This window comes from Pseudomonas sp. 43A (assembly GCF_013363935.1).
GTDB lineage: Bacteria > Pseudomonadota > Gammaproteobacteria > Pseudomonadales > Pseudomonadaceae > Aquipseudomonas > Aquipseudomonas crudilactis.
Map to the genome: position 1 here is coordinate 1,767,399 of NZ_CP054880.1, position 57,671 is coordinate 1,825,069.

At 59.7% G+C, this 57,671-nt stretch carries 49 protein-coding genes (2 of these 49 cut by a window edge); 22 read left to right on the top strand and 27 right to left on the bottom strand.

From position 1 onward, the window contains the following. Window positions 1-23, bottom strand: partial view of a methionine--tRNA ligase gene (gene metG / locus HUW52_RS07820; protein WP_175553331.1) — the 5' end (the start) only. It extends 2,029 nt beyond the left edge of the window; only the first 23 of its 2,052 coding nucleotides appear in the window; it begins with the start codon at window positions 21-23; its stop codon lies off the left edge, out of view. 155 nt (window positions 24-178) lie between these two features. Between metG and apbC the strand changes: the two genes are divergently transcribed. Then, window positions 179-1,273, top strand: coding sequence for an iron-sulfur cluster carrier protein ApbC (apbC, locus tag HUW52_RS07825; protein ID WP_016986666.1), 1,095 nt, complete (start codon window positions 179-181; stop codon window positions 1,271-1,273). 131 nt (window positions 1,274-1,404) lie between these two features. Here apbC and HUW52_RS07830 read toward each other — a convergent pair whose 3' ends face one another. Continuing rightward, on the bottom strand, window positions 1,405-2,163 hold the full coding sequence (locus tag HUW52_RS07830) for an SDR family oxidoreductase (RefSeq protein WP_053123391.1): 759 nt from the start codon (window positions 2,161-2,163) through the stop codon (window positions 1,405-1,407). Window positions 2,164-2,326: 163 nt separating this feature from the next. On the opposite strand from HUW52_RS07830, the gene HUW52_RS07835 reads away from it, so the two are divergent. The 4 genes from HUW52_RS07835 (at window position 2,327) to groL (ending at window position 5,839) form a co-directional block, all read left to right on the top strand. Continuing rightward, complete coding sequence (locus HUW52_RS07835) at window positions 2,327-3,058, top strand: HugZ family protein (RefSeq protein WP_016986668.1); 732 nt, start codon at window positions 2,327-2,329, stop codon at window positions 3,056-3,058. A 65-nt stretch (window positions 3,059-3,123) separates the two neighbouring features. After that, window positions 3,124-3,600, top strand: coding sequence for an FxsA family protein (locus HUW52_RS07840; RefSeq protein WP_016986669.1), 477 nt, complete (start codon window positions 3,124-3,126; stop codon window positions 3,598-3,600). Window positions 3,601-3,848: 248 nt separating this feature from the next. Further along, window positions 3,849-4,142, top strand: coding sequence for a co-chaperone GroES (locus HUW52_RS07845; RefSeq protein ID WP_007916610.1), 294 nt, complete (start codon window positions 3,849-3,851; stop codon window positions 4,140-4,142). Window positions 4,143-4,192: 50 nt separating this feature from the next. Continuing rightward, window positions 4,193-5,839, top strand: a complete 1,647-nt coding sequence (gene groL, locus HUW52_RS07850) for a chaperonin GroEL (RefSeq protein ID WP_175553332.1) — start codon at window positions 4,193-4,195, stop codon at window positions 5,837-5,839. 192 nt (window positions 5,840-6,031) lie between these two features. On the opposite strand, the gene HUW52_RS07855 is transcribed toward groL, so the two are convergent. Next, a complete protein-coding gene (locus HUW52_RS07855) occupies window positions 6,032-6,775 on the bottom strand; it encodes a phosphatase PAP2 family protein (protein WP_016986671.1) in 744 nt (247 codons plus the stop codon). A gap of 54 nt (window positions 6,776-6,829) precedes the next feature. Continuing rightward, complete coding sequence (locus tag HUW52_RS07860; RefSeq protein ID WP_175553333.1) at window positions 6,830-8,779, bottom strand: LTA synthase family protein; 1,950 nt, start codon at window positions 8,777-8,779, stop codon at window positions 6,830-6,832. A gap of 202 nt (window positions 8,780-8,981) precedes the next feature. Between HUW52_RS07860 and colR the strand changes: the two genes are divergently transcribed. The 5 genes from colR (at window position 8,982) to HUW52_RS07885 (ending at window position 12,710) form a co-directional block, all read left to right on the top strand. Then, entirely contained in the window at window positions 8,982-9,665 is a 684-nt protein-coding gene (gene colR, locus HUW52_RS07865; protein WP_016986673.1) for a two-component system response regulator ColR, read from the top strand. Further along, entirely contained in the window at window positions 9,655-10,929 is a 1,275-nt protein-coding gene (locus tag HUW52_RS07870) for a HAMP domain-containing sensor histidine kinase (protein WP_016986674.1), read from the top strand. Before colR ends, HUW52_RS07870 begins: the two co-directional genes overlap by 11 nt. A 161-nt stretch (window positions 10,930-11,090) precedes the next feature. Next, complete coding sequence (locus tag HUW52_RS07875) at window positions 11,091-11,759, top strand: class I SAM-dependent methyltransferase (RefSeq protein WP_016986675.1); 669 nt, start codon at window positions 11,091-11,093, stop codon at window positions 11,757-11,759. A 4-nt stretch (window positions 11,760-11,763) separates the two neighbouring features. After that, complete coding sequence (locus HUW52_RS07880) at window positions 11,764-12,480, top strand: lipopolysaccharide kinase InaA family protein (RefSeq protein ID WP_175553334.1); 717 nt, start codon at window positions 11,764-11,766, stop codon at window positions 12,478-12,480. Window positions 12,481-12,482: 2 nt separating this feature from the next. After that, window positions 12,483-12,710 carry a hypothetical protein gene (locus HUW52_RS07885; RefSeq protein WP_016986677.1) on the top strand — a complete coding sequence of 76 codons (228 nt, stop codon included), beginning with the start codon at window positions 12,483-12,485 and terminating at the stop codon, window positions 12,708-12,710. A gap of 181 nt (window positions 12,711-12,891) precedes the next feature. Here HUW52_RS07885 and HUW52_RS07890 read toward each other — a convergent pair whose 3' ends face one another. From HUW52_RS07890 to HUW52_RS07935, 10 genes are all read right to left on the bottom strand, one after another. Beyond that, on the bottom strand, window positions 12,892-15,927 hold the full coding sequence (locus tag HUW52_RS07890; RefSeq protein ID WP_175553335.1) for a multidrug efflux RND transporter permease subunit: 3,036 nt from the start codon (window positions 15,925-15,927) through the stop codon (window positions 12,892-12,894). A 13-nt stretch (window positions 15,928-15,940) separates the two neighbouring features. After that, the gene (locus tag HUW52_RS07895; protein WP_175553336.1) at window positions 15,941-17,089 is read right to left on the bottom strand and encodes an efflux RND transporter periplasmic adaptor subunit; all 1,149 of its coding nucleotides are present in this window, start codon (window positions 17,087-17,089) and stop codon (window positions 15,941-15,943) included. Window positions 17,090-17,269: 180 nt separating this feature from the next. Further along, a complete protein-coding gene (locus HUW52_RS07900) occupies window positions 17,270-18,370 on the bottom strand; it encodes a DUF1513 domain-containing protein (protein ID WP_016986679.1) in 1,101 nt (366 codons plus the stop codon). A 14-nt stretch (window positions 18,371-18,384) separates the two neighbouring features. After that, window positions 18,385-19,449: an imelysin family protein gene (locus HUW52_RS07905; protein WP_175553337.1), complete on the bottom strand. Its 1,065-nt coding sequence runs from the start codon at window positions 19,447-19,449 to the stop codon at window positions 18,385-18,387. A gap of 28 nt (window positions 19,450-19,477) precedes the next feature. Beyond that, window positions 19,478-20,905 (bottom strand): di-heme oxidoredictase family protein, encoded by a 1,428-nt coding sequence (locus tag HUW52_RS07910; RefSeq protein WP_175553338.1) that lies wholly within the window; start codon window positions 20,903-20,905, stop codon window positions 19,478-19,480. 274 nt (window positions 20,906-21,179) lie between these two features. Further along, complete coding sequence (locus HUW52_RS07915; RefSeq protein WP_016986681.1) at window positions 21,180-22,526, bottom strand: imelysin family protein; 1,347 nt, start codon at window positions 22,524-22,526, stop codon at window positions 21,180-21,182. Window positions 22,527-22,756: 230 nt separating this feature from the next. After that, a complete protein-coding gene (locus tag HUW52_RS07920; protein WP_016986682.1) occupies window positions 22,757-24,808 on the bottom strand; it encodes a bifunctional diguanylate cyclase/phosphodiesterase in 2,052 nt (683 codons plus the stop codon). 335 nt (window positions 24,809-25,143) lie between these two features. Then, window positions 25,144-25,740: a superoxide dismutase gene (locus HUW52_RS07925; protein ID WP_007918933.1), complete on the bottom strand. Its 597-nt coding sequence runs from the start codon at window positions 25,738-25,740 to the stop codon at window positions 25,144-25,146. Window positions 25,741-25,916: 176 nt separating this feature from the next. Next, the gene (locus HUW52_RS07930) at window positions 25,917-26,519 is read right to left on the bottom strand and encodes a LysE/ArgO family amino acid transporter (RefSeq protein WP_175553339.1); all 603 of its coding nucleotides are present in this window, start codon (window positions 26,517-26,519) and stop codon (window positions 25,917-25,919) included. A gap of 5 nt (window positions 26,520-26,524) precedes the next feature. Further along, entirely contained in the window at window positions 26,525-26,926 is a 402-nt protein-coding gene (locus HUW52_RS07935) for an ACT domain-containing protein (protein ID WP_175553340.1), read from the bottom strand. 96 nt (window positions 26,927-27,022) lie between these two features. Here HUW52_RS07935 and HUW52_RS07940 point away from each other — a divergent pair, with 96 nt between their 5' ends. The 4 genes from HUW52_RS07940 to HUW52_RS07955 all read left to right on the top strand — a co-directional run bounded on the left by HUW52_RS07940 (window position 27,023) and on the right by HUW52_RS07955 (window position 30,945). Then, a complete protein-coding gene (locus tag HUW52_RS07940; RefSeq protein ID WP_141128474.1) occupies window positions 27,023-27,922 on the top strand; it encodes a LysR family transcriptional regulator ArgP in 900 nt (299 codons plus the stop codon). A 97-nt stretch (window positions 27,923-28,019) separates the two neighbouring features. After that, window positions 28,020-29,012 (top strand): NAD(P)-dependent oxidoreductase, encoded by a 993-nt coding sequence (locus HUW52_RS07945; protein ID WP_175553341.1) that lies wholly within the window; start codon window positions 28,020-28,022, stop codon window positions 29,010-29,012. A 116-nt stretch (window positions 29,013-29,128) separates the two neighbouring features. Continuing rightward, complete coding sequence (locus HUW52_RS07950) at window positions 29,129-29,983, top strand: ATPase (protein ID WP_016986688.1); 855 nt, start codon at window positions 29,129-29,131, stop codon at window positions 29,981-29,983. 113 nt (window positions 29,984-30,096) lie between these two features. Beyond that, window positions 30,097-30,945, top strand: a complete 849-nt coding sequence (locus HUW52_RS07955) for a cache domain-containing protein (protein ID WP_175553342.1) — start codon at window positions 30,097-30,099, stop codon at window positions 30,943-30,945. Between the two features lie 124 nt (window positions 30,946-31,069). Here the strand turns inward: HUW52_RS07955 and HUW52_RS07960 are convergent, their stop codons facing one another. Then, window positions 31,070-32,587, bottom strand: a complete 1,518-nt coding sequence (locus HUW52_RS07960; protein ID WP_175553343.1) for an MDR family MFS transporter — start codon at window positions 32,585-32,587, stop codon at window positions 31,070-31,072. Between the two features lie 79 nt (window positions 32,588-32,666). Beyond that, window positions 32,667-33,851, bottom strand: coding sequence for a 4-hydroxybenzoate 3-monooxygenase (gene pobA, locus HUW52_RS07965; RefSeq protein WP_175555651.1), 1,185 nt, complete (start codon window positions 33,849-33,851; stop codon window positions 32,667-32,669). A 186-nt stretch (window positions 33,852-34,037) separates the two neighbouring features. On the opposite strand from pobA, the gene HUW52_RS07970 reads away from it, so the two are divergent. Continuing rightward, entirely contained in the window at window positions 34,038-34,922 is an 885-nt protein-coding gene (locus HUW52_RS07970) for a helix-turn-helix domain-containing protein (protein ID WP_175553344.1), read from the top strand. Window positions 34,923-35,041: 119 nt separating this feature from the next. On the opposite strand, the gene HUW52_RS07975 is transcribed toward HUW52_RS07970, so the two are convergent. After that, complete coding sequence (locus HUW52_RS07975) at window positions 35,042-35,218, bottom strand: hypothetical protein (RefSeq protein ID WP_007912636.1); 177 nt, start codon at window positions 35,216-35,218, stop codon at window positions 35,042-35,044. Between the two features lie 159 nt (window positions 35,219-35,377). After that, a complete protein-coding gene (locus tag HUW52_RS07980; protein ID WP_218586341.1) occupies window positions 35,378-36,283 on the bottom strand; it encodes a LysR family transcriptional regulator in 906 nt (301 codons plus the stop codon). Window positions 36,284-36,397: 114 nt separating this feature from the next. On the opposite strand from HUW52_RS07980, the gene HUW52_RS07985 reads away from it, so the two are divergent. Together HUW52_RS07985 and HUW52_RS07990 are read left to right on the top strand one after the other, a co-directional pair. Beyond that, the gene (locus HUW52_RS07985) at window positions 36,398-37,276 is read left to right on the top strand and encodes an MBL fold metallo-hydrolase (protein WP_175553345.1); all 879 of its coding nucleotides are present in this window, start codon (window positions 36,398-36,400) and stop codon (window positions 37,274-37,276) included. A 45-nt stretch (window positions 37,277-37,321) separates the two neighbouring features. After that, entirely contained in the window at window positions 37,322-37,936 is a 615-nt protein-coding gene (locus HUW52_RS07990; protein WP_175553346.1) for an NAD(P)-dependent oxidoreductase, read from the top strand. A gap of 196 nt (window positions 37,937-38,132) precedes the next feature. On the opposite strand, the gene HUW52_RS07995 is transcribed toward HUW52_RS07990, so the two are convergent. After that, window positions 38,133-39,014, bottom strand: coding sequence for a LysR substrate-binding domain-containing protein (locus tag HUW52_RS07995; protein WP_175553347.1), 882 nt, complete (start codon window positions 39,012-39,014; stop codon window positions 38,133-38,135). Window positions 39,015-39,243: 229 nt separating this feature from the next. Here HUW52_RS07995 and HUW52_RS08000 point away from each other — a divergent pair, with 229 nt between their 5' ends. Together HUW52_RS08000 and HUW52_RS08005 are read left to right on the top strand one after the other, a co-directional pair. Next, window positions 39,244-40,881 (top strand): 5-guanidino-2-oxopentanoate decarboxylase, encoded by a 1,638-nt coding sequence (locus HUW52_RS08000; protein ID WP_016986697.1) that lies wholly within the window; start codon window positions 39,244-39,246, stop codon window positions 40,879-40,881. Next, window positions 40,878-42,329, top strand: a complete 1,452-nt coding sequence (locus HUW52_RS08005; protein WP_175553348.1) for an aldehyde dehydrogenase family protein — start codon at window positions 40,878-40,880, stop codon at window positions 42,327-42,329. The genes HUW52_RS08000 and HUW52_RS08005 overlap by 4 nt, the downstream gene beginning before the upstream one ends. 310 nt (window positions 42,330-42,639) lie before the next feature. Here the strand turns inward: HUW52_RS08005 and HUW52_RS08010 are convergent, their stop codons facing one another. After that, on the bottom strand, window positions 42,640-43,569 hold the full coding sequence (locus HUW52_RS08010) for an AraC family transcriptional regulator (RefSeq protein WP_077574324.1): 930 nt from the start codon (window positions 43,567-43,569) through the stop codon (window positions 42,640-42,642). A gap of 338 nt (window positions 43,570-43,907) precedes the next feature. On the opposite strand from HUW52_RS08010, the gene HUW52_RS08015 reads away from it, so the two are divergent. Both HUW52_RS08015 and HUW52_RS08020 read left to right on the top strand, forming a co-directional pair. Then, window positions 43,908-44,261: a putative quinol monooxygenase gene (locus tag HUW52_RS08015; RefSeq protein WP_016985291.1), complete on the top strand. Its 354-nt coding sequence runs from the start codon at window positions 43,908-43,910 to the stop codon at window positions 44,259-44,261. Between the two features lie 43 nt (window positions 44,262-44,304). Then, window positions 44,305-44,547 carry a hypothetical protein gene (locus HUW52_RS08020; protein WP_016985292.1) on the top strand — a complete coding sequence of 81 codons (243 nt, stop codon included), beginning with the start codon at window positions 44,305-44,307 and terminating at the stop codon, window positions 44,545-44,547. Window positions 44,548-44,551: 4 nt separating this feature from the next. On the opposite strand, the gene HUW52_RS08025 is transcribed toward HUW52_RS08020, so the two are convergent. Further along, window positions 44,552-45,181: a flavin reductase family protein gene (locus tag HUW52_RS08025; protein ID WP_016985293.1), complete on the bottom strand. Its 630-nt coding sequence runs from the start codon at window positions 45,179-45,181 to the stop codon at window positions 44,552-44,554. A 186-nt stretch (window positions 45,182-45,367) separates the two neighbouring features. Next, window positions 45,368-45,583, bottom strand: coding sequence for a hypothetical protein (locus HUW52_RS08030; RefSeq protein ID WP_175553349.1), 216 nt, complete (start codon window positions 45,581-45,583; stop codon window positions 45,368-45,370). Window positions 45,584-45,924: 341 nt separating this feature from the next. Between HUW52_RS08030 and HUW52_RS08035 the strand changes: the two genes are divergently transcribed. Beyond that, a complete protein-coding gene (locus tag HUW52_RS08035) occupies window positions 45,925-46,680 on the top strand; it encodes a hypothetical protein (protein WP_175553350.1) in 756 nt (251 codons plus the stop codon). A 133-nt stretch (window positions 46,681-46,813) separates the two neighbouring features. Here the strand turns inward: HUW52_RS08035 and HUW52_RS08040 are convergent, their stop codons facing one another. From HUW52_RS08040 to HUW52_RS08060, 5 genes are all read right to left on the bottom strand, one after another. Then, the gene (locus HUW52_RS08040; RefSeq protein ID WP_007912608.1) at window positions 46,814-48,133 is read right to left on the bottom strand and encodes an MFS transporter; all 1,320 of its coding nucleotides are present in this window, start codon (window positions 48,131-48,133) and stop codon (window positions 46,814-46,816) included. A 385-nt stretch (window positions 48,134-48,518) separates the two neighbouring features. Next, window positions 48,519-49,847 carry a sigma-54 dependent transcriptional regulator gene (locus tag HUW52_RS08045; protein WP_016987631.1) on the bottom strand — a complete coding sequence of 443 codons (1,329 nt, stop codon included), beginning with the start codon at window positions 49,845-49,847 and terminating at the stop codon, window positions 48,519-48,521. Beyond that, on the bottom strand, window positions 49,847-51,607 hold the full coding sequence (locus HUW52_RS08050) for an ATP-binding protein (RefSeq protein ID WP_175555653.1): 1,761 nt from the start codon (window positions 51,605-51,607) through the stop codon (window positions 49,847-49,849). The genes HUW52_RS08045 and HUW52_RS08050 overlap by 1 nt, the downstream gene beginning before the upstream one ends. An 84-nt stretch (window positions 51,608-51,691) precedes the next feature. Continuing rightward, a complete protein-coding gene (locus HUW52_RS08055) occupies window positions 51,692-54,340 on the bottom strand; it encodes an RHS repeat-associated core domain-containing protein (RefSeq protein WP_175553351.1) in 2,649 nt (882 codons plus the stop codon). Continuing rightward, a protein-coding gene (locus tag HUW52_RS08060) for a SpvB/TcaC N-terminal domain-containing protein (protein ID WP_175553352.1) crosses the window boundary here: on the bottom strand, window positions 54,337-57,671 show its 3' portion. The gene runs 1,168 nt beyond the window's last position; the window shows 3,335 of its 4,503 coding nt (coding positions 1,169-4,503); its start codon lies beyond the right edge, outside the window; it ends in the stop codon at window positions 54,337-54,339. Before HUW52_RS08060 ends, HUW52_RS08055 begins: the two co-directional genes overlap by 4 nt.

Here is a 57,671-nt window from a genome sequence, read left to right on the forward strand (position 1 = left end):
AGGATCTTGCGTGGTTCGGACATGTGGGGCTTCGCTACTTGATGAAACGGAGGTCGGCCACTATAAAGCGCCGGGCAAGATATTTCACCCCTGCAAATCGTTGCCGGGCATGCCGTCCGGAGGATAGAAGGGGTAGGATAGCCGCCATCTTTTCCCAGTCTTGTTATCGGAGTTGCCCATGAGTGCCGTCACTCGCGCAGCGGTGGAAGCCGTCCTCAGCCAATACACCGACCCTTACCTGAACCAGGATCCGGTCAGCGCCGGTTGCGTGAAGAACATCGAGATCGTCGGTGACCGCGTCAACGTGCAGTTGGAAATCGGATACGCCGCCGGTCTGTTCAAGAGCGGCTGGGCGCAAATGCTGCAGTTGGCCATCGAGAACCTCGACGGTGTCGCGGCCGCGAAAGTAGAGATCAATACAGTTATCGCCGCGCACAAAGCCCAGGCGCAGATTCCGGGGTTGGCCAACGTCAAGAACGTGGTCGCCGTGGCCTCGGGCAAGGGCGGTGTGGGCAAGTCGACCACCGCCGCCAACCTCGCGCTGGCCCTGGCCCGTGAAGGCGCCAAGGTCGGCATTCTCGACGCCGATATCTACGGCCCGAGCCAGGGCATCATGTTCGGCATCCCCGAGCGCACCCGCCCTGAGGTCAAGGACCAGAAGTGGTTCGTGCCGCTCAAGGCTCACGGCGTGGAGGTCATGTCGATGGCGTTCCTGACCGACGACAACACGCCGATGGTCTGGCGCGGGCCGATGGTCTCCGGCGCACTGCTGCAACTGGTCACGCAAACCGCATGGGGTGATCTGGATTATCTGGTGATCGACATGCCGCCAGGCACTGGCGATATCCAGCTGACCCTGGCGCAAAAAGTCCCGGTGGCCGGTGCGGTGATCGTCACCACGCCACAGGATCTGGCCTTGCTCGACGCACGCAAAGGCGTGGAAATGTTCCGCAAGGTCAACATTCCGGTGCTGGGCGTGGTGGAAAACATGGCCGTGCACATCTGCTCGAACTGCGGGCATGCCGAGCATCTGTTCGGTGAGGGCGGCGGTGAGAAACTGGCGACCCAGTACGGTGTGGAACTGCTGGCTTCGCTGCCGCTGTCGATGCTGATCCGCGAGCAGGCCGATGGCGGCAAACCGACCGTGATCGCCGAGCCGGACAGCCAGATTGCCATGGTCTATCAGGAACTGGCCCGTCACGTCGGCGCACGGATCGTGTTGCAGGAAGCCGCTACCCCGGCGATGCCTAACATCACCATCAGCGACGATTGATCAATCAGCAATACCGATAACCCTGTAGGAGTGAGCCTGCTCGCGATAACGGTCGATCATTCAACTCATTTGTTGAATGTTAATCCGCTATCGCGAGCAGGCTCACTCCTACAGTTGTTTTGCGGTGGCAGTTAGATACGCAACCCGCCATCCATCTCCAGAATCCGCCCGGTGTAATAGTCGTTTTCGAAAATATACGCCGCCGAATGGGCGATCTCTTCCGGCTTGCCCATGCGCTTGAGCGGAATTCCCGAGGTCATTTTCTCCAGCGCTTCGGGCTTCATGCCCAGGGTCATCTCGGTTTCGATGAAGCCCGGCGCAATCCCCGCCACACGAATGCCATAACGCGCCAGCTCTTTGGCCCAGGTCACCGTCGCTGCAGCAACACCGGCCTTGGCCGCCGAATAGTTGGTCTGGCCAACGTTGCCGGCCCGCGAGATCGACGAGATGTTGATGATCGCGCCGCTGTTCTTCAGCTCGACCATTTTCGCCGCCACTTCACGGGTGCAGAGGAACACGCCGGTCAGGTTGACGTCGATCACCGCCTGCCACTGTGCCAGGCTCATCTTGGTCATTTCGCCGTCCTTGACCTTGAGCAGCAGGCCATCGCGCAAGATCCCGGCGTTGTTGATCAGGCCGTGGATCGCGCCAAAGTCAGCGGCGACCTGAGCGACCATGTGCTCGACCTGCTCTTCATTGGCCACGTTGCACAGATAGCTGCGCGCCTCGACGCCTTTGGCCTTGCAAGCCGCGACCGCGTCGTCGAGTTTTTCCTGATTGAGGTCGACCAGCGCGAGCTTCGCGCCTTTGCCGGCGAAATACTCGGCCATCGAGCGGCCCAAACCCTGGCAACCGCCAGTGATAATGATTACTTTGTCGTTGAGTTGCATTCGCATGCCCCGATAGCAGGTCTGAGTAGTTTTTGTTTTCAGCGACTCCCGATCTGCACCGGCCGTGGCTGGTTTGCACATGAGAATTGCCCGCCGGCTGACCGGGACTTGATCCCCGGCGCCTGTCCGTTTTTTCGACGGATTCTATTTAAGGAGTCATAAATTGAGCGTTGAAGTGGCGAAGAATGCCCGAGAATTGCTTCTCAAGGAATACCGCGGAGTGCTGTCGACCCACTCCAAATCGATGCCCGGTTTTCCCTTTGGCTCCGTGGTGCCGTACTGCCTCGACGAGCAGGGCCGGCCGCTGATCCTGATCAGCCGCATCGCCCAGCATACCCACAACCTGCAAAAAGACCCGAAATGCTCGCTGCTCGTCGGTGAGCGCGAGGCCGATGATGTGCAAGCCGTTGGTCGCCTGACCTATCTGGCCGAAGCGCAAAAGCTTGAAGACGCCGCTGCGATCGAAGCTGCCGCCGAGCGCTACTACCGGTATTTCCCGGATTCGCAGAACTACCACAAGGCCCACGATTTCGATTTCTGGGTGCTGACCCCGGTGCGTCACCGCTACATCGGCGGTTTCGGCGCGATCCACTGGGTCGATCAACTGACCCTGGCCAACCCGTTCGCCGGCAAGGCTGAAATCAGCATGGTCGAGCACATGAACAGTGACCACGCCAAAGCCATCGCGCACTACGTCGACCTGGCCGGTCTGCCGAAAAACGTACCTGCGCAACTGGCCGGGATCGATACTGAGGGCATGCACCTGCGCATCGGTCAGGCGCTGTACTGGTTGCCGTTTCAAGCCCCTTGTCATACGCCGACACAAGTGCGCGAAGCCTTGGTTTCATTGGCTCACGCACAGGTCTGGCCAAAAAATGCAGTGGTCGACGCTTGAATTCACGAAAGGGCGACGTCATCTAAGGCTTACTGCAAGGCATTTCTTGCGTTGAGGAAACTTTGATGCGCCCTTTTCTGTTGCTCTTTCTGCTGTTTCCAGTGCTGGAGCTGTTCGTATTCGTCAAAGTGGCAGGTTCCATCGGGTTTTTCCCGGCCCTGCTGCTGATCATTCTCGGCTCGATGTTCGGCGTGTTCGTGCTGCGCGTCGCCGGTCTGGCCACGGCACTGCGTGCCCGTGAAAGCCTGAACCGCGGCGAATTGCCCGCGCAAACCATGCTCGAAGGGCTGATGCTGGCTCTGGCCGGTGGCCTGCTGATTCTGCCGGGCTTTATCAGCGACGTGGTCGGTCTGGTCATGCTGCTGCCGTTCAGTCGTCGACTGCTGGCGAACAAAATGCGCCAGCGCGCCGAAGAACAGGCCATGCGCCAGCGTGCGTTCGCCGATGACCTGCAACCCCGTGGCGGTCCTGCGCCGCGTCAGCCTCTGGGCCGCGAGGGTGATGTGATCGAAGGCGAGTTCGAACACCGCGACACCAAGTAACTGCACTGTCTGCACGGCACCTTCGGGTGCCGTGTTCATTTTCGGGGTGCTGAAGTGAAAAATTTTCTGCCCGCGCCCTTGTAATAAGCTTATGCGCCCTTATGTATCGGTCACCGAAAGGTTTCTGGCATTTGAGCCAGTCAGACTTCCGCGGCTCGCTTGACGATCCGCAACCGGCGCAGGCCGGATTTGTTAAACCCGCCGGGACTACACCGGCCGATGAAAACCACAATTAGGAGAGATCGACAATGAAGCTTCGTCCTCTGCATGACCGCGTCGTAATCCGTCGCAGCGAAGAAGAAAAGAAAACCGCTGGCGGTATCGTCCTGCCAGGTTCGGCTGCTGAAAAAGCCAACCACGGTGTGATTCTCGCTGTAGGCCCGGGCAAAGCTCTGGAAAACGGCGAAGTGCGCGCACTGTCCGTTAAAGAAGGCGACAAGGTTGTGTTCGGTCCTTACTCCGGCAGCAACACTGTGAAAGTCGACGGCGAAGACCTGCTGGTAATGAGCGAGAACGAAATCCTCGCTGTTATCGAAGGCTGATTCCCCCGTTCATTTTCCCGCTACTACAAAGTATTTAAGGAATATCGATCATGGCTGCTAAAGAAGTTCTGTTTGGCGATTCCGCCCGTAAAAAAATGCTCAAGGGCGTCAACGTCCTGGCTGACGCAGTAAAAGCGACCCTGGGCCCGAAAGGCCGTAACGTGATCATCGAGAAGAGCTTCGGCGCTCCGACCATCACCAAGGACGGCGTTTCCGTCGCCAAAGAAATCGAACTCGAAGACCGTTTCGAAAACATGGGCGCGCAGCTGGTCAAAGACGTTGCCTCCCGTGCCAACGATGACGCTGGTGACGGTACTACTACCGCTACCGTTCTGGCTCAGTCGATCGTCAACGAAGGCCTGAAAGCCGTCGCTGCCGGCATGAACCCGATGGACCTGAAGCGCGGTATCGACAAAGCGACCATCGCTATCGTCAAAGAGCTGAAGAACCTGTCCAAGCCATGCGCTGACACCAAGGCCATCGCTCAGGTCGGCACCATCTCGGCCAACTCCGACAACTCCATCGGCGACATCATTGCCGAAGCCATGGAAAAAGTCGGCAAAGAAGGCGTGATCACCGTTGAAGAAGGCACTGGCCTGGAAAACGAACTGTCGGTTGTTGAAGGCATGCAGTTCGACCGTGGCTACCTGTCTCCGTACTTCGTCAACAAGCCAGAGACCATGGTTGCCGAGCTGGACAGCCCGCTGATCCTGCTGGTCGACAAAAAGATCTCGAACATCCGCGAAATGCTGCCAGTGCTGGAAGCCGTTGCCAAAGCCGGCCGTCCACTGCTGATCGTTTCCGAAGACGTTGAAGGCGAAGCCCTGGCGACTCTGGTCGTGAACAACATGCGTGGCATCGTTAAAGTCGCAGCCGTCAAGGCACCAGGCTTCGGCGACCGTCGCAAGGCCATGCTGCAGGACATCGCTGTTCTGACCGGCGGTACCGTTATCTCCGAAGAGATCGGCCTGAGCCTGGAAGCCGCTACCCTGGAAAACCTGGGCAGCGCCAAGCGTGTGACCATCTCCAAGGAAAACACCATCATCGTTGACGGTGCCGGTGCAGAATCCGACATCCAGGCGCGCATCACTCAGATCCGTGCTCAGGTTGCCGAGACTTCGTCCGACTACGACCGTGAAAAACTGCAAGAGCGTCTGGCCAAGCTGTCCGGCGGCGTTGCAGTGATCAAGGTTGGCGCTGGTTCCGAAGTAGAAATGAAAGAGAAGAAAGCCCGCGTTGAAGACGCCCTGCACGCAACTCGCGCAGCCGTTGAAGAAGGCGTGGTACCTGGCGGTGGCGTTGCGCTGATTCGCGCTCTGCAAACCCTGGTTGACCTGAAAGGCGACAACGCTGATCAGGACGTCGGTATCGCAGTTCTGCGTCGCGCTGTTGAAGCGCCGCTGCGTCAGATCGCTGCCAACAGCGGCGACGAGCCAAGCGTTGTGGTCAACGAAGTCAAGAACGGCAAAGGTAACTTCGGTTACAACGCTGCGACTGGCGAATACGGCGACATGATCGAAATGGGCATCCTGGACCCAACCAAGGTGACTCGTTCCGCTCTGCAAGCGGCATCGTCGATCGGCGGTCTGATCCTGACCACCGAAGCAGCTGTAGCTGACGCGCCGAAGAAAGACGGCGGCGCTGGCGGCGGTATGCCAGACATGGGCGGCATGGGTGGCATGGGCGGCATGATGTAAGCCAGCCTTGTCCCTGTAACGCAAAACCCCGCTGGCGAAAGTCAGCGGGGTTTTTTATTGCCCAAATATCAGCGTCACCCCCAAACCCCTGTGGGAGCGAGCCTGCTCGCGAAGGGGACGGATCAGCCAGCATTAATGTTGAATGACACACCGCATTCGCGAGCAGGCTCGCTCCCACAATGGGATCTATATTCAGGCGCTGATGGGTTGTGCCTTGACCACGGCCTCGGTTTTCACCGCCGGGCGATACAGCACCCAGTAATACGAGCCCAGACAAATCAGCCAGCAGAAAATCGCCGTCCATACGTTGTGCGAGAAGAAGTGCGCGCCTTGCATCATCCGGCTGATCGAAAACACCGAACCCAATGCAAAGGCAAAGATAAACGCCTGACGAGCCAGACGCGGACGGCGATCACGCAGGACAAAGAACAACGCAAACAAGGTGAACCCCGTTGCCGCATGCCCCCCGGGCCAGCAGCGACCGGGCTTGTTGGTTTCTGGGCGATGTTCCATCAGTTTGCTGTAGGTTTCATGTCCACCGAATTGCTCCAGGCTCCAAGGGCACTGCACAGCCGTCACGGCTTTCATCGGGGTGACGAATGAGGTCGCCAGGCCCAGCGACAGCACCAGGCAGCCCAGTTCACGCTTGAATGGCTTCAGTCTTGCGATAAAAAATGAGCCGATAAAGCCCAGTACCGCAAACACCGAGAAGCCGATCACCACCTGTTTGGCGCGATCGTGCAGGATGTCTTCAAGGAAAAAACTGTGGCGGCCAATGAAGTCGCCGGCCACCGGGTCATAGAACAACCGCGCCAGCACCATGTCCAGATCAGTCATTTCCAGCAGGACCAGCGTGAGCGCTGCAACGACGGGAATGCCCAGATACAGCCATAGATTCATCGGGCGAGGAGTGGGGCGTACAACAGTTGATGACATGTTGGTTCCTGAATAAAAGAAAACGCCCCGGGGCATCAGCCCGGGGCGCTTCGATTAACGTTCGCTGACTTGTGGAGCACCCTCCTTGGGTGCTTTCCAGGCAAGCAGCTGTTGCTTGAAGCCATAACTGGCGGTTTGGTAATAAGTGATCGCGCGGGTGATCAGTGGATCATCACTGGTCGCTCGGGATTCGCGGCTCTCGGTCAGCGCATCGTCATGCCGACGCAAGCCCTGACGCGGGCTGAGGATCGCCAGATCCTTGCCGTCGAACAGGCCCAGATGCTGGTAGTTGCCGACCACCACACGTGGTGGCAGCGGGTTATCCTGCAACAGGTTGCGACCGAAGAACGTCGATTGGTAATCCATGTTCAACAGGCCCAGCAGCGTCGGCGCAAGATCGATCTGGCTGGCCAGTTGGCCACTTTCACGCGGCTCGACCAGTTTCGGCGCATAGATAAACAGTGGGATTTGATAGTTGGCGATCGGCAAGTCTTCTTTACCGGCGCTACCGGCTGTGTGGTCGGCGACGAAGATGAAGATCGTGTTGTCGAACCACGGTTTCTGCCGCGCCTGCTCAAGGAACTGGCCAATCGCGTAGTCGGTGTATTTCACCGCGCCATCACGACCGTTACCGGATTTGATGTCGATCCGGTCGTCCGGATAGGTGTAGGGGCGATGGTTGGAGGTGGTCATCAACTGCAACAGAAACGGTTGCTGCTTGGCATAGTCGGCATCGGCCAGTTTCAGGGTCTGTTTGTACAGGTCCTCGTCGGCCATGCCCCAAGCGTTCTTGAAATGAATCTCGGCTTCGTCAACGCTGCTCTGATCGACCACGCGGTAACCATTGCCACTGAAAAACGCGTTCATGTTGTCGAAGTAGCCGCGCCCGCCATAGACAAACACGCTGTCGTAGCCCACCGCGCTGAGTTGCTGACCGAGGCTGGCGAAACCGCTTTCACGACCGATGCGTTTGACGATCGAACGGCCCGGGGTCGGTGGAATGGCCAGGGTGATGGCTTCCAGGCCGCGGTCGGTACGGGTACCGGTGGCGTAGAAGTTGTTGAAGTACAGGCTCTGTTTGCGCAAGGCATCCAGATTCGGTGTCAGGTTACGCTCGTCGCCATTGCTGCCCAGGTACTTGGCGCTGAGGCTTTCGATGGTTACCAGCACGATGTTCGGTTTGCGTGGGGTGCCGGGGTTGTCGATCATCCGGCGGATGTCCTGCGGGTCCTTGCCGATGAACTGCGCGTTGGGTTCATTCAGTTCGGCACGAATCTGCTGGGCGACTTTTTCCGGCGCCAGGCTGCCGTAAAACTGCGTGTAGTCCAGTTCGTTGTTCCGGAACGCGGCGAAGAACTGATACGGGCCATTGCTCGCCAGTTCGTTCTGATAGGCGTTGCCGCCCTGCGCACGTGGCGCATCCTGACTGAGCAGTTGCAGGCTCAGGCCGGCGACCACCAGCAACGCCAATGCATTGAGCAGACGTCCACGTAACGGCGGCAGCGGAGCGTCCAGCGCAGAGTTGAATGGCTTGCGCAGGGCAAAACTGATAGCAATGGCCAGCAGCGCCAGAATGCTCAACAGCGTAGCGATCGGATACGACTCCAGCACGTTGTTCAGCACTTCGTCGGAATACACCAGATAGTCGACGGCGATGAAGTTGAAGCGCACACCGAACTCGTCCCAGAACAGCCACTCGGCCACCGAGACGAACAGCATGGCGAACAGGCTGACGGTCAGCAGCCCTTGCAGAAACCAGCGATGGCCACGGCGACGCCACAGCGCTGGCGGGCAGAGCAGCAGGTACAGGCCCATCGGCAGCGCGGCATAGGCGAGGAAACCCAGGTCATACAACAGACCGATGCCGAACACGGAAAGCGCAATGCCGCCGGCCTCATCAAGGTGAGTCAGCAGCAGGACGGTTCGGGTCAGGAAGAACAGCACCAGCCAGACGCCAGTGACCAACAGCAGAAGGCGCATGGGCGCCGTCTTGAAAAAGTCCATTGTCTACATTCCTTATATCTAATGGCGCGAGAGTCTCGCGTTGTCACTGTAGTCAGGTTGTGAACCAATAGTGAAAAACTCGTTAAGCTTTGAATTTGCCTGAGAGAGTTGATTTACGAGGCTTTCAGCCCTAGCCCTGAGCTGGCGATGGCCTTAAGCTGCGCGAGCCATGACGGCCGTTACTGTGTACGGAGGAGTGCCCATGCGAATTCTATTGGTTGAAGACAACCGCGATATCCTCGCCAATCTGGCCGATTACCTGGGGCTCAAAGGCTATACCGTCGATTGCGCCCAGGACGGTCTGTCAGGCCTGCATCTGGCCGCCACCGAGCATTACGACCTGATCGTGCTCGACATCATGCTGCCCGGCATCGATGGCTACACCCTGTGCAAACGCCTGCGTGAAGACGCCCGTCGTGACACGCCGGTGATCATGCTCACTGCCCGCGATCAACTCGACGACCGCTTGCAGGGCTTCAAGTCCGGGGCTGACGATTATCTGGTCAAACCGTTCGCCCTGTCGGAACTGGCCGCGCGCGTCGAAGCGGTGATGCGGCGTACCCAGGGTGGCGGACGCCGGGCGTTGCAGGTCGGAGATCTGAGCTATGACCTCGATACACTGGAAGTGACCCGTGAAGGCAAGTTTCTCAAGCTCAACCCGGTCGGCCTGAAGTTACTGGCGGTGTTGATGCAGAAGAGCCCGCATGTCTTGCGTCGGGAAATTCTTGAAGAGGCGCTGTGGGGTGATGATTGCCCGGACAGCGACAGCCTGCGCAGCCACGTGCACCAATTGCGTCAGGTGATTGACAAACCGTTCGCCAAACCACTGCTGCACACCGTGCATGGCGTCGGTTATCGCTTGGCCGAGGGCCGCGATGGAGTTTAAGCAAAGCCTTTCCCAGCGGATCATCATCGCTTTTGCGCTGATGAGCGCACTGGTGGCCGGCGCGTTTGCCATGGGCATTGTTGCGACCGTGCACCTTGTGGAAGAGAAGTTGATTTCGGCCGGGCTGGGCGGCGACCTGCAGCGCCTTTTGCTCATGGACAATGTTTCGGACTGGAGCCACCGCCCGGAACCGGACCAATTGTTCTATTTCAGCGGCGGGCCGGGTGATTTCGAGCTGCCCAAGGACTTGCGTCACCTCGATGCGGGTTTCCATGAAGTGTTCCGCGAGCAGCTTTCGTATCACGCGATGGTCGAGATCGTTGACGGTCGGCGTTATGTGCTGCTGCAGGATCAAAGCGATTTCGAAGAGCGCGAGCGGGTACTGTTTGCCGTGGTACTGGTGGGCTTTGTGCTCAGTCTGGCGCTGGCGGTGTTCCTCGGCTGGGTGCTGGCGCGCAAGGTGATGGCACCGGTGGTGCGGCTGGCCCGGCAAGTGCGCCATCGCGACCAGTTACTCGGACTGGCACCGCCGCTGGCGCCGGATTATGCGGCAGACGAAGTCGGCGAACTGGCGGTGGCGTTCGATGCCACGCTGGGACGTCTGCGTCAGGCGCTGACCCGTGAAAGATTGTTCACCAGCGACGTCAGTCACGAGTTGCGCACGCCATTGATGGTGCTGGCCAGCTCCTGCGAACTGCTGATGGAAAACCCGGCCATCGATCAGCGCGGGCGTAATCAGGTCGAGCGCATTGCCCGGGCCAGTGAGGAAATGCGCGAACTGGTGCAGACCTTCCTGATGCTCGCCCGCTCCCAGCGCGAAGATGCCGGCTCGGCGCCGCAACAGAATCTCGCTCAAGTTGCGGACAGCCTGTTGTGCGTGTGGCGTGAGCCGATCGAAAGCAAAGGGCTGACCTTGCAGTTCGAACCGGGGAGTCCGCCGCACACGTGCTACAACGCGACCTTGCTGACCGCGGTGATGGGCAATCTGTTGCGCAACGCTTGCCACTACACCGAGAAGGGCTTTATTCGCCTGACGCTCAACGGCAGCGGTTTCGTGGTGGAAGACTCCGGTGTCGGCATTCCGGAGGAAAAACGCGAAGCCATGTTCGAGCCTTTCGTGCGTGGCAGCGAAAAGCGCGGCGAAGGCCTGGGGTTGGGATTGTCGCTGGTTCAGCGGATCTGCGAGAACCAGGGCTGGACCGTCAGCTTGAGCACGATGGAGCCCAATGGCTGCCGCTTCGAGGTGGATCTGGGCAAAATCTGACGCCCGGAGTGGCTCGATGCTACTCCCTCCTTCCTGTCTAAATCCTGTATAACGCTGTAATAATTTGTCTGTTTACCGGACATTTTTTTCACAAATGGATGACCTGACGCTGACACGCCGCTCCTTAAGGTGGTGACATCAGCAATTTAGGAGTCCAGGTGATGGCCGGTCCGATCAAACTCGATTTTTCCGAGAAGTACGACGATCAACACGCGCAGAAATACCTGCGCAAGCACAAAGAAAGCCTTGGACGGCGTCTCTCCCATTGGCGTGACGAACAGATGGCCCGCAAGGCGCTGGCGTCGGTGGGTGAACCGGGACTGGTGCTGGATCTGCCTTGCGGTGCCGGGCGTTTCTGGCCCTTGTTGGGCGAAAAGGCCAACCGGGTGATTATCGGCGCGGACAATTCCGAGTCGATGATCAAGACGGCAATGCAGTCGCAACCGGCCGATGTGGTGAAACGGGTACAACCCTTGCACACATCTGCCTTCGACATTGCCTTGCCTGACAACGCCGTCGACAGCATTTTCTGCATGCGTCTGCTCCACCACATCGGTGAAGCCGAGCATCGCCGGGCGATTCTGCGCGAATTCGAGCGCGTCACCCGGGACAGTGTGATCGTTTCGCTGTGGGTTGATGGCAATTTCAAAGCCTGGAAACGCCAGCGAGCCGAGCGCAACCGTGACAAACGCGAGTATCAGAATCGCTTTGTGTTACCGGCCGCTACGGTGGAAAAGGAATTCGAGGAAGCAGGTTTTCGGATTCAGGAACAACTGGACTTTATTCCGCTCTACGCCATGTGGCGGGTTTACGTATTACGCAAGAGGTAACAGGATGGCAGTGCAATTGGCAGCAGAAACGGATGTCGCTCCGCAAGACCGCTTTGACTTTTACTGGAACCAGCGTGGCGAGTGGGTGGAAGAGCCCAACGTTCGACGCGGCGGCGAAAGTGGCGTGCAAAGGGTTGTGGGGCGCGATGGTCAACTGCTGTATGCCAAGCGCCAGACCGGTCATATCTATCGCAGTTGGTTGCACCCTTTTGGCCGTCCTACTGTTCTGCGTGAACTTGATGCGCTGACCGGCGTGAGCAAGCTCGGTGTACGCGTGCCCGAGATCGTTTTCTGCGGTGCCCAGCCAGACCCGCAACATAAGTGGCGTGCACTGCTGGTCACTAAATCCCTGGACGGTTTCCAGGAACTGGAACATTGGCTGGCGGCTGCCGGCGGTCGCGATCAGTGTGGCGATGTGGTGTATGAGCGCGTGCTCAAGGACCTCGCCGAGAATCTGGCGCGCATGCACAAGGGCCGTTGGCAGCACAGCTGCATCTACATCAAACACGTGTTTGTGCGCGTGACGGGCGAAGGCGAGTCGGCCAAGGTCGAGGTTGCCTTGATCGATCTGGAGAAATGCCGCCAGCGTCTGACCGCCTATCGCGCCGCCTCCCATGACATGAAGCAATTGCGCCGCCATTCGTCGTTCCGCGACGCGGACTGGAAAAAACTCGTCTACTTTTATGAGACGGCGTTTGGCAGCGCTATCAAAGGTTTATAGCGATGAAACTAGAAATTGCACGAGGTTTGTTTTTGGTTGGAGCCTTGGCAGTTGCGTCATTGGCGGTGGCTGCCTGGGAGCAGCCCCGCATGCAGGTGGTTGGCGCGTCCGTAGACGACGCCCACTGCGCAGTCCCACGGGTGGCGAAAGCCGCCGTGGCGACCAAACCCGATCATGATTTGTTGCTGTTCATGTTCGGACTTTCTCAAGGGATGAGGCCGCAAAGTTGAACCGATTGAAGCCCACATAAAAGGCCTCGCAGATGCGAGGCCTTTTTTTATGCCCGGAGCAACGCAGATCCCTTGTAGGAGTGAGCCTGCTCGCGATAGCGGTCTGTCAGTTAATAATGATTTGAATGGCACACCGCTATCGTCGGAACGCCGCCCGGAGCAGGCTCACTCCTACAGGGGGTTACGCGGTTGGTTTGAGGTCGGGTTTCGCCAGCAGGGTGTAAACACACGGCAGCACGAACAGCGTAAACAACGTGCCAATCGACATCCCTGTGGCAATCACCATGCCGATATCGAAACGACTGACCGCCCCCGCCCCCGTGGCGAGAATCAATGGCACCATGCCAAACACCATCGCCGCCGTGGTCATCAGTACAGGCCGCAAGCGAATCGCCGCCGCTTCCTCAACGGCTTCACGCGCCGTCAGGCCTTTGTCCTTGCGCAACTGGTTGGCGAACTCGACGATGAGGATGCCGTGTTTACTGATCAGACCGATCAGCGTCACCAGCCCGACCTGGGTGTAGATGTTCATGCTCGACCAGCCGAGGAACAGCGGAATCAGCGCCCCGCAGATCGACAACGGCACCGTCACCAGAATCACCAGCGGATCGCGGAAGCTCTCGAACTGCGCCGCCAGCACCAGAAAGATAATCGCCAGGGCCAGGGCAAACGTCACCCACAACGCGCTGCCTTCCTGGACGAACTGGCGTGAGGCGCCGCCATAGTCGAAGGCGAACCCGGCGGGCGCTTCTTCGCGGGCAATCTGCAACACGGTGTCGATGGCTTCGCCCATGCTCACCAGCGGGAACCCGGAAATCTTCGCCGCGTTGAGTTGCTGAAACTGATTGAGCTGGCGCGGTCGGGCGCGGTCGCTGACCTTGATCAGCGTCGACAGTGGCAGCAACTCACCCTGGGTGTTTTTCACGTAGTAATTGTTCAGCCAGTCCGGATTATCGCGATACGGCCGTTCAACCTGAGCGATCACCTTGTAGCTGCGGCCTTCGATGGTGAACCGGTTGATTTCCGCCTCGCCCAGCAGGGTGGCGAGAGTCCCGCCGAGGTCCTGCATCGACACGCCCATCTGCGCGGCTTTGGCGCGGTCGATATCGACCACCACTTCAGGTTTGTCGAACGCCAGATCGAGATCGACGAAAGCGAACTTGCCCGACTCCATGGCGCGCTTCTTGATCCGGTCAGCCACTTGCAGCAGCAATTCGTAGTCGTTGGCCGTGTTGACCACGAACTCGAACGGCAAGCCTTCACCGGTGCCGGGCAGGGAGGGCAGGTTGAAGCCGAAAATCTGCAGACCCGGTATGCCCTCCAGTTTGCCCTGCACCTCGGGGAGAATCTGCATCTGCGTGCGACTGCGCTCGTTCCACGGTTTCAGCAGGAAACCGCCGATACCGGCCTGCACACCGTTGTAGCCGTTGATCTGGAACGAGGAGTAGTACTCCGGGAATTCCTTGAAGATCTTGATGAACTCGTCGGTGTAGGTGCTCAGGTAATCGAGGTTGGTCGGCTGCGGCGCGTTGGCCATCATGAAAATGATGCCCTGATCTTCATCCGGCGCCAGTTCCGATTTGGTGAACTTGAGGAACACCGGGATCAGGCACAACACGATCACCGCGAACACCAGCACCACCGGCCGCGTGTTCAGCGTGCCATGCAGCATGCTTTGATAACGGCGCTTGAGGCCTTCGAAGATACGGTCGAGCCGATGTGCCAGGCCACTGGGGTTTTCCTCGTGACGCAGCAAAAACGCGCACATCATCGGCGACAGGGTCAGGGCGACGATCCCGGAAATCACCACCGCACCGGCAAGGGTCAGCGCAAACTCCTTGAACAGCGCCCCGGTCAGCCCGGTGAGAAAACCGATCGGTGCGTACACCGCCGCCAGGGTGATGGTCATCGACACCACCGGCATGGCGATTTCCCGCGCGCCTTCCAGCGCCGCATCAAACGGCGTCTTGCCTTCCTCGATGTGCCGATGGATGTTTTCCACCACGACAATCGCATCGTCGACCACCAGACCGATGGCCAGCACCATCGCCAGCAGCGTCAGCAGGTTCATCGAGTAGCCCATCATCTGCATGAAGAACATCACGCCGATCATCGACAGTGGAATGGTCACCACCGGGATCACCACCGAACGCAGCGCACCGAGGAACAGGAACACCACGACAATCACGATCAGCACCGCTTCGAACAGGGTTTTCACCACTTCGTCGATGGAGGCCTGAATAAACAGCGTGGCGTCGTAGGCGATCTCGCTTTTCAGGTTCGGCGGCAGTTGCGCTTCCAGCTCGGGCATCAGCTTGCGCACTTCCTTGATCACGTCCAGCGGGTTGGCGCCGGGTGTCGCCTTGATGCCGATGTACACCGACGGCGTGCCGCCGAAGGAGCTGATCGAGTCGTAGTTTTCCGCGCCCATTTCCACCCGCGCGACATCGCTGAGCAGCACGCGGCTGTCACCACTGACCTTGAGCGGGATCGCCGCAAAGGCCTCGGCGGATTTCAGTTCGGTGTTGGCGTTGATGCTGGTGACCACGTACTCGCCTTTCACTTCGCCGGCGGCGGAGAGGAAGTTGTACTGGCGCACGGCGTTGGTCACGTCGGCGGCGCTGAGGCCAAAACCGGCGAGCTTCACCGGGTCGAGCCACAGGCGCATGGCGAACACCTGATTGCCGAGGATTTCCGCTTCAGCCATGCCCGGCAAGGTCGCCAGTTTCGGCTGGATCACCCGCGACAGGTAGTCAGTGATCTGCGGGTTGCTCAAATCCTTGCTGAAGAAGCTGATGTACATCAGCGCCGAAGCGTCGGCGGACTCCTTGCTCAACACCGGGTCTTCGGCGTCCTGCGGCAGCTTGTTTTTCACCTCGTTGGCCTTGGCCAGCAATTCGGTGAACAAACGGTCGGTATTGGAACCGATGCGCGCGTAGATCGAAATCACCGAGAAGTTCTGCCGACTGACCGAGGTCATGTAGTCGATGCCCTCGGCGCTGGCCAGGCTTTGCTGCATCGGCTGGGTAATGTAACCCTGAATGGTTTCGGCGTTGGCCCCGGGGTAGGCGGTGGTCACCGTGATCAGGGCGTTTTCCATTTGCGGGTATTGGCGCAGCGGCAACTTGCTCCAGGCCTGGAAACCCAGCAGCACAATCAACAGGCTGACCACAGTGGCGAGCACCGGGCGGCGGATGAACGGATCAGTAAAAGCCATGAGGATTCCTTGATCAGTCGGCGCGCGGCGGACTGTTCTGCTCGCCGAGGGTCTTGTCGTCGCTGATGGCAATGTGGGCGCCGTTGTCCAGTTTGATCTGGCCGGCCGTCACCACTTGTTCGCCGCTCTGCACGCCCTTGTTGATCATCACCAGGCCATCGCGGCGTTCACCGGTTTCGATGAAGCGGCGTTCGGCGATCAGCACCGGTTGGCCCTTGTCATCCTTTTCGACGCTGCCGTCCTCGGCTTTCTTCTGCCCGACCACGTAGATCGAGTTGCCGTAGAGGGTGTAGGTGATCGCGCTTTCCGGCACGACGATGTGTTTCTGCGGGTCGGGCAGCAGCACTTCAAGGCTGGCGAACATTCCCGGCAGCAGCTTGCCGTCGGGGTTGGCCAGGGTGGCGCGCACGAGAATATTGCGCGTGGTGCTTTCTACGATCGGGTTGATCGCGCTGATCTTGCCGGCGAAGGATTGCTTGGGATACGCGGCGACGGTGATCTGCACCGGCTGACCGATGGCGAGTTTCGGCACCGATTGTTCGGGCAGGTAGAAGTCGGCGTAGAGGCTACTCAAATCCTGCAGTGTGGCGATTTTTGTGCCACTGGCCAGATAGTCACCGACGTCGACCTGACGGATGCCGATGGTGCCGCTGAACGGCGCGAGGATGCGTTTTTTTGCCAGCGAGGCGTTGAGCTGATTGACCGTGGCCTTGTTCTTTTGCAGAACGGCAGAGAGGCGGTCGTACTCGCCTTTGGAGATCGCGCGGCTGTCGACCAGTTGGCTGCCACGGCCGAAGTCCAGTTGCGCCAGACCCAGATCAGCCTTGGCGGTTTCCAGCAGGGCGGTTTCGACGGCGCTGTCGAGTTGCAGCAGCGGTTGCCCGGCCTTGACCTTCTGTCCGGATTCGAACTTGAGTTCGGTGACGGTGCCGGCGACCTCCAGGCTCAGCTCGACCCCTTGCAGCGCCTTGAGCGTGCCGACGGTGGGCAAGCGCAGCTGCCACGGTTGCTCGCTGGCGTTGGCCACGGCGACGCTGATCGGCGGTTTCGGCTTGGAGAAGCCCTGGATCATCGTGTAGATCGAAAAGGCTTTGTACCCGCCCAGCACCAGGACGATCAGCAAAACAACACCCAACATGATCAGCATGCGGCGACGCAGCATATTTCCAGTTCCTTGGATAAATCAGGTGAGACAGGCGGGCACATTACTCCGAGTACAGGGGGGATTCCAACTGGCAGTTATTACAGGGGGGCGCAAAAAGATCGCAGCCTTCGGCAGCTCCTACAGGGGAATGCATTCCAAGGTAGGAGCTGCCGCAGGCTGCGATCTTTTAAGGCTGTTTTACGCCATCAGATGAAGATGGTTATCCCAGAGCCCCGCCGGCAATTCCAGCGGCTTGGCCAGCAGCTCATCCTGACGGCAATCGTAGTAACGGCAACGCCCCTGACCTGAAGTCACGACAAAACCGTCCTTCACTGCACCGACACCGGCGCAATCGGGCAACGGCGCATCGAGGCGCACTTCGCCGCTGTCCAGATCCCAGATAAAGAAGCGATTGCCACGCGGCGCCGTCAGCGCGACCAGCCGCAATTCACTGTGCACGGCAACGCTGGCGGTGTAATGCCCCATCGACTGCAACTGATGCTCAGGCACCGGGAACGCCACGAACGGCTGACCCGGACGCTTGATCGCCAGCAGTTCCGAACGCTCGTGCGAGGCGCCCATGAATTGCTGACCGGCAACGATGGTGCCGTCGCTGGCGATGCCCAGATGCCGCACGCTGTTCATCTGCTGGGCGAGAGTTTCCTTGCTCAGCAGCGTACCGTCGCGCTGCATCAGCACCAGACTTGGCTCCATGGCGTTGAGGTTCATGTCAACGCGACTTTCCGCCTCGGTACGAATCCCGCCATTGGCCACCACCAGCGTCTCGCCATCAGGCATCCACGACACCTGATGCGGGCCGAGGCCGTGGGTGGAAATCTCGCCTGTGTGCACCAGTCGCTCGCCTTCGAACTTGTACACGCCGAGCAGGCCACGACCAGGATCGGTCGTGTCGTTCTCGGTGGCGTACAGGTATTCGCCGTCCTTGTGCACCACGGCGTGGCCGTAGAAATGCCGGTTCGGCTGTGAGGTCACCGTCTGCAACAAGTTACCGTCGCGCAGATCGATCAGGTAACTCTCGGTGCCCGGACGCCGCGCGACGAACAGTGCAATCGGCTGCGTCGGGTGGTTGATGATGTCGTGGCAACGCTGGCCGACTTCGGTGGCGAACACCCGCGTGCCATCCAGCCGATAGCCGACGGCGTAGTGCTTGCCGTCGGTGTCGTCGCGCGCCGACAGCAACAGCGGGCTCTGATCCTTGCGTTTGAACAGCGTCCAGCCGCCCAGCGTCACTGCTCCCAGCAGTGCACTACCTAAAGTCAGAACCTGACGTCGCAGCATGGCACTTGCCCTCATCAGTCACCGTCGTTGGCGTTGAAGCCCAGTTGGATGCCCAGCGCCTTGGCCAGTTCGCCTTCGTGCAGGCGATGGACGACGTTGAGGCTGTCGTAGATGTCATTGAGTTGCTGACGACCGGCGTCGTCTTCAAGCATTTCGCCGAGCGAACGCTGGGTGCTGTCGAACAGCTTCAGCGACGCGGCGTAAGCGGCATCGATCTTGTCGGCCAATGGCTTTTGCTCAGCCGGCAACAGACCGCGCAGGCCTTTGTTGTCGACGCCTTCCCACACGGTTTTCGCCGCCGCGAGGCTGGCTTCCAGTGCAGTCAGCGAGGACTGGCTGCGCCATGCGTCGGCCTGGAACGGCTGTGGCACGCCTTTGCTCTGGCGGCCCATTGGCGTGCCGAGTTTTTTCTTCAGGGTGTCCAGCGCGGTGACTTGCACACGCAGCAGATCGGCGATCGCTTCGTGGGAGTCGGCGTAACGCTGGTTCGGGAACTTGCTCATCTGCGCGAGCATGCCGTCGGTGTTGTTCCAGCCCTGCAGAATCTCTTCCGCCAGCTGTTTCTGACGCTCGCCGATGGCGATCAGCAGTGGGCAGTACTTGGCTTTCTGCTCGGCGTTGGCCACGTCAGGCTTGGCATCGAACAGGATGTATTCGTAAGCCGACAGGCCTTGCACGACCACGCTCGATTTGGCCAGCGCGGCTGCATCGATCTGCGGCTGCGCGACTACCAACTGCTCGACCTGACGGCCGACGAGGTTCTTCTTGTCCGGCCAGAACTGCACCTGCCACGAGCGGTTGCCCTCGGCCAGCGGGCCGATCAGCAGCGGTTGCAGCTCGGCCCAGGCTTTCTGTGCGTGCAGGAAGTCGGCGCGGGCGGTTTCCAGGGTTTCTTTGCCCTGGCAGTAGGCGAGGGCGCTGACCGCCAGTTGCTTGTCGGCTTCGACCCAGCGGGTGTAGGTCGGCAGGATCACCGATTTGGCGATGGCCGCCGAGGTGACCGCTTGCGGATCCTGCGGCGAACAGGCACCGAGGGCGAGCGCGGCAAGGCTGGTGAACAGTAGCTTGGGACGGAACATGTCGGGCTCCCGATTCTTTTATCAGTGTTTAAAGTGAGTTCAAAAACGCCAGCAGCGCGGCACGCTGCTCGGCATTGAAAGACAAAACCTGTTGTTGCGCAGCTTGCGCTTCGCCGCCGTGCCAAAGCACCGCTTCAAGCAGATTGCGCGCGCGACCGTCATGCAAAAACTGGGTGTGACCACTGACCGCTTGCGTCAGGCCAATCCCCCACAACGGCGGCGTGCGCCAGTCGCGGCCGGAGGCCTGGAATTCTGTGCGGTGGTCGGCCAGACCGTCGCCCATGTCATGCAGCAGCAGATCGCTGTACGGGCGAATCACTTGATTGGCCAGTTCAGGTTCGGCGGCATTGGCGGCAGTGGTGTATTTCGGCGTGTGGCAGGAATCGCAGCCCGCCTGGAAAAACAGGTTCTTGCCGGCGATGACCTCTGCATCGTTGACGCCACGACGTGCCGGCACAGCGAGGTTGCGGCTGTAGAACAGCACCAGACGCAGGATGTTATCGCTGACTTCCGGTTCACCGTTCGGGCCATTGCCGTTCGGTGCCTGTTTGCAGGCGGTTTGCGTGTCGGTGCAATCATCAAAGGGTCTCAGGCTGGTCGTGAGGCCCATATCACCGGAAAACGCGTGAACATTTTGTTGATTGAGGTTCGGCTGCCCGGCTTTCCAGCCGAATCTGCCCATGACGGTTTTCTGCAGGGTGTCATCCCAGACCTGATTGGGCCGGCCATTGATGCCGTTTTTCGCTTTTGCTTGCGCAGCGGCGTTGGCGAGGATCGCTTCTTCCGGGATGGCTTCGAGCAGGCCGAGGCCGATCATCGGCGGGGCGACGCGAGCGGAAAAACGTGTGTCCGGGTGCATCGGGCCGTAGCCGAGCCGAGTGATCTGCAAAACCGGTTTACGTAGTTCGACTTCGGTGCCGTCCTTGAAACGAATCGGCACCGGCGTGTAATCAACGCGCACCTTGCCTTCGGGGGCGACGCCGGGCACGGCCATGTCCTGGAACTGACCGCCGTACACCGGCTCCGGCACCACGCCGACCTGTTCAATGACTTTGGCAAACTCCGGCGCATCGGGAATCGACAGACGCACGAGCATGGACACTGCGTTAGGCGCATCCGGCGTCGGCGGATGGCCGCGACCGTCCTTGATATGGCAGCCCTGACAGGCATTGGTATTGAACAGCGGCCCAAGACCATCACGCGCGGTAGTGGTCGACGGCGCAATCACCCACGGGCTGCGGAAGAAGCTGTTACCGACGCTGAAATCCACCCGCCGCGATGGCGGCAAGTTGGCCGAGGGCAGCGAGAACGCGTTCTGATCGGTCTTGCGCACGGTCGCTGCACCGCCCGAACGGGCTTCACCAGGCTCGGCCTTGGTGAAACGCGGGGCGTCATCGCAGGCACCCAGGCCCAGGGCCAGCAACAGTGCGGACAAGCGAAGAGGCAGCGAGGGCATCAGACATCCTGCGGACGGGCAAAAATAAAGGCGCAAAGTCTAACAGGGCGAAGGAGTTTGAATAAGAGGAATTATCGTTTGCTTGATACAGCGCAAATCTGAAGGCCTATGCAAAACCCCTGTAGGAGCTGCCGAAGGCTGCGATCTTTTGATCTGTCTTTTTTAGAAGCAAAGTCAAAAGATCGCAGCCTTCGGCAGCTCCTACAGTGGGCCGTGTAGGGCAGGCATAAAAAAGGCGACCCGAAGGTCGCCTTTTTTGAGTCGCACGCTGTGATCAGAACTCGTGATCAGCGTTGTCCGGGTTCAGGTCGCTGATGCCCAGTTTGCCGGCAGCGGCTTCGATCGAACCGGTCTGCTTGACCAAGGACGCGATGGCGTCGCGAACGATCTGGTTGCCAGCGGTGTTGCCGGCGGCGATCAACTGGTCGTAGTGCTCACCCTTGTTGGCGTGATCGACCATGACCTGGATCTTGGCTTCGGTGGCAGCCAGATCGGCTTTCAGCGCGGTGTCGGCAGCCGGGTCGGCCTTGGCCACCAGCGACGACAGGCTGGCGCCGGTCATTTTGGTGCCGTCAACACGGGTGTACTCGCCCAGGTAAACGTTACGAATGCCTTTGGCATCGTAGAAGTGCGAGTTGTGCGTGTTGTCGCTGAAGCAATCCTGCTCGTCTTCAGGGGAGTTGGCTTCCAGGGAAACCTTCATGCGCTCACCCGCCAGTTCGCCCAGCGACAGGCTGCCCATGCCGAAGAGCATTTTGCGCAGACCGCTTTCGCCCGGCTCGGCTTCCAGGGTGGCGCGGTAGTTGTCAGCCACGTTCGGCTTCCAGTTGCCGACCATTTCTTCGAGGTCGCTGACCAGCAGTTGGGTCACCGACTTCAGGTAGGCACGACGACGATCGTTGTGACCGCCAGTGGCACCGGCGCCTTCCAGGTAGTCGGAGGCAGGACGGTTGCCAGCGCCAGGGCCGGTACCGTTGAGGTCCTGGCCCCAGAGCAGGAATTCGATCGCGTGGTAGCCAGTGGCGACGTTGGCTTCGGAACCGCCCAGCTCGTTGAGGCTGGCGAGTTTTTCCGGGGTGATGTCTTTGACATCGACCTTGTCTTCGCCGACCTGAACTTCAGTGTTGGCGATGATGTTGGCGGTAGCGCCCGGGTTACCCAGAGCGTGCTCGTAGGATTTGTCGACGTAGTCGATCAGACCTTCGTCCAGCGGCCAGGCGTTAACTTGACCTTCCCAATCGTCGATGATGGTGTTGCCGAAGCGGAACACTTCACTCTGCAGGTACGGAACGCGCGCGGCGACCCAGGCAGCCTTGGCGGCTTTCAGGGTGTCGGCGTTCGGCTTGGCGAGGAAAGCATCGACAGCGGTCTGCAGGGTTTTCGCGGTGGATTCGGCATCGCTGTAAACGGCGAAGACCATGTCGGCGTAGTGCGCGACCACAGCCTTGGCGGCGGCTTCGTCGACTTTACCGGCAGCGGCAGGCGCAGCCGCTGGAGCGGTGGTGCTGGCGGCTGGCGTCGGTGCGGCCGGCGCGGCAGCCTTGTCTTTGCCTTCGCCGCAACCGGCGAGGGAAATAGCGATGGCCAGCAGACTGGCGGTAGCCAGAGGCATACGAATCATGGCGAACATCCTGCTTCGATAGTTGAGTGGACTCGCGCTGGGGGTGCGCAAAACTGCGACATAATGCAAATCTTTCGCATTATGTGTAAAGGGTTGTGGCTGGAAATATTTCTTATTTACGTCGGTGTGATGGCACAGATCAAAAGATCGCAGCCTCGTTGCACTCGACAGCTCCTACAGGGGAATGCGATTCATGTAGGAGCTGCCGCAGGCTGCGATCTTTTGACCTTCTAGAGAATGGCCGCGTTACTGCGTTGGGCCTGCTTGAGATAGGCACCCAGCTCGCGTGCCGGCAACGGCTTGCTGTAGTGATAACCCTGACCTTCGTGGCAGCCTTCGGAAATGATGTAGCTTTCCTGTTCGGCGGTTTCCACGCCCTCGGCGATCACTTGCATGCCGAGGCTCTTGCCCAGTTGAATGATCGCGCGAACGATGGTCGCATCGTCGTCGTCATCGAGCAGATCCTGAACGAAGCTCTTGTCGATCTTGATTTTGTCCAGCGGCAGGCTTTTCAAATAACTCAGCGATGAATAGCCAGTGCCGAAGTCGTCGATGGCGATCAGTGCGCCGGAACGACGCAGGCTCAACAGGTGTTGCGCGGCGGTGCTGATGTCTTCCATCAGGCCGGTTTCGGTGACTTCCAGCTCCAGACTGCGCGGCGGCAGGCGGTACATCTGCAGCAGGTTATTGACCACGCGCGGCAACTCGGCGTGGTGCAGTTGTACGGTGGACAGATTGACTGCCATGCGCAGGTCGGCGAAACCCTGATCGTGCCATTCGCGCAGTTGCTTGCAGGCCTGATCGAGCACCCATTCGCCAATGGCGATAATCGTGCCGTTCTGCTCGGCCAGCGGAATGAACAGGTCAGGCGGCACCAGACCGTGTTCCGGGTGTTGCCAGCGAATCAGCGCTTCGACGCCGACCACGCGGTGATCGCGATAGCTGATCTGCGGCTGATAAACCAGATAGAACTGGTCACGCAGCAACGCATCGCGCAAGTCTTTTTCCAGCTCGCGACGGCGGCGCATCTCGCTGTCGACGCTGGCGATGTAAAACTGATAACGGTTGCGCGAGCGGGTTTTGGCCAGGGTCATGGTCTGCTCGGCTTTCTGCAACAGCTTCTCGGTGCTGTCGCCGTCCTCCGGAAACAGGGTGATGCCGATGGTCGCGCGCAGACGGATTTCCTGATGGTCGAGGGCAAACGCCGCTTCCAGATCATCAAGAATGCTTTGCGCCAGTTCGGCTGCTTCATAAGGCTGTTCGATGTCGGCCTGCACCAATGCGAACTGATCGCCGCCCAAACGGGCGAGGGCGCCGAGGCGGCCACTGTGGGCACGCAGACGATCAGCCAGGGCCAGCAACAATTGGTCGCCGGTCTGGTAGCTGAACTGCTCGTTGATGCCTTTGAAATCATCCAGCCCGACGCACAACACCGCGACCCGGCGTTGCAGCTTGCCGGCGTCGACCAGAATCTTGTCCAGTTGCTGCTGCAATTGCTGGCGATTCGGCAGGCCGGTGAGGAAGTCGTATTGGGCCATGCGCAGCAGACTGTTTTCGGCTTCGTGGCGCAGATGGGTATTGCGTTCGATCGATTCGAGCAACTGGTTGGCGGTGTTGATCCAGATCCCCAGTTCGTTTTTCTCGTGGCCCTTGAGCTGCGGGATCTTGTGTTCGCTGGGGCGATCCGGATTGATTTCGGTGAGGTGTTCGATGATTCGCGACAGCGGCTTGGTCAGCAGCCAGTGATAGACCAGATACAGCACCAGACCCATCGCTAATGCGCGCAGAACCCCGGAAATGAAGATGATCACCGAACTGACAATAAACCCTTCGCCATAGGTGGCGGTGTCGAGGGTGATGCTCAGGTCGCCGTAATACTCGCTGTACGGACCACGCCCGACCAATTGCGTGGTGAAGGTGCGCTCCTGGCCGAGGATCAGGTCAGTCAGCCAGCGGCTGTTGGACTGCTGCAATTCGCGGGATTTCTGCGCGAGCATGGCTTCGTTGGGATGGCCGATGGAGGCCTGACGCACGGCATCGTCCTGGAACAGGCCTTCGATCACCTGCATGCCCATCTCCCGATCGAGGCTATAAACCGCCTGGGTCGAGGGGTCGCGGAACATGTCGAGGATGCGTTCGGCGTCGCCGGCAACGGCCTGGCGGGTTTTGTAGGCATCGAAAACAATCTGCGCGCAGCTCAAGACTACGCCGACGATCAATGCCGACAGGAGCACGACCCGGAGCAACTTCACCGACAAGCTGTTCTTGAGTTCCAGCTTCAAAGGGTTATTCCTTGTTCCGTGCGGGTAGCGTCAAGTTGCCATGAGTATTGGCAATCCCGAGTTGGCAGTCAAAGGGACATTCAGGCCGGGGATGATTTGCCCGTGGTCTCGTCCGAAATGCTGCTGTCTGGAGTATTAGCCCTAATTTGTACTGTGTCGGTAGTTTCGGCCCTCAACTTGAGCGGCTCGGCACAATTTTTCGCCTGATTCTGATGTTAGCCCGCTGTGGCACGGCAGCAAGCAGCGGCAGACAGCTTTCATCGTGAGAGAAACGCTATTTAAAAGCAGGCATAAAAAAACCCGGCAAAAGCCGGGTTTTTTGACTGGCGCGCAGCTTAAGCGGTGAAGGTTTTGCCTTCGAACTGCTCAGCAACGAACTTCCAGTTGACCAGGTTCCAGAACGCTTCGACATACTTAGGACGAACGTTGCGGTAGTCGATGTAGTAAGCGTGTTCCCAGACGTCGCAGGTCAGCAGCGGGGTGTCGCCGCTGGTCAGCGGGTTGCCGGCGCCGATGGTGCTGGCCAGGGCCAGGGAACCGTCAGCCTTTTTCACCAGCCAGCCCCAGCCGGAACCGAAGGTGCCGATCGAGGTTTTGCTGAACTCTTCCTTGAACTTGTCGAACGAACCGAAGGCTGCGTTGATGGCTTCAGCCAGCGCGCCGGTTGGTTGACCGCCGGCGTTTGGCGCCAGGCAGTTCCAGTAGAAAGTGTGGTTCCAGACCTGAGCGGCGTTGTTGAAGATACCGCCCGAGGAAGTCTTGACGATTTCTTCCAGGGTCTTGCCTTCGAACTCGGTGCCTGGCACCAGGTTGTTCAGGTTCACGACATAGGTGTTGTGGTGCTTGTCGTGGTGGTATTCCAGGGTTTCCTTGGAAATGTGCGGCTGCAGGGCATCGTGTGCGTAAGGCAGCGGCGGCAATTCGAAAGCCATGATGATTCTCCTAATCAGGTCTGTTGCGGTGAGCGCAAGGCCGATCACGGGCGGCCAGAAATGCACCGGCGAGTTTTTACTCTTTGCGGCGCAGGGTTTCGATCATAGCACCGGGGTTGCGGCATAACCACGCAACAACTGTGTGGGATAGAGGTTCCAGAGCTGTTTGGAATAAATCAGCTCGCGAAAATCAATTGCCCAGCCACGGTAAACATCATCAACGCCACCACCAGATCGAGGATCCGCCAGGTACTCGGACGTGCCAGCCATGGCGCCAACCACGCTGCACCCAATGCCAGGGTGAAAAACCACAACAGCGAAGCACTCGCAGCACCGACCACGTAAGCGCCCGGCACCGATTGCTGCGCGCCGAGAGAACCGATCAGCAACACCGTATCCAGATAAACGTGCGGGTTGAGCAGCGTCACTGCCAAGGCGCTGAGCATCACCGCGCGCAGCGAACGCACGGTCTGATTTTCGCCTTGATCCATGCTCTGTTTCGAACAGGCCCGGCGCAACGCCTGGCTGCCATACCAAATCAAAAACGTCGCGCCACCCCAACGGGCAATGGCGAGCAGCGTCGGGTTCTGCGCCAGAATCGTCGCCAGCCCGAATACCCCGGCCGCCACCAGCAGCGCATCGCAAACCACGCACAACGCCGCCACGGGCAAGTGGTGTTCACGGCGCAAGCTCTGTGCCAATACAAAAGCGTTCTGCGTGCCGATCGCCATGATCAGCCCGAACGCCACCAGCAGGCCGTTCATATAACTTTGCCACATAAGATTTACTCCGCGTTGGCTGCGAGATCGCGCAGCACTTGCATGGCGCGTTCGGCATCGGCCTGAGCGACGAACAAGTGGTCGTGGTAATAGCCGGCAATCACGTTGCAACTGATCCCGGCCTTGCCCAGTGCCGTGGCGAATGCGGCGGTGAGGCCCACGGCTTCCAGCGCCGAATGCACATTCAGGGTTATCCACGCGGCGACATAGTCGAAGCTGAAACCGGCCTGTTCGGCGCGGGAACGTTCGACAATGACCGTCAGACCTTCCTGCTCGCGGAAGCTGCCAACAACCTCCAGACCGCTCGGCAAGACACTGTCGTGCAGGGTGCAGAACACGTATTCGCCGGCGTTGAGTTGCGGACTCATGCTGCGCAATAGAGTCGAGAGTGAAGTTTCGCCAGCCATAAGTGTGTTCCTTGAGAAAGAGTGCTTGCTGGCTATTCTCCGGTCGAAACCTGTATAAGAAAAACCAATAGTGCTGATCGCTCATTAGGAAAACTGATGTTCGACTACAAATTGCTTTCTGCTCTGGCCGCCGTGGTCGAGCAGGCCGGATTCGAACGGGCCGCGCAGGTACTGGGCTTGTCGCAATCGGCGATCTCGCAGCGGATCAAACTGCTTGAAGCGCGGGTCGGTCAGCCGGTGTTGATTCGCGGCACGCCACCGTCGCCGACCGAAATCGGCCGGCGTCTGCTCAACCATGTGCAGCAGGTGCGTCTGCTTGAGCGTGACCTGCAAACCCTGGTGCCCGCGCTGGACGAGGAGGGTTTGCCGGAACGTTTGCGCATCGCCCTTAATGCCGACAGCCTCGCCACATGGTGGGCCGAAGCGGTTGGCGACTTCTGTGCCGAACAACATTTGCTGCTCGATCTGATTGTCGAAGACCAGACCGTCGGCCTCAAACGCATGCGCGCCGGTGAAGTCGCCGCGTGCCTTTGCGCCAGCGAACGGCCGGTGGCCGGCGCGCGCAGTGTGTTGCTCGGGGCGATGCGGTATCGCGCGCTGGCCAGCCCGGCGTTTATCGAACGGCATTTCCCTGATGGCGTACGCGCCGAACAATTGCCGCGCACCCCGGCGCTGGTATTCGGCCCGGATGATTTCCTCCAGCATCGCTATCTCGCCTCGTTGGGCGTCGATGGTGGATTCGAACACCATTTGTGCCCGTCCTCGGAAGGTTTTATCCGCCTGACCGAAGCGGGACTCGGCTGGGGCCTGGTGCCGGAACTGCAAGTGCGCGATCAACTGCAACGCGGGTTGTTGCGCGAACTTCTGCCAGATAAACCGATCGACGTGCCGTTGTACTGGCATCATTGGCGCAATGGCGGCCAGCTGCTGGGCTTGCTGACCGAGCAATTGGTGCGTTCATCGGCGCAATGGCTGGTGCCTTGGAAGCAGCCATAAGCGTCAAGCTGCAAGCGGCAAGTTCAGCGCTGCGCACCGTTTTAAACTTGCAGCTGGAAGCTTGACGCTTGAGGCTGCTTTTTTGTTGGAGTTTTGCATGAAAATTCTGGTCACCGGCGCAAGCGGCTTCATTGGCGGACGCTTTGCGCGTTTCGCCCTGGAGCAGGGTCTGGACGTGCGGGTCAACGGTCGCCGGGCTGAAAGCGTCGAGCATCTGGTGCGCCGGGGTGCCGAGTTTGTCCCCGGCGATCTGACCGATCCCGACCTGGTCCGCGAACTGTGCTCGGACGTCGAAGCCGTGGTGCATTGCGCCGGTGCTGTCGGATTGTGGGGCCGCTATCAGGACTTCCACCAGGGCAACGTGCAGGTCACCGAAAACGTTGTCGAAGCCTGCCTCAAGCAGCGCGTCCGCCGTTTGGTGCATCTGTCGTCGCCATCGATCTATTTCGATGGTCGCGATCATTTCAACCTGACCGAAGAGCAAGTGCCCAAGCGCTTCAAGCATCACTATGCCGCGACCAAGTACCTGGCCGAGCAAAAGGTCTTCGGTGCGCAGGAATTTGGCCTGGAAACTATCGCCCTGCGCCCGCGTTTCGTTACCGGCGCCGGCGACATGAGCATCTTCCCGCGCCTGCTCAACATGCAGCGCAAGGGCCGTCTGGCGATCATCGGCAATGGCTTGAACAAGGTCGATTTCACCAGTGTGCACAACCTCAACGAAGCGCTGCTCAGCAGTTTGCTGGCTGCCGGTTCTGCGCTGGGCAAGGCCTACAACATCAGCAACGGCGCGCCGGTGCCGTTGTGGGATGTGGTCAATTACGTGATGCGCAAGATGGAAGTGCCACAGGTCACCAAGTACCGTTCCTATGGTCTGGCCTACAGCGTTGCGGCGCTCAACGAAGGGGCGTGCAAGCTCTGGCCCGGGCGTCCGGAGCCAACCCTGTCGCGCCTGGGCATGCAGGTCATGAACAAAAATTTCACCCTCGACATCAGCCGCGCGCGGCATTATCTGGACTACGATCCGAAAGTCAGCCTGTGGTCGGCGCTGGATGAGTTCTGCAGTTGGTGGAAAGCTCAGGACATTCGTTGAAACGATTCGGCCGGGCGGCAATGAACCGTGTCGCTGCTCGGGGGTCAATCCCTGCGGCTGCGGCGGTTATACTTCGCAGCATTTAGCCATCACCGCGTTTCACAAAGGTTGCCTCAATGTCCATGCGTAATGATGCCCACGACGATTTCGATGATGTCCCGAGCCTGCGTGCCGACACCTTCGACGACGATGACATTCCGACCACCGCCCGCACCTCCGTACACTCGCGCACGCCGCCGGTAGTCAAGGTCAAGGCAGCCAGCACCGGGCCGTTGTGGGCCTTGGTCGGCGCATTGTTCTTCGCCTTCATCGGCCTCGCCTGGTGGAGTTTCCAGCAGATCTCGCTGATGGAACAGCAACTGGTGGCGACTCAGGAAAGCTTCGCGCGGATCAGTGAAGAAGCCGCCGGACGCTTGCAGGACATTTCCGGCAAGGTCGTGGCCAGTCAGTCCAATGTCACCAGCGACAGCGAAGCCTTGAAACTGCAGATCAAACAGCTCGAAGGCAAGCTGCTCGATCAGAGCAAACAGCAGCAAGGCGTAGCGGGGCAGGCCAGTGATCTGGACAAACGCCTGGCGCAAATGACTGCGCAGACCACCGAACAGCAGAACGCCAACACTCAGTTGCAGGCACAGGTCAAAGCCTTGAGCGCTGAGCTGGCGACCGTCAAGAGCACAGCGGCCGACACCAGCAAGGTCGACACACAGTTGAAGGCCTTCGACGCTCAGTTCAAAAGCCTCGGTGCCGATATCGCTGCACTGAAAAAGCAGGGCAACCCGAGCGCGGCCATCGATCGTCTTGAGCAGGAAATCGTCGTGCTCAAAAGCGAACAGGACAACCGCCCGGCAACACCGCAGGGTGGTGGCAATACCGCCGAGTTCGACGCCTTCCGTGCGCAGATGACCCGCAACATCAACACCCTTCAGGCGCAGATTCAGAATTTGCAGCAGCAGATCATTTCCCGACCATAAGCTTTGTTGATCAGTGCAGGGGATTCTGTAATCCCCTGCATCATTCTGAATACTCGTACATCACCCCAAGCCGTCTACGCTCTTGAAACACCAACAAGAACGAGGGATGCGCTATGGGTTTTTTGCATAAAGTGGCCTGGCTCGGCGTGATGTTACTGGCCGGTTTCGGCCAGGCCAGCGCCGCCACGACCGCCAAGGATGACAGTCAGGCCGCCATCGCCTTGCTGGAAAAAGCCCTGGCCTACTACCACGACAACGGCGACAAGGCGTTCGCCGCGTTCAGCCGTCAGGGCGAGTTCGTCGACAAGGATCGCTACGTGTTCGTGCTCGACACCAAAGGCGTGATGCTCGCCAGCGGTGGGCCTTCAGCAGCGTTGATCGGCCGTGACGTCAGTGAGGTGCTCGGCCCGGATTTGCAGAAAACCTTCAAGGACGCGTTGAAAGTGCCGGAAGGCAATGGCATCCAGCAGGCCGAATACCGTTGGCAGAATTGGGCCGATGGCAAGGTCGAGCGCAAGCACGTGTATTACCAACGCATCGGCCAGCGGATTCTGGCGGTGGGTTATTACTTACCGCGAGCGTCGGCGGAGCAAGCCAAAGCATTGCTCGACAAAGCGGCCAGCGATTTGGGCAAAGACGAGAAAGGCACACTGACCGCAATCAATTCGCTCAAGGGCGGCTACTTGCAGGATGACCTGTATGTGTTTGTGGTTGACCTGAACACCCAGCGCTACGTTGCCCATGGCACCAATCTGCGCTTGATCAATACCGACTTCGGCAAGATCAAGGATCCGGATGGCAAACCGGTGGGCGAACCGATTCTGGCGCTGATGGCCAAGCAGGATGAGGGTGAGTACGAATATCGCTGGAAAAACCCGGTGACCGGCAAGGTCGAGGACAAGCATGCTTATCTGAAGAAGGCCGGGCATTTCCTCGTGGCCGTCGGTTACTACAGCCCTTGAGCGAAATACTTACCCCTGTGGGAGCGAGCTTGCTCGCGAATGCGGCGTGTCATTCACGATGATGTCGTCTGACACACCGCTTTCGCGAGCAAGCTCGCTCCCACAGGGTTTTGTGGTGTTACGGTTATTTGGCGCCGTGCTCGCGACCGCGCAGCAGGTTGTTCGGCATCGCAATAGCTGCCGCCAGCCCGAGCAACGACACCGCCGCACTCACCCACAACAAATGCCGGAACGTCACCAGCAATTCCGCCCGCAAGGCGTCCTGCGCATCGCCCGGTGCGGCGTTCAGACCATCCAGCAGGACGTTACCCGAATGCCCTTCGCTCATCAGCGAACTGCTGGCCAGATGGGCGAAACTCGAGTCATGCAACAGCGCAAGCAACAACGCCGACATCAACGCCACGCCCACCGCGCCGCCGAGGGAGCGAAACAGGTTGGTGGTGCTGGTGGCCACGCCGATGTCGCGTTGTTCCACCGAATTTTGTGTACCGACCAGCGAAGTCGGGAACTGCATGCCGCTGGAAATACCGCAGAGCAACATGAACAGTGCGCTGATCAGCGTCGCCTCCGGTGGGCTGAACGCCATACCGAGAATCGCGATCGGCATCAGCAGAGCGCCAGTCAGAATCTGCGGTTTGTAACGCCCGGTGATCGACGTGCGCCGGCCGGCGAAAAATGCACCAATCGGCAACCCCATCGCCAATGGCAACAAGTGCAAAGCGGCGCTGTCAGCTCCGGCACCGGTCACGGTCTGAAAGCGCAGCGGCATCAGCACAATCAGCGAAATCGCCTGGAAACTGGTAAAGAAAATTGTGCACCAGCACAGCAACGCGTTGCGGTTGGCAAACAGGTGCATCGGCAGCAACGGTTCGCGAGCGCGGCGTTCGTGCCAGACAAACAGCCCCAGCACCACCACTGCACAAGCGAACAAGCCGAGCACTTCAGTGCTGCGCCACGAATGCCCTTGGCCGACTTGAGTGATGCCCAACAGCAGGGCGGTCAGGCCGATGATCATCAACACGGTGCCGAGGTAATCGATGATCGGTTTGCGCTGCGGAATCGGCAGGCCACGCAGATTGCGGCGGGCCACCCACCAGGCACCGAGGCCCAGTGGCAGGTTGATCAGAAATACCCAGCGCCACGACAGGTATTCGGTCATGTACCCGCCAAGCACCGGACCGGCAACGCTGGCCACCGCGTACATGCTGCTGAAGTAACCCTGATAACGCCCACGTTCACGCGGCGGCACGATGTCGCCGATGATCGCCTGACTCACCGAGATCATTCCGCCAGCGCCGATACCCTGAAGGATCCGCGCCAGCACCAGTTGCTCCATGCTCTGCGCCATGCCGCAAAACAACGAGGCAAGGGTGAACAGGCCCATGCCGAACAGCATCAGTTTGCGCCGTCCGTACAAGTCACCGAGCTTGCCGTAGATCGGCACCGCCACGGTCATCGCGACCATGTACCCGGAAATCACCCAGGCCAGCAGGCTGACATCCTTGAACTGCGCAGAGATGGCCGGCATCGACACGGCGACGATGGTTTGATCCAGCGCGCCGAGAAAGATCGCCATCATCAGCGCGACCAGCACGCTGCGAATGGCCGGTTTGGGCGTTTCGGGGTGATTGAGATTGGTCACGGGCAAAACCTGCGGGCAGTGAGAGTCCCGCAGTTCGTCAGGCGAGCGGGGATGCTCGTCAGTGTAAGTCGGTAGCAGGCTATTCGATAGCCTCATAAGGAAGTCCGACGTAATTTTCTGCAATGGTTTTTCGCCCTGCTTCTGAACTGACAAAGTAGTCCAGTTCCGAGGCGCTGATGCGCTGGCTGAAAGCGTCATGATCATCGAAGCGGTGCAGCATCGAGGTCATCCACCAGGAAAAGCGTTCGGCTTTCCACACGCGGCGCAGGCAGATTTCCGAGTATTTCTCCAGCAGATCGGTGCGGCCGTCGCGGTAAACCTTCAGCAGAATATTGAACAGCGTACTGACGTCGCTGGCGGCCAGATTCAAACCCTTGGCGCCGGTCGGCGGAACGATGTGCGCGGCGTCGCCGACGAGAAACATCCGTCCGTACTGCATCGGCTCGACGACAAAACTGCGCAGCGGCGCGATGCTTTTTTCAATCGAAGGGCCGGTAACCAGTTTCTCGGCAAGCTCAAACGGCAGGCGATTTTTCAATTCATCCCAGAAGCGCTGATCGCTCCAGTCATCGACATTTTCATCCGCCGGCACTTGCAGGTAATAGCGGGTGCGGGTGGCCGAACGCATGCTGCACAAGGCAAAGCCGCGTTCATGACGGGCGTAGACCAACTCGTCATGCACCGGTGGCGTGTCGGCCAGAATGCCCAGCCAGCCAAACGGATAAACCCGCTCGAACACTTTCAGACTATCGGCCGGAATCGACTGCCGAGCGACGCCGTGGAAACCGTCGCAACCGGCGATGTAATCGCAATCGACGCGAACGGTTTCGCCGTCCTTTTCAAAGGTGACAAAAGCTTCGTCGCTTTTCATGCCATGCGGAACGACATCGCGCGCCTGGTAAATCGTCGGTGCACCAGCCTCCCGACGAGCGGCCATCAGGTCGCGGGTGACTTCGGTCTGGCCGTAGATCATCACGCTCTTGCCGCCGGTCAATGCGTGCAGATCGATGTGCACCTGACGCCCGTCCAGGGCCAGATCGAAACCGCCATGCACCAGTCCTTCGGCGTCCATGCGCTGACTCACGCCAGCCTGACGCAACAGCTCTACCATGCCTTGTTCAAGCACACCGGCGCGGATGCGCCCGAGGACATAATCCGGCGTCTGGCGTTCGAGGATGAGGGTGTCGATGCCAGCGTTGTGCAACAACTGGCCCAGGAGCAATCCGGACGGACCGGCGCCGATGATGGCGACTTGGGTTTTCAGCGTTTTCATTGTTTTTATGACTCGCAAGCTTCACGCGGCCAATACCGGTGAATGATTTTTATGGATCGAGTGCTTGCATTTTTCCCTTGCGAGTCTGTCAATTGAAGGTGAAAACTGAGCCGATACCTGTACATTCTGCCAATCGGTGCGATTATCGCCCACAACCCCGAGGCCTGGATTGAAGTGATGAACAAGCCTGAGCTGCCTTCGATTCCAGTGTTCAAGCTCTACGGTGAAAGCCTGGACTGGCCGACCCCTGACTTGCTGCACTGTGAAACCATTTCCTCCCGCAGTCGCGAACACGAGTGGGAAATCAAACCCCACCGCCATGCTGATTTGTGCCAGTTACTCTTCGTCTTCAAAGGTCAGGCAGAGCTTGAGATCGAAGGGCAACGCACGCAACTCGACACCCCGGCCATTCAAGTGCTGCCGCCGTTGTCGGTGCACGGCTTTCGTTTTTCCGAAGATGTCGAAGGGTTCATCGTTACCCTCGCCACACCGCTGATCAACCACTTGCAGGCGCAACTGGGCGATTCGGTACATGCGTTGGCCAGCGCGGAAAATTATCCGGCAAGCCAGGACGGCGATTACCTCAACAGCCTGTTTTCGGCGTTGCAGGCCGAATACAACGGTCATCAACCGGCGCGGGAAATGCTCATGCATTCGCTGGTCAGCGTGATCATGGTCTGGGTCAGTCGTCAGGCGATCGTGCGGCACAAAGCCAGTCAGCGCCCGCAACGTCAGCGCGAATACCTCAATGGTTTCATTCAATTGGTCGAGGAGACTTATCGCCAGCACGTGAAGGTCGAAGACCTGGCCCATCGCTTGGGCATTTCGGTGTCGCACCTCAACGGCACCTGCCGTGAGCTGGCGGGACAACCGGCGTTGCAGATCATGCATGAACGTCAATTGCTGGAAGCCAAGCGTTTGCTGACGTACACCAGCATGACGATTTACGAGATGTCGGAGTTGTTGGGGTTTTCCGATCCGACCAACTTCACGCGGCTGTTCCGGCGCAGGGTGGGGATTTCACCAAAGGCCTTCCGCGACAGCCTGAAGGCCGAACACTGATCCACAGACACCACAACATCCCTGTAGGAGTGAGCCTGCTCGCGATAGCGGTGTGTCAGTCAAACTTTATCTGAATGACACACCGCTATCGCGAGCAGGCTCACTCCTACAGTTGAATATCAGCGCAATGCGTTCAGCGTGGCATTGTGCGGAATGCAGCGCTCAAAGTTGCAGCTCGCATACTCGCGCGGCAGCTGTCGCAGCTGTTCGACCCGCCAGGCTGCGGTGCCGTACAGCGCCAGCGTGGCGGCGCAGGTAATGAAAATCGCGACGTACCTTCTTGTTTTGATGTTCATGGCGTAGACCTCTGAACGACATACCCTGCGGTATTACTTTCAGCATAGGTCAGCGGTGGGGAGTTGCCAGCGAGTGTGCTTGAGGATTTAACCGACCATTCAGCACGCTGATGGACCCTTTGTGGGAGCGAGCTTGCTCGCTCCCACAGTGGATTGGGTTTACAGGCCGATATCCCATTCGGGGCTTTCCGGAAATCTGAGCACCAGAAAATCCAGCATGCTGCGCAGCGCCGCCGGCATGTGTTTGCGTGAGGCGTACACCGCATAGATGTTCATTTGGCGTGGTTCGGCATGGGGCAGCAGGCGGACCAGTTCACCGCTGTGAATATGCACCCCGGCCTGATACGTCGGCAGCATCGCCACCCCGGCGCCGGCCAGTGTTGCGCGCAATAATGTGCTGGCCTCGTTGGCGCTGATATTGCCCTGCACCGGTACTGAAACCGGTTCGCCATCCTCTTCGAAATGCCACAGGCTCTTGCCGAAATACGAGTGCGTCAGGCAGTTGTGTCGGCTCAGTTCCTCGACCCGCAACGGCGCCGGCTGTTCTTGCAGATAAGCCGGCGCGGCACACACCACCGAACGACAAACGGTCAGACGTCGGGCGATCAGATTCGGGTCGAGATCGTTACTGGTGCGAATCGCCAGATCGATACGCTCATCGACCAGATTCACCGTGCGATCGAGCATTTGCAGATCGATGCTCACACCGGGATAGCGTTTGACGTAAGCGGCCATCGCATCAGCCAGTTGCGCCTGGCCAAACGAGGTGCTGACGCTGATCCGCAGCAACCCGCGCGGGGCGTCGTGGGGTTCGCTGACGGCGGCTTGCATGTCCGTTGAGAGTTCGAGCATCTGTCGACAACGCGGCAGAATTTCACTGCCGGCGGCGGTCAGGCTCAACTTGCGCGTGGTGCGGTGCATCAGGCGTGCGCCGACCCAATCCTCCAGCTCTGCCAGATAACGTGAAACCACCGGCCGCGAAAGGTCCAGATGATCGGCTGCTGCCGACTGGCTACCCAGATCCACCACGGTGACAAACACCCGCATTGCTTGGAGACGATCCATGATTTGCCCGCTTTCAGAAACAAACTATGTTCAAGCATCGCATTTTTTGTACTGAGTCAGGCAACTAAGCTCTGTCCTATCGCCAAGCACGGCATTCGGACACCGGAGCAACAGATGATCGGCTTCACCACACTCAAACGCGTTCTGCTCGCCACCGCTTCCCTGGGTTTCGCCGCGCATGCCGCCGCTGCCACCCTGACCCTCGATGTCTACAACCCGGGGACTAACGCCATTTTTCCAGTGACCTCGGTGCTGGTCAGCGGTGAGAAAGACGCGATCCTCGTCGATGCGCAATTCGGCAAATCCCAGGCTGAACAAGTCGTGGAGAAGATTCGCGCCAGCGGCAAGCATCTGACCACCATCTACATCAGCCATGGCGACCCGGATTACTACTTCGGCCTCGACACCCTGACTCAGGCGTTCCCTGATGCCAAGGTACTGGCCTCGCAACCGACGGTTGATCACATCAACAAAACCGTCGCCGGCAAACTGGCCTTCTGGGGCCCGAAAATGGGCGCCGACGTTCCGGCGAAAACCATCGTGCCGGGCGTGCTCAAGGGTGACAGCCTGATGCTCGAAGGGCAGAAATTGCAGGTCATCGGCCTCGACGGCAAACAACCAGATCGCAGTTTCGTGTGGATTCCGGCGCTCAAAGCCGTGGTCGGTGGCGTCGTCATTGCCGAGAACATCCACGTTTGGATGGCCGATACCCAGACCGCGCAATCCCACGCCGACTGGCTGGAAACGTTGCACTCGATCGAAACCCTCAAACCGAACACCGTGGTGCCGGGTCACTACTTGGGTGACAGCAGCCGTTCACTGGCCAGCGTGAAATTCACCGCCGACTACATTAAGGCTTTCGACGCGGAAACCGCCAAGGCCAAAGATTCCGCCGCACTGATCAACGCGATGAAAAAGCGCTACCCGACACTGGGTGAGGAAAGCTCGCTGGAGTTGAGTGCGAAAGTCGCCAAAGGCGAAATGCAGTGGTAAGCCGAATCTGAAAACGCAGCACTCTCAAGCCAACTGGAGAATGTCATGAGCAAGATCGCAATCATTGGTGCCACCGGCCGTGCCGGCAGCCAATTGCTGGAAGAAGCCCTGCGTCGTGGCCATAGCGTGACCGCTATCGCCCGCGACACCTCGAAGATCGGCGCGCGTGCCGGTGTGGTCAGCAAGAATGTCGATGTGCTGGATGCCGCAGCGTTGCAAGACGCGGTGGCCGGTCACGATGTGGTGATCACCGCCGCGCATTTCGCCACCGTGCCAGCGGCGGCGATTGTCGGGCCGGTGAAGCAGGCCGGGGTGAAGCGTTTGCTGGTGGTCGGCGGTGCCGGTTCGCTGTTGCTGCCGGACGATACGCGAGTGATCGACAGCGCGGGTTTCCCGGCGGAGTACAAAGCTGAAGCCAGTGCGGGTGCGGCGTTTCTTGAGGCGTTGCGTCAGGAGCAGGATCTGGACTGGACCTTTCTGTCGCCGTCGGCAGAGTTTGTTGAAGGTGAGCGCACAGGAAGTTACCGCGTCGGCCAGGATCATCTGCTGGTGAGTGCCGAGGGGCGTAGCTGGATTACCTTTGCCGATTACGCGATTGCGCTGATCGACGAAGTGGAAACGCCGAAGCATTCGCGTCAGCGGTTTACTGTCGGGTATTGAATTAAATCTTTACCCTCACCCCAGCCCTCTCCCGGAGGGAGAGGGGGCCGACCGAGGTGTCTGGCGCTGTACATCGACCTGAAAAATCCAGTCGATTATGGATTCAAAACCAATCGTTCAGTTCGCTGAACCTCTTCAATATCCCCCGGTCAGTCCCCTCTCCCTCTGGGAGAGGGTTAGGGTGAGGGAAACAGCCTCACCGCAAATGCGCCTGCTCAACCAACCAGATCATCAATTCCTCAAGCGGCGGCGATGCCTCGATCCCCGGCGGCACCACCACGTAATACGCCAACCCCGTCCTCACCTTCAATTCAAACGGCATCACCAGCCGCCCCGCGCGCAAGTCATCGCCGATCAACGACCAGTCGCCAATCGCCACCCCCGTCCCGTGCGACGCCATCGACATCGCCTGATCCAGCGTTTCGAAATGCTGGCCGCTGCCGATGTTGTTCAGCCGCAGCTCAGCCGCGTTCAGCCACACCGACCAATCCTGAATATCGTGAGTGGGGTGCAGCAGCAGATGCTGTTGCAGATCTGCCGGTGAATTCAGCGCTGGCGAGCCCTTAAGCAAAACCGGTGAACAGACCGGTGTCAGCTGCTCGTCGAACAGGTGCAGCGCGCCCGGCGAGTTGTCCGGCGGCGGGCCATAGATCACCGCGGCATCGAATTGCTCGCGCTGAAAGTCCACGCCGTGTTGCAACGAGGCTGTGAGTTTTACCGGTACGTCCGGGCGTTCTTTCTGCCATTGCAGCAAGCGCGGCAGCAGCCAGCGCATCACGCAACTGGGCGCCTTGAGTTGCAGGGTTTCGCGCTGCAGACCGATTTGCTCGGTCGCCTCGCTGATCAGGCCGAAGACTTTTTCCACACGGGATAGCCATTCACGTCCTTCGGCGGTCAGCGCCAGGCCACGGGCCATTCGGATGAACAGTGGATAACCGAGATGCGCTTCCAGCCCGGCGATCTGCCGGCTCACTGCGCCCTGGGTGATGTGCAACTGCTCGGCGGCGCGGGTGAAGTTGCAGCACTGCGCAGTGATCAGAAAGGTATGCAGGGCGGGCAGCGGAGGCAGGCGTTTCATGGGGATCCAAGGTATGACGTGAAGACATGGCTAGTATGACTTTTAATCGATTGTTGCCGCTACCTGCCGACCGTTCAATGAAGCCCATTCCCGGAATCATTGTGGGAGCGAGCTTGCTCGCGAATACGGTTTTCAATTCAGCATTGATCTAGCTGACACACCGCTTTCGCGAGCAAGCTCGCTCCCACATTTGATTCGGCGTATCGATCAAATATGAAGGGCAATCGACATGGCGACGTGTGGCGAAGTACTGGTCAAGTTACTCGAAGGTTATGGGGTCGAGCAGGTGTTCGGCATACCCGGGGTGCATACCGTGGAGCTGTATCGCGGGCTGGCGCGTTCGAGCATTCGTCACGTCACCCCGAGGCATGAGCAGGGCGCCGGTTTCATGGCTGACGGCTATGCGCGCACCGCAGGTAAACCGGGAGTGTGCTTCATCATCACCGGCCCAGGCATGACCAACATCACCACGGCGATGGGCCAGGCGTATGCCGATTCGATCCCGATGCTGGTGATCTCCAGTGTGCAATCGCGCAGTCAGCTGGGCGGCGGGCGCGGCAAGCTGCATGAGTTGCCGAACCAGAGCGCGCTGGTCGCAGGTGTTGCCGCGTTCTCGCATACCTTGATGTCCGCCGCTGAATTGCCGGTGGTGCTGGCGCGTGCTTTTGCGTTGTTTCAGGCCGGCCGTCCACGTCCGGTGCACATCGAAATTCCGTTGGACGTGCTGGTCGAAAACGCCGATGAATTGCTCGCCAGTGTGCCGGTCAATATCGACCGCGCCGGCGCTGCGCCAGCGGCCGTCAAACGCATGAGCGAGCTTTTGGCTGAAGCCAGACGTCCGCTGATTCTGGCCGGTGGCGGTGCCATCGACGCAGCAGCGCAATTGACCTCACTTGCCGAGTTGCTCGACGCTCCGGTGGCGCTGACCATCAACGCCAAAGGCATGCTGCCGGGCAACCATCCGCTGCTGATCGGCTCGACCCAGACGCTGGTTGCCACCCGCGCGCTGGTCGCCGATGCCGATGTGGTGTTGGCCATCGGCACGGAGTTGGCCGAGACCGATTACGACGTCACTTTCGCTGGCGGTTTCGAGATTCCCGGCAAACTGCTACGCATCGATATCGACGCCGATCAGACCGTGCGCAACTACCCGCCGCACCTGGCATTGGTCGCCGACGCGCGCAACGCCGCGCAAGCGTTGCTTAACTCTCTGTCGCAGGAAAAACTCGGCGAACGCAGCAGCGATTGGGGCCAGGCCCGCGCCGACAAACTGCGCGCCGAACTGGCCGCAAGCTGGGATGCACCGACCCTCGCGCAAACCCGTTTCCTCGACACCGTACTCGATGAGTTGCCCAACGCCGTATTCGTCGGCGACTCGACGCAACCGGTGTACACCGGAAATCTGACGTTCAACCCGGATCATCCGCGCCGCTGGTTCAACGCCTCGACCGGTTACGGCACCCTCGGTTACGCCTTGCCGGCAGCGATTGGTGCCTGGCTCGGTGGCCAACTCGACCAAGGTGCGCGCCCTGCGGTGGTGTGCCTGATCGGCGACGGCGGCCTGCAATTCACCCTGCCGGAACTGGCCAGCGCGGTTGAAGCGCGGGTGCCGGTGATCGTCCTGTTGTGGAATAACCAGGGCTACGAGGAGATCAAGAAATACATGGTCAACCGCGCCATCGAGCCGGTCGGCGTGGACATCTACACCCCGGATTTCGTCGCTGTGGCGAAGGGCCTCGGCTGCGCGGCTGAAGCCATCAGCAGCATCGAACAACTACGCACCGCGTTGCGTAGTGCAAGCGATCGTCAGGGCCCGACCCTGATCGAAATCGACCAGAGCCAATGGATGCAGGCGGTGGCGCAATGATCAGTTTCCCGACCACACTCGACGGTCTCTACATCGACGGCCAATGGTCGGCCGGCCGCGAACATCTGCGGGTGATCAACCCGTCCACCGAAGCGCTGCTGACCACGGTCAATGGCGGAGACGAGCACGCCGTCGACCAAGCCGTCGCTGCTGCCAGCGAAGCCTTCAAGAGCTGGTCGCTAACCAGTGGTGCCGAGCGCGGCGCAATCCTGCGCAACATCGCCAATGGTGTGCGCAACGGTCGCGAGCACTTGATGAAACTGCAGTCGAGCAACAACGGCAAACCGCAGTTCGAAGCAGCTATCGACGTCGATGACGTCATCGCAACCTTCGAGTATTACGCCGAACTCGCCGAAGGCCTCGACGCCAGACAGGACAGCAACGTGCCGCTGCCCAGCGATGATTTCAGTGCACGCCTGCGCCGCGAACCGTGCGGTGTGGTCGGGCTGATCGTGCCGTGGAATTTCCCCATGGTCACCACTGCGTGGAAACTCGCGCCAGCGTTGGCGGCGGGTTGCTGCGTGGTGCTCAAACCTTCGGAAGTGACACCGCTGCCGGAGCTGGAACTGGCGGCGATCATCGCAGAGTCGGGTCTGCCGAACGGCGTGTTCAATCTGGTTTGTGGCACCGGGCTGGCGGTGGGTGCGCCGTTGTCGGCGGACCCGCGTATCGCCAAAATTTCCTTTACCGGCAGCAACGCGGTCGGCGTGCAGGTGATGCAGCGTGCGGCGGAAACGGTGAAGGGCGTGAGCCTGGAGCTGGGCGGCAAATCTTCGCTGCTGGTGTTGGCGGACGCTGATCTCGATCTGGCGGTCGAGCTGGCTTGTGGCGGCGCGTTTTTCAATGCTGGGCAGATGTGTTCGGCGACCAGTCGTGTGCTGGTTGCGGATGAGCTGGAAGAGGAATTCCTCCGTCGCTTGCAGAAACGGGTGCAGGCCATTCGTGTGGCCGATCCGTTCGATGCGGAGGTGGAAATGGGTGCGCTGGTCAATCAGGCGCAGTACCAGCGAGTGCTTGGGCACATCGACCGTGGGCTCAGCGCGGGTGCGCGTTTGCTTTGCGGCGGCAATCGTCCAGCGGATCTGCCGCGCGGCTATTTCTTGCAGCCAACCGTGTTCACCGACGTGCCGCTGGACAGCGCGCTGTGGTGTGAAGAAATTTTCGGGCCGGTGCTGTGCGTGCGCAGTTTCGCCACTGAAGCGCAGGCGATTGCCTTGGCCAATGACACGCTGTTTGGTTTGGTGGCGAGCGTGGTGACGAGCGATGCCGCTGCGGCGGACCGCGTGGCCAATGCCTTGCAGGCCGGGATGGTGTGGATCAATGCACCGCAGGTGATTTTCCCGCAGGCGGCGTGGGGCGGGTACAAGCAGAGCAGTATTGGCCGCGAGTTGGGGCCATGGGGGTTGGCGGCGTTTCAGGAGCTCAAGCATGTGATTCGGGCGCTGTAAAAGCCGACCCTCACCCCAGCCCTCTCCCAGAGGGAGAGGGAGCCGACTGAGGTGTCTGGCGATGTCCATCGACCTGAAAAATCCGGTCGATTATGGATTGGTCAAAGCACTTGGAAAGCCGACCCTCACCCCAGCCCTCTCCCGGAGGGAGAGGGAGCCAACCGAGGTGTCTGGTGCTGTCCATCGACCTGAGAGATCAAGTCGATTATGGATTCGGTGAAGCATTTTCAGGTCGGTGTATTTCCTGAATATCCCCCAATCAGTCCCCTCTCCCTCCGGGAGAGGGCTAGGGTGAGGGGCTTCTAAAAGGTCACACCGAAAGCCGCAACCGCGCCAAATCCCTTAACGGCGGCGCACCAAAAAGCCGGCTGTACTCACGGCTGAATTGCGACGGACTCTCATACCCCACCCGATACCCCGCCGCCGATGCTTCCAGCCCCTCCGCCAGCATCAACCGCCGCGCCTCTTGCAAACGCAACTGCTTCTGATACTGCAACGGACTCATCGCTGTCATCGCCTTGAAGCGGTGATGCAAGGTCGATACGCTGAGGTTCACTTCTTTGGCCAGATCATCAATGCGCAGCGGCTGCTCGAAGTTGCCGTTAAGCCATTTGATCGCCTGGCTGATGCGATGGCTCTGACTGTTGGCAATCGCGATTTCATACAAGCGATGCCCCTGTGGACTGCGCAGCAGGCGATAGAGAATCTCCCGGCGAATCAGTGGCGCAAGCATGGCGATGTCTTTCGGCGCATCGAGCAAACGTGCCAGACGCAGCACGGCATCAAGCATCGAACTGTCGATCTTCTCGACATACAAACCGCGCCCGGTCGGCCGGGTCGGCACGCCCATGGGGCCGGCGTCGGCGATCAGCGCGGTGATTTCTGTCGGATCGATATCCAAGCGCACGGCGAGGATCGGGTCCTCCGGCGACACGTTGACCACGCGCCCGCTCAGCGGCATCGAAACCGACACCACCAGATAATTCAGCGGGTCGTAATTGAAGTACTCATCGGCCAGCCGCACCTCTTTACGCCCCTGCGCCATGATGCACAGCGCCGGTTGCGCGAGCACCGGCGCGAAGTCATGGGACTGAGTGTGGCGCGACATGAACAGCGAGCCTATGGCGGTCTCGTAGCTGCCATCGTCGGTGGTGTTGCGGCGGATGATCGCCGCCAGTTCCGCACGCTGTTTTTCCATGTCAGCGCTGGGTTCGGCTTGAAAACGATCGAATGACGTCATGCACGGCATCCTCGGCAGGGGAGGTGGAATGGAGCAGAGCATATGTTTGTGCAAGCGCCAGCGGTAGACACATCCTGCGAAATGCTTGCCTGATTCTGCTTGGGCTCATGAGCATGCCCAGCCATAGCAGGACGCAGAGCGGCAAACTTGCTTGATACGCCGTGTGACAACCGTGTGACGCAGTTTTACAGGTTGTTACAGCTTCTGTGTGCAGTCTCGCAGGATTGTGCAACGCGGCGGCAGGAATCGACTAACGGCGTCAGGCGTACGGCCCTTAACCTTTGATCCTGTCGCAGCCCGTCCCCCGGCTGCCACGCGACTCCCTGGGAGGGTTGAACATGTCCAAGCAGATTCCCGTCAGTCATATGGCCTTCGTTCGAGCGCGCGCCGGGCGTTCGGCGGAACTCGGTGTACGCCTCAGCGCGTTGATCGATCCGTCCCGCGCCGCCCCCGGTTGCCTGAGCTTTGCCTTGCAGCATTCGCAGTGTGATCCCGAGTTGTGGCTGGTCTGCGGGTTCTGGAGCAGCCAGCAAATGATGACCAACTATTTCAACAGCCCGGCGATGGAAATCTTCGCCGAGCTGGTGCAGGAGCTGGTGGTCAACAGCCTCGACTTCCACACCTTCAAGGACGTGTCGGCGGCGCAAGCCCTCGGTCAATGTCCGGCGCCGGTACACAAACTCGTCGGTTGAGGGTTTAATGTCCGGCTTATCTGTCTGAGCCGGGATATGTGACATGGCACGTAAAGAGTTCGAACACTTCGAAGCAGTTTCCGCAGTCGTCCCCGTCGAGTTGGGCGGCAACAAGGGCTATCACGCGGCAATCGCGGTCAAGGCCCTGGTCGATGGCGGTGCACCACGCTTTCACAAACTGCTGAATGATCAGGTCTTCCCCGGCGCCATCGCTGCCGACGAGGCTGCCATCAACGAGCTGGATAACCTCAAAGGTGTCACTGATGACGCCGAGTTGATCTGGTAACGCGTTACTTGTTTGCGCCCGGACGCCACATCTTGAACAGGGCCTCAGGCCCCAGCTGGAAATAGTCCGCCGGCCCGCCGCCGCGCAGAATCGGTTCTGCCGCGGCGGTGTCGTAGATGCCGTCCTTCAACAGCCACTTGGCGATGTGCACGGCGACCACTTCGCCGAGGACCAGCCAGCTCGGCACCGTCTCGCCATCGGCGCGCTGCAACTGAATGATCTGCGTGACCTTGCACTCGAAGGACACCGGGCTTTCGGCCACGCGCGGCACCGAAATCACTTTCGACGCGACCGTCGTCAATCCCGCCAATTCGAATTCATTGACCTCAGGCGCGACCATCGCGCAGCTCTGGTTCATCTGTTCGGCCAGCGGGCGGGTGGCGAGGTTCCAGACGAATTCGCCGGTCTGCTCGATGTTGTTCAGGCTGTCTTTGCGCCCGACGCTGGAGAAACCAATGATCGGCGGAATGTAGTTGAAGGCGTTGAAGAAACTGTACGGCGCCAGGTTCAACTGGCCGTGGGCATCCTGTGAGGAAATCCAGCCGATCGGGCGTGGGCCGACGATGGCGTTGAACGGATCGTGGGGCAGGCCGTGGCCGTTGGCGGGTTCGTAGAAATGGATGTCATCGGGCATGGCGGGGGGATCCTGGGGGACGTCGTTAAGCGCTCAATAGTGCAAGCCTGACGCGGCAATTTCCAGTCGAACGATCATTTCCAAACCCTGAAATCCCCCTGTGGGATCTCGGTGAATTCTGAATTTGTGTTCGCCCAGAAATGACTAAGCCCGGCCGAAGCCGGGCTGTGCGCTTTACAGCGAGGATTAGCTGATTGCAGCCGATTGAGTGCGGTCGTAACCGTCGGCAGCGAAAGTCGCGGAGCCGGTACGGTCGTAGCCATCTTCAGCGACAGCAGCAGAACCGGTGCGGTCATAACCATCAGCAGCAACGGCGGAACCGGTGCGGTCATAGCCGTCGGCGGCGAAGGTGTTGGCAGCCAATACGGACAGGGCGAAGGCAAGGATCAGTTTGGTTTTCATGTTCTTTACTCCAGATTTGTTGGCGGGTGTGTCTTGCATGTGTTCAATGCTACGCCAACTAAATTGATTAAAAAGCGCAAAATAATGCTAAAAAAAATCGATTAACTTGATATTAAGAGCGGCGCGTTGAATTCGCTTTCGTCGTCGGAGCGAGCGTTGCGCAGGTCATCGATCAGGTGGTTGCAGAATGAGGGGGCAGCATTAATTAGCGATTAATCGCTGTTTTGCGCTGTGTGACAGATTTTTCATACTTTGCCGACCGCTTTTTCACCGCCGCAACGCCAGTCTGCCCGAGGCCAGAAAACCAAGAACCGGCCGTCACACACTGGAGCTTCCCCGCGATGAATAAACTGCCTCAAATCACCCTGGCCTTCTGGGTCATGAAAATCTGCGCGACGACCCTAGGGGAAACCGCGGGGGATTTGCTGTCGATGACCCTCAACGTCGGCTACGCCATGAGTTCGCTGATTCTGATCAGCGTGTTTGTGCTGACGCTGATCACGCAGTTGATGGCCAAGACTTACAAGCCTTTGCTGTACTGGCTGGTGATCCTGTCGACCAGCACCGCCGGCACAACCATGTCGGACTTCATGGATCGCACCCTCGGTCTGGGTTACGCCACCGGCTCGATGATCCTTATCGCGATCCTGCTGGCGATCTTTGCCGCGTGGCGCCTGAGCGGTGACTCGCTCAACGTCAGCAAGGTGCAGACCTTTCGTGGCGAGATGTTCTACTGGATGGCGATTCTGTTCTCCAACACCCTCGGCACCGCGCTGGGCGACTACCTTGCCGACGATTCAGGGCTGGGTTTTGCCGGTGGCGCGCTGCTGATTGGCTCGACCATCGCCGCAGTCGTGCTGCTGAAATACTTCACCAGGATTTCGACGGTGGTGTTGTTCTGGGTGGCATTCGTCCTGACCCGGCCGTTCGGCGCGACGTTGGGCGACTTGATGACCAAGCCCCATGAGAAGGGTGGACTGGACTTCGGCACCATCGGTTCGTCGGCGGTGCTGGCGGGGATTCTGCTGGTGATGATTGTCGGGGCTTCGTATGCGCAGAAGCGCTATGGCAGACAGCAAGTTGCCGAGTTGACTTGATACCGGGTCGCTCTCATTCGCGAGCAAGCTCGCTCCCACAGAGGATTTGTGTCGATCACAGATCCAATGTGGGAGCGAGCTTGCTCGCGAAGGGGCCCTCACAGCCACCATTGCAGTGGCTGTAAAAAACCGATCAGTCAGTCACGATGCGCGAGTGCTTCTGGGTGTCTTTCATGGTGATGTACACCAGCAACGACACCGCGATGCACGCCGTTACATACCAGTAGTAGCCGGTTTCCATGCCGATGCTCTTGAACCACAGCGCGATGTATTCGGCGGTGCCGCCGAAGATCGACACGGTCAGTGCGTACGGCAGGCCGACGCCCAGCGCGCGGATTTCGGTCGGGAACAATTCGGCTTTTACCACCGCGTTGATCGAGGTGTAGCCGCTGACGATGATCAGCGCCGCCATGATCAGGAAGAACGCGCCCCACCAGGTCTGAATGGTGTGCAGGGTCATCAGGATCGGCACAGTGAAGATCGTCCCCAGCACGCCGAAGGCAATCAGGATCGGACGACGGCCGATCTTGTCCGACAGGCCGCCGATGATCGGTTGCAGGCACATGAACAGGAACAGCGTGGCGGCAGAAATGGTGGTCGAGTCGGAGATGCTCATGCCGACCGTGTTCACCAGATATTTCTGCATGTAGGTGGTGTAGGTGTAGAACGCCAGGGTGCCGCCCATGGTCAGGCCGACCACGGTCAACAACTCTTTGGGGTGACGCATCAAGGTGCGCATGGCGCTTTCCTTGGACTTTTCTTTCTTGGTGAACGACTCGGTTTCTTCCATGCCGCGACGCAGGTACAGGGCCACGACCGCACACAGCGCGCCGATGGCGAACGGAATGCGCCAGCCCCACGCGTACAGCTGTTCAGTGGTCAGCACGTTCTGCAGCACGATCAGTACGCCCAGCGCGATGAGTTGACCGGAGATCAGGGTCACGTACTGGAAGCTGGAGAAGAAGCCGCGACGTTCCTTGGTCGCCATTTCCGACAAATAGGTCGCCGAGGTGCCGTATTCGCCACCGACCGACAGGCCTTGCAGCAGGCGGGCGAACACCAGCAGGATCGGCGCGCCGATGCCGATGGTTTCGTAGTTCGGGCTGAGGGCGATCAGCAGCGAGCCGAAGCACATCAGGTAGACCGACGCCATCAGGGCTTTTTTACGTCCGACCTTGTCGGCGTACATGCCCATCAGCCAGCCACCGATCGGACGCATCAGAAAGCCGACGGCGAAAATCGCAGCGGTGTTCATCAGTTGGGCGGTGGTGGAACCGGCAGGGAAAAAGGTTTTCGCGAAGTACAGGGAGAAGGCGGCATACACGTACCAGTCGTACCACTCGACCATGTTGCCGACGGAGCCGCTGAAGATCGATTTGATCCGGCTGGCGGTGGTTCGTTCTTTGGCGGGCACGGCAGCCGACCCAAGAGGCAGGGCGTTGGAGTTATCCATTGAAGGATCCTTCGTTTAATTGTTTTTGTGGAGCGCGTCGGAACGCAGCCTGCGAGGGCTATAGCAGGAGGTGTGCCAACGGGGGGAGGGCCGGTTTAGAGGGGCGGGCGGGGTTGGGTGAGCGGATTTGTGCCGATGGAATTGATCTTGTGAGCGGATTTCCGCTTATTGGAGCTGAGATCAAAAGCCCCTCACCCTAGCCCTCTCCCGGAAGGAGAGGGGACTGACCGAGTGGATTGTTCGAGTTGCACCGACCTGAAATACTGAGTCGAACTCAGGTTTCGAAAAGCATGAAGATCGGCTCCCTTTCCCCCTCGCCCCCCGGGGGGAGAGGGCTGGGGTGAGGGGGATGGATTTCAGCCACAGCAAAAATCCCGACGCAGCCTCACTCAGTCAAAAACATCTCCCGACTCAACCCATGCCGCTGCAGCTTTTCATTGAACGTGCGGCGCGGCAGTTGCAGTTCTTCAAGCACCGCTTTCACATCGCCCTTGTGCCGGGTCAATGCCGCGCGCAAACACTGCGCCTCAAACGCCTCCTGCTGCGCCGCCAGCGATTGTCCCGGATCGATCCCCGGTGCCGGCTCATCCAGGCCTAACACCTGACGTTCGGCAACATTCGCCAGTTCGCGGACATTGCCCGGCCAGTCGTGGCTGAGCAGATGACTCAATTGCGCGCCACTCAAGGGTGGAAAGGTGCGCCCCAAGCGTTCAGCGGCATGGTGGGCGAAGGTTTCGAACAACAACGGAATGTCTTCGCGACGATCACGCAATGGCGGCAAACGCAGTTCGGCGACGTTCAGGCGATAGGCCAGATCCTCGCGAAAACGTCCGGCCCGAGCCTCGTCGAGCAGATCCGGTTTGGTCGCCGCGACAATGCGCAGATCGACGCGAATGCTCTGGTTCGAACCCAGCCGTTCAAGCTTTTGCTCCTGCAATACGCGCAGCAGTTTCACTTGTTGCGCCAGCGGCATGCTTTCGATTTCATCGAGAAACAAGGTGCCGCCATCGGCGTATTCCAGTTTGCCGATGCGCTTGCCCGAGGCACCGGTAAACGCGCCGCTCTCGTGGCCGAACAACTCGGCTTCGAACAGCTGCTCAGGAATCGCCGCGCAGTTCAGCGCCACAAACGGCTTGGCCGCGCGCGGACCGAAATCATGCAAGCAACGCGCAACCAATTCCTTGCCGCTGCCGGTTTCACCACGAATCAATACGTTGACCGGCAACGCCGCCAGATCCAGCACTTGCCGGCGCAACGTCTGTAAACCACGGGAGACGCCGAGCAGGGTCGCATCGAGTTTCGCGCGGTTGTCGGCCTGTTCGTGCAGGGCGCGGTTCTCCAGAACCAGACGACGTTTGTCCAGCGCCCGGCGCAAGCTGCCGAGCAGGGTTTCCGGGCTGAACGGTTTTTCCAGAAAGTCATAGGCACCGTCGCGCATCGCCTCGACCGCCATCGGCACGTCGCCATGGCCGGTGAGCAGAATCACCGGCAGATCAGCGTCGCGTTTCTGCACTTCGGCCAACAATGCCAGGCCGCCCATGCCGGGCATGCGCACGTCGCTGAGGATCACTCCGGCAAAGTGCGCGGGCAGGGCGGCGAGGCATTCTTCGGCGCGGCTGAACAACTGAACCTCGAAGCCGGACAGGCTCAGCCACTGCTCGACGGCGCTGCGAATGCTGCTTTCGTCATCGACCACCATCACCGAGTTGAGCATCAGATGTGTGCCTCCAGATCGATTGGCAAAGTCAGGCTGAACACCGCGCCGCTGTCGCCATTTTCGGCGCTCAGACGGCCGCCGGATTCATGCACGATGGCGAAGGATACCGCCAAACCGAGGCCCAGGCCGTCACCCACCGGTTTGGTGGTGAAGAACGGATCGAAGACCTGGCCCAGATGGTCTTCGGCGATGCCGCCGCCATTGTCGCTGACGCTCAGGCGCCACAATTGTTCATCGGCTTCCAGACGGATTTCGAGACGCTTGCACGCTTTGCCCTGCATCGCATCGAGGGCGTTGCGCAGCAGGTTGATCAGCACCTGTTCGAGACGAATCGCATCACCGCGCACCCACGCCGGACGCGTCAGGTGCAGCACCAGACTGACCTGTTCGTCACGCAGCCGGGCATCGAGCAACTGCAACGACTGATCGACCACCGTCGCCAGATCCAGTCGTTCGCGCAAGCCGCTGGGGCTTTTGCGCGCGAAGGTTTTAAGGTGGCCGGTGAGGGCGGCCATGCGCGTGAGCATGTCGTCCACCGGTTTCAATGCTTTGTAGGCATCGTCGACGCGGCCATGGTCGAGCAGCAGGCGCAGGGTCGCCAGTTGCATGCGCTGCGCGGTCAGCGGCTGATTGATTTCGTGGGCCAGCGCGGCGGACATCTGCCCGAGCGCGGCGAGTTTGGCTGATTGCACCAGACCGTCCTGCGCAGTGCGCAAGTCACGGGTGCGTTCTTCCACCAACTGTTCAAGTTCTTCGCGATTGCGCTGGCGGATTTTCGACAGGCGCCAGCGCTGGTTGAGAAACAGCAGCAGGAACACCAGCGCCAGCCACACTCCGGCGGCGGCCAGCCCGGCGTTGCGCAGATCTTCAAACGCCACTTGCGGATGGCGCAGCAGGTGCAAGGTCCAGCCTTCGGCGCTCAGGGGCAGCGATTCCCACAGATAATCCGCTGTGCCCTCGGGGCCTTCTACGCGGCGCAGATCACTGTTGTCATCGAAGCGGCGTAGGGACAAATGGGTCAAGGGCTGCAGCGACTGTTTGTCGTACTGGCGCGTGGCTTTGATCTCGGCCATATCACTGGCGCTCAACGGCCGCAGTGCGCGATAACGCCAGCCGGGCTGATTGGCGATGAAGATGATTCCGCGCGCGTCGCTGACCAGCAGCGTGTCATTGCCTTGGCTCCATTCGCGTTCCAGTTCGGGGAACTCCAGCTTGACCACCATTGCGCCGAGGAACTCGTCGTTGTCACCGAGTACTGCGCTGGAGAGGAAGTAGCCGGGAATTCCGCTGGTTACGCCTACGGCGTAAAAACGCCCGGTGCCCTGGGTGCGGGTCTGGCTGAAGTAGGGGCGAAAACCGTAATTGTGGCCGACGTAACTGCTCGGCAGACGCCAATTGCTGGCGGCGACGGCGAGGCCGGTGTGATCGAGCAGTTCAAGGGTCGAGGATTGCGCCGCGCCGTTGATCTTTTCCAGCTTCAGGTTCAGCGCCGTCTGTTCATCGGCATCGACCGGCCCGGCCAGCGCCGAGCGCAGTTGCGGATCCAGCGCCAGCACGGCGGGCAGGGCGCGATAGCGGTCGATCAGGGTGTGCAGGGAATTGGCGTACAACGCCAGTTGCTGGTTGGCGCGAGCGGCGTCTTCCTCCAGCGCCTGACGTTCGGCGTGGCGGATCGCAAGCGTGGCGGCAAGCGCCGCACCGGCGATGATCAGCAGGGTATACAACGACAAACGCAGGTTTCGGGAAGTCGGCAGCATGCTGGGCGAAGGGTCGGCAGGACGGGCGGGCACGATAGCATGCGCCCACGTGGCTCGGCGCGATCTTCGCGCGGGCCACGTTGGTCATACGGATGTTTCCTGCACTTGACGTCGACGCTGCAGATTCAGTCGCGGTTTCGGGACCGGTCTGGGTCTCGGTTCTTCAGCGATTGACCGTTGCAGCTGTTGCAGACTTTCGGTAACGCCTTCGGCTTCGCTACGCGCGTCGAGTATCGTCTGAGCTGTTTCCCTTATTTTGTCGATGGCTTCGAACGGGTCAACTCCAGTCCTCGCCAGCTTCATGACTTGACGTTGTTTTTCGTCATCCAGTGAGTCCAACTGTTTGTAGAACCTTTGCTGAAGATCCTCAGGGTAGGCGTTCAGGTTATTGGTGAAGGTTTTGATAGTGTCGATCAGGGCGGAGCCGCCGTTGAGCAGATCCTTTACTGTGTCGACCCCGTTCGAAACAGTTGCACCAAGCGTATTCAGACCATCCTTGAGTTCTCGAGTGTGTAGCGTTTGCGCCAGCTTCAAACCTTTCTTGAAGAAGTGGTAGCGTAACAAAGGCATCGCCACGGCTCCGACAACCGCACCGACTGCCAGGCCGATGGCATTACCGGCACCCGGTACGATGCTGCCCAGGAGCCCGACTACCGTACCTCCCGCAGTGACCCCCTTGAAGACCGACTTGATGCCGTGTTTTGACTTGAGGAATTTGCCGAAAGTCATACTGGCACGCAGCTCGTTGATGTCGGCGTTTTCCGGAACAAGCCCGTCGAATTCAGTGGCCAGATTATGTATCTGATTCGCCGCTGTCTGAGCCTTGTCCAGCATTCCGACAAAGTCGCCAAGCAATTCGAATACGGCTTTTTTGCCGCCGGTCCTGTCGACGTACAGGAGTGGATTGTTGCCAACCATGGCGTACAGATTCAGGCCGTCTACAGCACCATTCGGGTCGGCGCTCAACCAGCGTTGTAACCAGGGTGCGTAATAGCGTTCGCCGTAGTAATACAACCCGCTGACATCCATCTCCTTGCCTGAATAACGGATGAATTTGTAGCGCACTTCGACGGCGTGGCGTGCGGCCATCCACGCCGTGGCACCGAACGGGTAGTAACCCTCCTGGCTGATCAGGTCGCCCTGTTGATCAAGCTCCATCACGCAGGAGCCGAGATGATCTTCGAGGTTGTAACGCACTTGGTCATTGGCGATTTCATCGGGTGGTTTTTTCGCCCAGTGCAGGCAACGCGCACTGCCTACCGAGATGACGTGCAGTTCTTCGCCGTTGTCCTTGTTGCGGATTTCCAGGCCCGGCAGGTAGCGCACCTGATGAAAGTGCACAGCGCTGTCGGTGTACGTTTCATGGCGTTTGAACACCCGCACGCCCTGGCTGTAACGGTAGTGTTCGGCGTCGTCATCAGTGCCGTCTCGGGCAATCAGCGTCACGCGTTGCAGCTCATCCCGTGCATTCCATTGCATGGCCTGTCCCGGTTGCAGGTGCTGCTGGTTGCCGTGGCGGTCGAACAGTGTGTCGAAGTCAGGCTCCGGATCATCCGGTTTCCAGCGCACGCCGCGATTGCTGACTGAATCAATGCGCATCTGCACGGTGCGGTTGGCGCCGGCGCGTACATGCACCAGTTTCTCCAGATTGCCGCCAGTGTCGTAAGTGTAGGTCTGGGTGTAGTTGAGGCGGTTGTTAGGGTCGGTGGGTTTCGGCAGGTCGGGAATGTCCGAGAGCGGGCCGTCGTCGTAACCGCTGGCGCAGACCAGTCGGTACAGCGAGTCGTAGCTGAAATCACGGTGACCGTCGACCCGCTGGTTGGCGAAATAGACCGGCTGGAAGGCGTGGTCTTCGATGCGGGTAATGTTGCCGACGGGGTCGTAGAAGTATTCGAGGTCTTGCAGCACTGTGCCGGTGTCTTTGCGACTGGACTGGGTGTGCAGACGACCATCGGCCGGGTCGTAGGTCCAGCGACTGAGGACAAGATTACCGGCCTGCTGCTCGATGATCTGGTCGGCGGCGTTGTACTGCGCATCAAGCAACACGGGCTGCCATTGGCTCTGGCCGCTGATCAACAGTTGTACCTGCCGAAGGTGCCCGGCCAGGCCATAACACGATTGCTGACGATGGCCGCCGGCATCGGTCTGCTCCAGCACGGCGCCCATCGGGCTGAACACACGACGGCTGGTGAAGCCTTGGTCATCGTCAAAGAAACGGGTTTCGGCCAGCGGCTGGCCGGTGAGGGCGAAGCTGTCGGTGCGCAGGGTGCCCGAGCTGTCGTGTTGCTCCAGCAATTGTCCGCGTCGATTGAACCGGGGGTCGGCGCTGGCATCGGCGTAGGCAAACACATCGACATCGGCCACGCCGTTTTCTTCGACGGCGACTACGCGCAACTGCTTATCGAAAGTCGTGCGCCAATGACCGTCGCGCTCGTCCCAGCGCTGCACCGGTTCGCCGGCCAGGCCCGGCAGGATCAGGCGCCAGCCGGCGTCGACGCTGTCCGTTTGTACCGACTCGCCGTCCAGGCGGTACACCGTCTTCAGGCACGCAACCGAAAGGCGTGGATCCCACTGTGCCACCAACTGCCCGCTCGCGTTGTGCTGCTGACGGTTGACCAATGGCGTGGGTGTGTCCTGCGCCACAGTGCGCAAATAAACTACCTGACGAGTAGGCAGGCCGCGGCCATCGTTCACCGAAATCGCAGGCGTGCGCCAATCCAGTGAGGGGGTCATGAGCGTGGCGATTCCGAGCGGGGTGGCGGTTGCGCGGTGTCGTTGAAATCTTCGCTGGTGCGATACCAGGGATGGTGAGCCTCGCGGGAGATGTCGCCTCTGGCGTTGACCAGTTTGATCTGCTGGCCCAAGGCGTTGTAGTACACCTGATCGAAGTGGCCAAGTTTGCGCAGGGATTGATCGTTGACGTACCGATGGGTATCCGCGAAAAAAGGTCGGAACTGACGAACCGGCAATCCCTTGTTGTTGTACTCGACTCGTTCGCTGATGCGCCAGCGCGGGTTCGCCAGAACCTCGACGTACTGGCCATCTTCGACAACGAGTGAGCCATCTTCAACCTTGTACGCCATGCCCGGGTCAACCCGTTGCTGGGTTTGCAGTGCCCGGCCAAAGCCGTCGACACAGGCCTTGACGATCTGGATCTGCGCTGCGATCTCGTCATCGGGGTAGCGGTCGGCACTGAGCATCACGCTGTGTACCGGCTCGCGGTGGGCTGTGGTAATCGCCTCGAGCAAGGTCTTTTCGGTGCTGGTCAGATGGGTGCTTCGTGCCAGCCGCTGACGGGCACTGGCGCGAATATGGCCGCTGGGCAGCAGATAGCCTTGATCCACCCATTGCGCGGTGACAGCAACGCTGCCCATCCAGCTGAACAAATCCTTGCGCACGGTGCTGGCGGCCTTTTGCACAGCAGCCTCCGGATCGGCAATGGCCGGATCCGGGCGAAGATCTTCGGGTCGCCTGTATTCACTCAGCGGCCTGAATCCTGCGGCAATGCCATTTTCAGTGCCGTGAAAACTGGTGGCCAGTGGTTGCCCGGAAGGCGCGTAGATGGCCTCTTCAATATTCTCGTTGGGGTCGGTGATGCTCAGTGGTTGCAGGGCGTGATAGTCGTAAGTGATGTGGGTGGTGCAGCCATCTGGCAATTCGACGCGGATGATCGCCAGGCCATAGTCGTCGTATTCAGCCCTGGTGTGGCCGTGGCTAGGGGTTTCACGGTAGCTCAGGACATCGTAGAAGCGATCCGGGCCGGCGTATTCGGCAAAGCCGAAGTGCGCCGAATACAGCGCCGGGTCAGCCCCGGGCGGGGCGGTCGGTTCAAACAGAAACGGCATCGCCGTATAACCGATTTTGCTCAATTCCGCATGGATGTTGAACGGCGGCGGCAGGATGCTATAGGCGTCCAGGGCAGTCTTGTCCAGTTGCGCCAGTTCCAGCGGCCCGGCCAGGGCCTCGAATTCGGCTTCACCGTCAGCCAGCGCTGTGCCGTCGAATTTCACGTAGCGCTGTATGGACTGGGTCGTCAGTACCCGTTCGGTGTTCCAGTGCGGCGAATCCTCATGGCGCGCCAGTTGCTCGAACGACACCTGTGTCGGGCTGAGGCCGCTTGGCAGTGTGCCTTTGGGCAAGACCAGCGCATTGGCGCGTTGCAGATACGGCAGGCCCAGCCGCCACTGCTGAGGATCAGTCAGGTCAATGTATTGCGCACGGGTTTCGTTCAGGTAAAACGACTGCTGTGCCTCGTCATGGGCATCGCGCCACCACTGTTGTTCATCTGGATCGGTAAAGGGCGGTGGGCTCTCTTCAGTCAGTCGGCGCGCATAGCTCACGGTCAGCGTCTGAGTCGTCGAACCGTATTCGTTCTGGCGCAGGCTGATCTCATGACGGCACAGCGGATCGTCGATAAACCGGTCGTACTGGTAGCTGATTTTTTCCAGCAGCAGGGGCAGCAGAACAGCGGCGGCGTACTGCCCCTGAGCGCGGACTTCACGCACCCGATAGCGCAGCTCTTCTACCGCCAGAGGCGTGGCGATGCCCGGTGCGTCGCTGTCTGCGTCAGCATAGGTTTCGATACGGGCGACCGAACCCGCCAACGCCCGGGAAATCTGGTATTCGGTATCGGCGTCGTGCGGGGCAATCGACTGATCGAACTCCTCTTTGGGCGGGGTAAGGCTGAACAGGGTGCTGCCCAGGCCAATGGCGCCCTTGTCTTCATTGAAATAACGCTCACGGCGGCGATCCATCGATTGCCCGGTATGAAACCAGGTGCAGACCCGCACCGGCTGGGTGAAGCCTTCGTCGCCGTCGCCGTCGCCGGCGCTTTCGCTGTCGGTTTGCTGCAGCAGGCCGAAGCCACGAAACTCGCGTTCTTCACCGTCGTAAACGCCTTCGCGCCAGGTCAATAGCTGCGTCAGGCAGTTACCGGTGATCTCATCCAGTTGCTGCTGCTGGACCACCACCGGCACTGCGAATGGCAAGTGCGAAACCGGCAGCTCTTTACGCTTGAGGATTTGCTGTTTTTCATCCAGCCACTCTTGAGCGGAACTGCGGTAGACCACACTGGCATTGCAGCCCATGTTGTTGTTGCTGGCGGTCAACAGGTACGGTTTGATCGCGACGAAATCATAGCGCCAGTGCTGCGGCTTGATGTGCGGCACGGTCAGAATCAGGCTGGCACAACCCAAGCCCTGCAGGTCGGCGAAGCTCACCTGACACAGGCGGTCATAGCGCACGCCTTCGGGCCAGGGCACGCTCACCGGTATCTGCTCAAGACCATTGCCACCGCGGTTCAGGTAGATTTCGAATACATCGGATTTCAGATAGATCAGTGCCGGTGCGCCGGAACCGTCAAGGTCGGCCACCCGGATCCGCGAAGAATCGAACTGCTCGTACGTGAACGGCAGGTCACTGATCTTGCGACCCTCGCCAAACCTGCCGTGGCCAAGGTTAGGCCAGCAGCGGATTTCGTCATGGCGGATACGGCACAGCTCCGGCATGTCGCTGCCCAGCAAGTTGCCGAGCATCACCAGTTCGGTCGGTGCGTTGCTGAAGATTGGCAAGCGGTCATCGGCCGGCCCATGCGGCACATCCTCGGCGGCGGCGAAGCCTGCTTTGCGGCGGTTGGCGTACAGGCGCACCGAGTTGGGACCGATCAGCGCAATAGAGCTCAGACCATCACCGCTCAAATCGCCCAGTTGCACCAACGTGGTGAAAAACTCCAGCGGGAACCCCGTGAACGGGACCAAATCGGCGAAGTCTCGCTGCGCATTCAATGTACGGAAACCGCTGCTGCCTGGCTGGGCCGTGATCCAGTCGAGCCGCCCGTCACCGGTCAGGTCGGTAAGCATGTGCTGGACTGCACGATTACGGTCGGCCACTGGCGTCCGGTGCAGCGCCGTCCATGGGCCGTAGCCGATCTCATCACCTCCCGCCGCTGCTCGCAGCGGTTCGCGGTAGTACCACGCCTGGTCATAACGGCAGAGAAACCCCGGCAGACCCTCGCCGTACAGGTCGACGCATTGATAGAACCCGCCATCTTCGACGCCCGGCTGGT

Excerpts from the sequence above, each read along its gene's own strand:
- apbC (WP_016986666.1), top strand. The coding sequence starts at position 179 with ATGAGTGCCGTCACTCGCGCAGCGGTGGAAGCCGTCCTCAGCCAATAC.
- HUW52_RS07830 (WP_053123391.1), bottom strand. The coding sequence starts at position 2,163 with ATGCAACTCAACGACAAAGTAATCATTATCACTGGCGGTTGCCAGGGT.
- HUW52_RS07840 (WP_016986669.1), top strand. The coding sequence starts at position 3,124 with ATGCGCCCTTTTCTGTTGCTCTTTCTGCTGTTTCCAGTGCTGGAGCTG.
- HUW52_RS07845 (WP_007916610.1), top strand. The coding sequence starts at position 3,849 with ATGAAGCTTCGTCCTCTGCATGACCGCGTCGTAATCCGTCGCAGCGAA.
- groL (WP_175553332.1), top strand. The coding sequence starts at position 4,193 with ATGGCTGCTAAAGAAGTTCTGTTTGGCGATTCCGCCCGTAAAAAAATG.
- HUW52_RS07855 (WP_016986671.1), bottom strand. The coding sequence starts at position 6,775 with ATGTCATCAACTGTTGTACGCCCCACTCCTCGCCCGATGAATCTATGG.
- HUW52_RS07860 (WP_175553333.1), bottom strand. The coding sequence starts at position 8,779 with ATGGACTTTTTCAAGACGGCGCCCATGCGCCTTCTGCTGTTGGTCACT.
- colR (WP_016986673.1), top strand. The coding sequence starts at position 8,982 with ATGCGAATTCTATTGGTTGAAGACAACCGCGATATCCTCGCCAATCTG.
- HUW52_RS07870 (WP_016986674.1), top strand. The coding sequence starts at position 9,655 with ATGGAGTTTAAGCAAAGCCTTTCCCAGCGGATCATCATCGCTTTTGCG.
- HUW52_RS07875 (WP_016986675.1), top strand. The coding sequence starts at position 11,091 with ATGGCCGGTCCGATCAAACTCGATTTTTCCGAGAAGTACGACGATCAA.
- HUW52_RS07880 (WP_175553334.1), top strand. The coding sequence starts at position 11,764 with ATGGCAGTGCAATTGGCAGCAGAAACGGATGTCGCTCCGCAAGACCGC.
- HUW52_RS07885 (WP_016986677.1), top strand. The coding sequence starts at position 12,483 with ATGAAACTAGAAATTGCACGAGGTTTGTTTTTGGTTGGAGCCTTGGCA.
- HUW52_RS07890 (WP_175553335.1), bottom strand. The coding sequence starts at position 15,927 with ATGGCTTTTACTGATCCGTTCATCCGCCGCCCGGTGCTCGCCACTGTG.
- HUW52_RS07895 (WP_175553336.1), bottom strand. The coding sequence starts at position 17,089 with ATGCTGCGTCGCCGCATGCTGATCATGTTGGGTGTTGTTTTGCTGATC.
- HUW52_RS07900 (WP_016986679.1), bottom strand. The coding sequence starts at position 18,370 with ATGCTGCGACGTCAGGTTCTGACTTTAGGTAGTGCACTGCTGGGAGCA.
- HUW52_RS07905 (WP_175553337.1), bottom strand. The coding sequence starts at position 19,449 with ATGTTCCGTCCCAAGCTACTGTTCACCAGCCTTGCCGCGCTCGCCCTC.
- HUW52_RS07910 (WP_175553338.1), bottom strand. The coding sequence starts at position 20,905 with ATGCCCTCGCTGCCTCTTCGCTTGTCCGCACTGTTGCTGGCCCTGGGC.
- HUW52_RS07915 (WP_016986681.1), bottom strand. The coding sequence starts at position 22,526 with ATGATTCGTATGCCTCTGGCTACCGCCAGTCTGCTGGCCATCGCTATT.
- HUW52_RS07925 (WP_007918933.1), bottom strand. The coding sequence starts at position 25,740 with ATGGCTTTCGAATTGCCGCCGCTGCCTTACGCACACGATGCCCTGCAG.
- HUW52_RS07930 (WP_175553339.1), bottom strand. The coding sequence starts at position 26,519 with ATGTGGCAAAGTTATATGAACGGCCTGCTGGTGGCGTTCGGGCTGATC.
- HUW52_RS07935 (WP_175553340.1), bottom strand. The coding sequence starts at position 26,926 with ATGGCTGGCGAAACTTCACTCTCGACTCTATTGCGCAGCATGAGTCCG.
- HUW52_RS07940 (WP_141128474.1), top strand. The coding sequence starts at position 27,023 with ATGTTCGACTACAAATTGCTTTCTGCTCTGGCCGCCGTGGTCGAGCAG.
- HUW52_RS07945 (WP_175553341.1), top strand. The coding sequence starts at position 28,020 with ATGAAAATTCTGGTCACCGGCGCAAGCGGCTTCATTGGCGGACGCTTT.
- HUW52_RS07950 (WP_016986688.1), top strand. The coding sequence starts at position 29,129 with ATGTCCATGCGTAATGATGCCCACGACGATTTCGATGATGTCCCGAGC.
- HUW52_RS07955 (WP_175553342.1), top strand. The coding sequence starts at position 30,097 with ATGGGTTTTTTGCATAAAGTGGCCTGGCTCGGCGTGATGTTACTGGCC.
- HUW52_RS07970 (WP_175553344.1), top strand. The coding sequence starts at position 34,038 with ATGAACAAGCCTGAGCTGCCTTCGATTCCAGTGTTCAAGCTCTACGGT.
- HUW52_RS07975 (WP_007912636.1), bottom strand. The coding sequence starts at position 35,218 with ATGAACATCAAAACAAGAAGGTACGTCGCGATTTTCATTACCTGCGCC.
- HUW52_RS07980 (WP_218586341.1), bottom strand. The coding sequence starts at position 36,283 with ATGGATCGTCTCCAAGCAATGCGGGTGTTTGTCACCGTGGTGGATCTG.
- HUW52_RS07985 (WP_175553345.1), top strand. The coding sequence starts at position 36,398 with ATGATCGGCTTCACCACACTCAAACGCGTTCTGCTCGCCACCGCTTCC.
- HUW52_RS07990 (WP_175553346.1), top strand. The coding sequence starts at position 37,322 with ATGAGCAAGATCGCAATCATTGGTGCCACCGGCCGTGCCGGCAGCCAA.
- HUW52_RS07995 (WP_175553347.1), bottom strand. The coding sequence starts at position 39,014 with ATGAAACGCCTGCCTCCGCTGCCCGCCCTGCATACCTTTCTGATCACT.
- HUW52_RS08000 (WP_016986697.1), top strand. The coding sequence starts at position 39,244 with ATGGCGACGTGTGGCGAAGTACTGGTCAAGTTACTCGAAGGTTATGGG.
- HUW52_RS08005 (WP_175553348.1), top strand. The coding sequence starts at position 40,878 with ATGATCAGTTTCCCGACCACACTCGACGGTCTCTACATCGACGGCCAA.
- HUW52_RS08010 (WP_077574324.1), bottom strand. The coding sequence starts at position 43,569 with ATGACGTCATTCGATCGTTTTCAAGCCGAACCCAGCGCTGACATGGAA.
- HUW52_RS08015 (WP_016985291.1), top strand. The coding sequence starts at position 43,908 with ATGTCCAAGCAGATTCCCGTCAGTCATATGGCCTTCGTTCGAGCGCGC.
- HUW52_RS08020 (WP_016985292.1), top strand. The coding sequence starts at position 44,305 with ATGGCACGTAAAGAGTTCGAACACTTCGAAGCAGTTTCCGCAGTCGTC.
- HUW52_RS08025 (WP_016985293.1), bottom strand. The coding sequence starts at position 45,181 with ATGCCCGATGACATCCATTTCTACGAACCCGCCAACGGCCACGGCCTG.
- HUW52_RS08030 (WP_175553349.1), bottom strand. The coding sequence starts at position 45,583 with ATGAAAACCAAACTGATCCTTGCCTTCGCCCTGTCCGTATTGGCTGCC.
- HUW52_RS08035 (WP_175553350.1), top strand. The coding sequence starts at position 45,925 with ATGAATAAACTGCCTCAAATCACCCTGGCCTTCTGGGTCATGAAAATC.
- HUW52_RS08040 (WP_007912608.1), bottom strand. The coding sequence starts at position 48,133 with ATGGATAACTCCAACGCCCTGCCTCTTGGGTCGGCTGCCGTGCCCGCC.
- HUW52_RS08045 (WP_016987631.1), bottom strand. The coding sequence starts at position 49,847 with ATGCTCAACTCGGTGATGGTGGTCGATGACGAAAGCAGCATTCGCAGC.
- HUW52_RS08050 (WP_175555653.1), bottom strand. The coding sequence starts at position 51,607 with ATGCTGCCGACTTCCCGAAACCTGCGTTTGTCGTTGTATACCCTGCTG.
- HUW52_RS08055 (WP_175553351.1), bottom strand. The coding sequence starts at position 54,340 with ATGACCCCCTCACTGGATTGGCGCACGCCTGCGATTTCGGTGAACGAT.